This is a genomic window from Stieleria tagensis, from assembly GCF_024129865.1.
In the GTDB taxonomy this organism is placed as follows: domain Bacteria; phylum Planctomycetota; class Planctomycetia; order Pirellulales; family Pirellulaceae; genus Stieleria; species Stieleria tagensis.
In genome coordinates, this window is sequence record NZ_JAMYFE010000093.1 from 1 (window position 1) to 57,671 (window position 57,671).

At 57.4% G+C, this 57,671-nt stretch carries 43 protein-coding genes (1 of these 43 running past the window's edge); 17 read left to right on the forward strand and 26 right to left on the reverse strand.

Annotated features, from left to right (window positions below; translation table 11 throughout):
- Positions 1–379 precede the first annotated feature (379 nt).
- The 16 genes from NHH03_RS20715 to NHH03_RS20790 form a co-directional block, all read right to left on the reverse strand.
- Complete coding sequence (locus NHH03_RS20715; RefSeq protein WP_253159221.1) at positions 380–2,089, reverse strand: hypothetical protein; 1,710 nt, start codon at positions 2,087–2,089, stop codon at positions 380–382.
- Positions 2,090–2,136: 47 nt separating this feature from the next.
- Positions 2,137–3,561 (reverse strand): magnesium chelatase, encoded by a 1,425-nt coding sequence (locus NHH03_RS20720; protein ID WP_253159223.1) that lies wholly within the window; start codon positions 3,559–3,561, stop codon positions 2,137–2,139.
- A gap of 109 nt (positions 3,562–3,670) precedes the next feature.
- A complete protein-coding gene (locus NHH03_RS20725; protein WP_253159224.1) occupies positions 3,671–4,366 on the reverse strand; it encodes a hypothetical protein in 696 nt (231 codons plus the stop codon).
- 393 nt (positions 4,367–4,759) lie between these two features.
- On the reverse strand, positions 4,760–7,171 hold the full coding sequence (locus NHH03_RS20730; RefSeq protein ID WP_253159226.1) for an alpha/beta hydrolase: 2,412 nt from the start codon (positions 7,169–7,171) through the stop codon (positions 4,760–4,762).
- Between the two features lie 224 nt (positions 7,172–7,395).
- Positions 7,396–8,079 carry an anti-sigma factor family protein gene (locus NHH03_RS20735; protein WP_253159228.1) on the reverse strand — a complete coding sequence of 228 codons (684 nt, stop codon included), beginning with the start codon at positions 8,077–8,079 and terminating at the stop codon, positions 7,396–7,398.
- Positions 8,076–8,708 carry an RNA polymerase sigma factor gene (locus NHH03_RS20740; protein ID WP_253159230.1) on the reverse strand — a complete coding sequence of 211 codons (633 nt, stop codon included), beginning with the start codon at positions 8,706–8,708 and terminating at the stop codon, positions 8,076–8,078. The genes NHH03_RS20735 and NHH03_RS20740 overlap by 4 nt, the downstream gene beginning before the upstream one ends.
- Positions 8,709–8,756: 48 nt before the next feature.
- Complete coding sequence (locus NHH03_RS20745) at positions 8,757–9,449, reverse strand: FHA domain-containing protein (RefSeq protein ID WP_253159232.1); 693 nt, start codon at positions 9,447–9,449, stop codon at positions 8,757–8,759.
- 454 nt (positions 9,450–9,903) lie between these two features.
- Positions 9,904–10,704 (reverse strand): lipoate--protein ligase family protein, encoded by an 801-nt coding sequence (locus NHH03_RS20750; RefSeq protein WP_253159234.1) that lies wholly within the window; start codon positions 10,702–10,704, stop codon positions 9,904–9,906.
- A complete protein-coding gene (gene gcvPB / locus NHH03_RS20755) occupies positions 10,683–12,143 on the reverse strand; it encodes an aminomethyl-transferring glycine dehydrogenase subunit GcvPB (protein ID WP_253159236.1) in 1,461 nt (486 codons plus the stop codon). The genes NHH03_RS20750 and gcvPB overlap by 22 nt, the downstream gene beginning before the upstream one ends.
- 12 nt (positions 12,144–12,155) lie before the next feature.
- Complete coding sequence (gcvPA, locus tag NHH03_RS20760) at positions 12,156–13,538, reverse strand: aminomethyl-transferring glycine dehydrogenase subunit GcvPA (RefSeq protein WP_253159238.1); 1,383 nt, start codon at positions 13,536–13,538, stop codon at positions 12,156–12,158.
- Between the two features lie 56 nt (positions 13,539–13,594).
- Positions 13,595–13,996 carry a glycine cleavage system protein GcvH gene (gcvH, locus tag NHH03_RS20765; RefSeq protein ID WP_253159240.1) on the reverse strand — a complete coding sequence of 134 codons (402 nt, stop codon included), beginning with the start codon at positions 13,994–13,996 and terminating at the stop codon, positions 13,595–13,597.
- Between the two features lie 55 nt (positions 13,997–14,051).
- Entirely contained in the window at positions 14,052–15,191 is a 1,140-nt protein-coding gene (gcvT, locus tag NHH03_RS20770; RefSeq protein WP_253159242.1) for a glycine cleavage system aminomethyltransferase GcvT, read from the reverse strand.
- 329 nt (positions 15,192–15,520) lie between these two features.
- On the reverse strand, positions 15,521–17,794 hold the full coding sequence (gene rnr / locus NHH03_RS20775; protein WP_253159244.1) for a ribonuclease R: 2,274 nt from the start codon (positions 17,792–17,794) through the stop codon (positions 15,521–15,523).
- Positions 17,795–17,898: 104 nt separating this feature from the next.
- Positions 17,899–18,594, reverse strand: a complete 696-nt coding sequence (locus tag NHH03_RS20780; protein ID WP_253159246.1) for a class I SAM-dependent methyltransferase — start codon at positions 18,592–18,594, stop codon at positions 17,899–17,901.
- Entirely contained in the window at positions 18,591–19,793 is a 1,203-nt protein-coding gene (locus tag NHH03_RS20785; RefSeq protein WP_253159248.1) for a glycosyltransferase family 2 protein, read from the reverse strand. Before NHH03_RS20785 ends, NHH03_RS20780 begins: the two co-directional genes overlap by 4 nt.
- Positions 19,794–21,227 (reverse strand): ArnT family glycosyltransferase, encoded by a 1,434-nt coding sequence (locus tag NHH03_RS20790; protein ID WP_253159250.1) that lies wholly within the window; start codon positions 21,225–21,227, stop codon positions 19,794–19,796.
- A 465-nt stretch (positions 21,228–21,692) separates the two neighbouring features.
- On the opposite strand from NHH03_RS20790, the gene arsS reads away from it, so the two are divergent.
- Positions 21,693–22,730 (forward strand): arsenosugar biosynthesis radical SAM (seleno)protein ArsS, encoded by a 1,038-nt coding sequence (gene arsS / locus NHH03_RS20795; protein WP_253159252.1) that lies wholly within the window; start codon positions 21,693–21,695, stop codon positions 22,728–22,730.
- Positions 22,731–22,771: 41 nt separating this feature from the next.
- Positions 22,772–23,929: a methyltransferase domain-containing protein gene (locus NHH03_RS20800; RefSeq protein ID WP_253159254.1), complete on the forward strand. Its 1,158-nt coding sequence runs from the start codon at positions 22,772–22,774 to the stop codon at positions 23,927–23,929.
- A 251-nt stretch (positions 23,930–24,180) separates the two neighbouring features.
- On the opposite strand, the gene NHH03_RS20805 is transcribed toward NHH03_RS20800, so the two are convergent.
- Entirely contained in the window at positions 24,181–28,326 is a 4,146-nt protein-coding gene (locus NHH03_RS20805) for a sulfatase-like hydrolase/transferase (RefSeq protein ID WP_253159256.1), read from the reverse strand.
- A gap of 317 nt (positions 28,327–28,643) precedes the next feature.
- Here NHH03_RS20805 and NHH03_RS20810 point away from each other — a divergent pair, with 317 nt between their 5' ends.
- Both NHH03_RS20810 and NHH03_RS28245 read left to right on the forward strand, forming a co-directional pair.
- Positions 28,644–29,471 (forward strand): hypothetical protein, encoded by an 828-nt coding sequence (locus NHH03_RS20810; RefSeq protein ID WP_253159258.1) that lies wholly within the window; start codon positions 28,644–28,646, stop codon positions 29,469–29,471.
- Positions 29,472–29,678: 207 nt separating this feature from the next.
- Complete coding sequence (locus NHH03_RS28245; RefSeq protein WP_315861477.1) at positions 29,679–31,952, forward strand: sulfatase-like hydrolase/transferase; 2,274 nt, start codon at positions 29,679–29,681, stop codon at positions 31,950–31,952.
- A 68-nt stretch (positions 31,953–32,020) separates the two neighbouring features.
- Here NHH03_RS28245 and NHH03_RS20825 read toward each other — a convergent pair whose 3' ends face one another.
- The 7 genes from NHH03_RS20825 to NHH03_RS20855 form a co-directional block, all read right to left on the reverse strand.
- A complete protein-coding gene (locus tag NHH03_RS20825; protein ID WP_253159260.1) occupies positions 32,021–33,982 on the reverse strand; it encodes a cytochrome c3 family protein in 1,962 nt (653 codons plus the stop codon).
- A 59-nt stretch (positions 33,983–34,041) separates the two neighbouring features.
- On the reverse strand, positions 34,042–34,734 hold the full coding sequence (locus NHH03_RS20830; RefSeq protein WP_253159261.1) for a hypothetical protein: 693 nt from the start codon (positions 34,732–34,734) through the stop codon (positions 34,042–34,044).
- A gap of 205 nt (positions 34,735–34,939) precedes the next feature.
- Positions 34,940–35,818 (reverse strand): hypothetical protein, encoded by an 879-nt coding sequence (locus NHH03_RS20835; protein WP_253159263.1) that lies wholly within the window; start codon positions 35,816–35,818, stop codon positions 34,940–34,942.
- 50 nt (positions 35,819–35,868) lie between these two features.
- Positions 35,869–36,918, reverse strand: coding sequence for a hypothetical protein (locus NHH03_RS20840; RefSeq protein ID WP_253159265.1), 1,050 nt, complete (start codon positions 36,916–36,918; stop codon positions 35,869–35,871).
- On the reverse strand, positions 36,915–38,084 hold the full coding sequence (locus NHH03_RS20845; protein ID WP_253159267.1) for a hypothetical protein: 1,170 nt from the start codon (positions 38,082–38,084) through the stop codon (positions 36,915–36,917). Before NHH03_RS20845 ends, NHH03_RS20840 begins: the two co-directional genes overlap by 4 nt.
- Positions 38,085–38,104: 20 nt before the next feature.
- Entirely contained in the window at positions 38,105–38,452 is a 348-nt protein-coding gene (locus tag NHH03_RS20850) for a hypothetical protein (protein ID WP_253159268.1), read from the reverse strand.
- Positions 38,453–38,528: 76 nt separating this feature from the next.
- A complete protein-coding gene (locus NHH03_RS20855) occupies positions 38,529–39,530 on the reverse strand; it encodes a YheT family hydrolase (RefSeq protein WP_253159270.1) in 1,002 nt (333 codons plus the stop codon).
- A 40-nt stretch (positions 39,531–39,570) separates the two neighbouring features.
- On the opposite strand from NHH03_RS20855, the gene thpR reads away from it, so the two are divergent.
- The 9 genes from thpR to NHH03_RS20900 all read left to right on the forward strand — a co-directional run bounded on the left by thpR (position 39,571) and on the right by NHH03_RS20900 (position 47,960).
- Complete coding sequence (gene thpR, locus NHH03_RS20860) at positions 39,571–40,176, forward strand: RNA 2',3'-cyclic phosphodiesterase (RefSeq protein ID WP_253159272.1); 606 nt, start codon at positions 39,571–39,573, stop codon at positions 40,174–40,176.
- 188 nt (positions 40,177–40,364) lie between these two features.
- Complete coding sequence (locus NHH03_RS20865; RefSeq protein WP_253159274.1) at positions 40,365–42,377, forward strand: LamG-like jellyroll fold domain-containing protein; 2,013 nt, start codon at positions 40,365–40,367, stop codon at positions 42,375–42,377.
- A 183-nt stretch (positions 42,378–42,560) separates the two neighbouring features.
- Positions 42,561–43,496, forward strand: a complete 936-nt coding sequence (locus tag NHH03_RS20870) for a hypothetical protein (protein WP_253159276.1) — start codon at positions 42,561–42,563, stop codon at positions 43,494–43,496.
- Positions 43,497–43,499: 3 nt separating this feature from the next.
- On the forward strand, positions 43,500–44,576 hold the full coding sequence (locus NHH03_RS20875) for a hypothetical protein (protein WP_253159278.1): 1,077 nt from the start codon (positions 43,500–43,502) through the stop codon (positions 44,574–44,576).
- Complete coding sequence (locus NHH03_RS20880) at positions 44,573–45,658, forward strand: type II secretion system F family protein (protein ID WP_253159280.1); 1,086 nt, start codon at positions 44,573–44,575, stop codon at positions 45,656–45,658. Before NHH03_RS20875 ends, NHH03_RS20880 begins: the two co-directional genes overlap by 4 nt.
- A gap of 4 nt (positions 45,659–45,662) precedes the next feature.
- Positions 45,663–46,190, forward strand: a complete 528-nt coding sequence (locus NHH03_RS20885; RefSeq protein WP_253159282.1) for a hypothetical protein — start codon at positions 45,663–45,665, stop codon at positions 46,188–46,190.
- Complete coding sequence (locus NHH03_RS20890; protein ID WP_253159285.1) at positions 46,187–46,720, forward strand: hypothetical protein; 534 nt, start codon at positions 46,187–46,189, stop codon at positions 46,718–46,720. Before NHH03_RS20885 ends, NHH03_RS20890 begins: the two co-directional genes overlap by 4 nt.
- Positions 46,717–47,127 carry a hypothetical protein gene (locus tag NHH03_RS20895; protein ID WP_253159287.1) on the forward strand — a complete coding sequence of 137 codons (411 nt, stop codon included), beginning with the start codon at positions 46,717–46,719 and terminating at the stop codon, positions 47,125–47,127. Before NHH03_RS20890 ends, NHH03_RS20895 begins: the two co-directional genes overlap by 4 nt.
- Positions 47,124–47,960 carry a DUF1559 domain-containing protein gene (locus NHH03_RS20900; RefSeq protein ID WP_253159289.1) on the forward strand — a complete coding sequence of 279 codons (837 nt, stop codon included), beginning with the start codon at positions 47,124–47,126 and terminating at the stop codon, positions 47,958–47,960. The genes NHH03_RS20895 and NHH03_RS20900 overlap by 4 nt, the downstream gene beginning before the upstream one ends.
- A gap of 7 nt (positions 47,961–47,967) precedes the next feature.
- Here the strand turns inward: NHH03_RS20900 and NHH03_RS20905 are convergent, their stop codons facing one another.
- Together NHH03_RS20905 and pyk are read right to left on the reverse strand one after the other, a co-directional pair.
- On the reverse strand, positions 47,968–48,963 hold the full coding sequence (locus NHH03_RS20905) for an ecdysteroid 22-kinase family protein (RefSeq protein ID WP_253159291.1): 996 nt from the start codon (positions 48,961–48,963) through the stop codon (positions 47,968–47,970).
- Between the two features lie 8 nt (positions 48,964–48,971).
- Positions 48,972–50,402 carry a pyruvate kinase gene (gene pyk / locus NHH03_RS20910; RefSeq protein ID WP_253159293.1) on the reverse strand — a complete coding sequence of 477 codons (1,431 nt, stop codon included), beginning with the start codon at positions 50,400–50,402 and terminating at the stop codon, positions 48,972–48,974.
- A gap of 391 nt (positions 50,403–50,793) precedes the next feature.
- On the opposite strand from pyk, the gene NHH03_RS20915 reads away from it, so the two are divergent.
- The 4 genes from NHH03_RS20915 to xylA all read left to right on the forward strand — a co-directional run.
- Positions 50,794–51,672, forward strand: coding sequence for an SDR family NAD(P)-dependent oxidoreductase (locus NHH03_RS20915; protein WP_253159295.1), 879 nt, complete (start codon positions 50,794–50,796; stop codon positions 51,670–51,672).
- 510 nt (positions 51,673–52,182) lie between these two features.
- Entirely contained in the window at positions 52,183–54,831 is a 2,649-nt protein-coding gene (locus NHH03_RS20920; protein ID WP_253159297.1) for a secretin N-terminal domain-containing protein, read from the forward strand.
- Between the two features lie 7 nt (positions 54,832–54,838).
- Complete coding sequence (locus NHH03_RS20925) at positions 54,839–56,698, forward strand: proprotein convertase P-domain-containing protein (protein WP_253159299.1); 1,860 nt, start codon at positions 54,839–54,841, stop codon at positions 56,696–56,698.
- Positions 56,699–56,892: 194 nt separating this feature from the next.
- On the forward strand, positions 56,893–57,671 hold the 5' portion of the coding sequence (gene xylA, locus NHH03_RS20930) for a xylose isomerase (protein ID WP_253159300.1). Its footprint extends 541 nt past the window's final position; only the first 779 of its 1,320 coding nucleotides appear in the window; the start codon lies at positions 56,893–56,895; the stop codon falls past the right edge of the window.

Sequence of the window (57,671 nt, forward strand, 5' to 3'; positions counted from 1 at the left end):
GGGCTGACGCCACCAGGCTAGCGACTCCCGTCGCTCCGCGACTCAATCACACGTGTTCCCCAGCCGCGACTCAATCACACGTGTTTCTCAGCCGTCCCCTCAATCACACGTGTTCCCCAGCCGTCCCCTCAATCGCGGAGCGATGTCATTCGTTAGCCAGGGGTGAAACCCCTGGATTTAGCAACACCCAACCGCGCAGTCGCGGAGCGACGGCATTCTCTATCGCCCCTCCGGGGCTTGTTGATGTTCTTTGACGATCACGGCCTGGGGCTGACGCCACCAGGCTAGCGACTCCCGTCGCTCCGCGACTCAATCACACGTCCGCAAGCTGACCGAACCCAGCGAAGGCGAATACCGCGAAGCCAACCAAGACCTTTGTTCAGGCGATGATCTCGCGTTTGTTTTGCACGTAGTCCCACAACACGAAACGGTCCAGGTTGTTGCCGCTGGTGAAGAACACGCGACCGGCGGTCGACTTCGCCAATCGACTGGCAAAGCGGATGTCTTCTTCGGATTGCGACCAACTGGGGACCAGGAAGATATTGATCGTGATCCCCTCTTTGCTACACAGCGCCGCTTCACGCATCGTCGCTTGTTCGGTCCGCGGATCGGGCGGATACAGCATGTACAACCATTCGCCTTCACAGTGCGCCGTGGGCAAGCCATCGGTGATCAACACAATTTGACGATTCGGCGTGTCACAAGTCGCCAGATTTTGGCGGGCCAATTGCAGCGAGCGTTGAATGTTAGTGAAGTGCGGATGGATCTGTGTTTCACTGACATCCGGGTCACTCAGATCGGCCTTCAGCCGGACCCAAGGATCATGGATCGTCACCGGTTTGGGCATCAAATTGATGATCTCACCGGGCGACCGAAGTTTGGCGAACGTGTACATTTCGATGAACCGTAGAAAGTCACCGGGGTACTCGGATTGGATCAATCCCTGCAGCGCCAGTGCCATCCGTTTGACGTTCATGTACTGGCCGTCGTAGCGCATCGAACCGCTCATGTCCATGATCACACAGGTCGCGCACTTCGGATGGTTGCGGGTCTTGTGAATTTCAATATCGTCGCTGTGCAATCGCAGCGGTCGCTCGTCACCCTGACGCAGCAGCGCGTTGATGATGGTTTGCGGAATGTCCATGTTGGCGACCGAATCACCAAACTCATAGGGTTTGGTTTGCTGTAGTTCCACAGCGCCTTCCCCGACCACATTGCCCTGGTGGCGACCCGATCGCGAGGGCGCCAGATCACTGAAGATCCGTTCCAACAAGCGGCCTTGGAAAATCTTGTAGGCTTGTGGCGTCAATCGAAACTGCCCGCTGGCATCCCGTTGTAATCCCTGGCGTTCAGCCTGTTCACGAATGATGTTTTCAACCTGCCGGCGCATCTCCTCCAGCTGTTCCATGTCGCTGGGATTGGCAAACTCGCTCAGCATGTCCATGTCGATCAAACCGATCTGTGCGGACTTGGCGGCTTCTTCGAGTTGTTTGAGCAACTCGTCAATCTTCTCGAGCTCCTGTTTGATCTCCAGTGCCTTGGGAACCGACATCGATTCGTTGCCAGTGAACTCATATTTACTGGCCAGTTCTTCGATGTTGTGTTTGTCTGCCATCCGCGCAGCGACCTTCAACAAATCCGTCGAAAGCCGGCCGCCATGACCCTGGGGATGGTCTTCGGCACGATACCAAAGCGCTTCGAGCAAGTAGGGCTGTTCGCGGTTGATCGCTTGGCGATAGGTTTCCAGCAGCGGTTTGGGAACTCGAACCTCCTTGGCCGACTGTTGAAACGCCTTGCGAGCCTTCTTTTGCACGCCCTGTGTTTCATAGGTCTCTAAAATCTTGCGTTTCCGTTCCTCCAACATCGCTTTTAGAAAGTCGATACTGGGACCGAGCCCCTTGATTTGGCTGGGATCCAAACGCACCGCACGAGCCAATTCCTCTTCGCTCAGCTCGCGAAACTCGCCGTACATCAATGCCTGTTCGAACGCCGGCGAAATCAGATCCGGCGGCGGTTCGGAGGGCGGCGGAAAGGCAGCGGGATCATACTTTTGATAGGCGTGAATGATGCCGCCGAGACGCTTGGACATAAAACTGCTATGTGTGGCTGGAGAACGGTGAAGACCGATCGCGACGACTAAAACTCGTACTCGATTTTTCCGTGCCGTTGGGCGCGGCTGATTCGATCCATGCTGTACAAACCGGCGAGCACAAATTCGACACAACTGGCGCGCACCGCTTCGTTCTCACTGGCGTTGACTTCGAAGGCCAAGTTCCAAGCCGGCGGCACACTTTGCAATCGTTCGGCGTATTGACTGCTGGGCAACAGGTCGCCGACTTCCACGCGAACACCGCCGCGAAAGATCTCGGCGATTTCCGCCAACCCGTGTTGTTCGACGTATTCGGCGAACACCACCTCGATCGCTTTGGCGACCACCGCATCGAGCACCTGGCGTTCACTCATCTGATGCGTGCCCATCAAATCCAATTCCAATTTCCCGAGCGAGCTGGCATAGATGTGGCCGAGGTCGCTGATGCGCGGCACGGCTGGTTTTTCACCATGCAAAATTCCGCGCTGTCGCGCCGAAGCCACCATCGTGCGGAAATTTGCCAACGAGAATCGAGCCGATACGCCGGACGCTTGATCGATGAACTTGCTCTTTCGCGCCTGATCGGTGATCTCTTCGACCAATTGGTACATGAAGTACGGCACCTGGACGGGAAACTCGCCGTGCAAATCGTCACCGACTTCCTGACGCAAGATATCGATCCCCTGGTCACGCTCGGACGGATAGTGCGTTTGCACAATCGTTCCGATGCGGTCTTTCAATTGGGGAATCACTTTGCCGCTACGGTTGTAGGTCGACGGGTTGGCCGAGAACAAAATGAAAATGTCTAAATCAAAGCGGATCGGATAACCGCGAATCTGCACGTCGCGTTCTTCGAGAATGTTAAACAAACCGACTTGCACCAGATCATCCAACTCGGGCAGTTCGTTCATCGCAAAGATGCCGCGATGCATGCGGGGAATCAATCCGAACGACAACGCTTCCTCGGCGCTCATGCTGACGCCACCGGTTAGTTTCGCCGGATCAATTTCGCCGATGATGTCGGCAAACTTCGTCCCCGGAGACAGGCGTTCGGCGTAGCGTTCGCTGCGATGCCACCAAGCGATCTTGATGTCCTCGGGATCATGCTGAGCGACCAATTTGCGCCCCAGCGACGTGACCGGTTTGGTGGGGTCTTCGTGGACGGCCAAATCGGGGTGGCTGATATAAGGAATCCACTCATCCAAAAACCGTGTCAGCATCCGCATCAGACGACTTTTGGCTTGCCCTTTTTCCCCCAGGAACAGCACGTCATGACCCGCCAAAAGCGCCAGATTGATTTCGGGGATGACGGTGTCATCGTAGCCCACGATCCCGGGATACAGTTCTTCGCCGGCGGCAAGCATCCGCGTGAAATTATCGCGAATCTCTTGCTTGACCGTTTTGGATTCCCATCCACTCTCAACCAGTTCCTTAAAATTGGTTGCCGTGGGCGTAGCCGTCGCGACATTCATTCACAATCGTCCAAAAAGAAAGGGGGCAACGAAAGACAGCAGATTATAGACCGCTGCAAACCTTGGTCCGGCAATCTAGCTGGTTCGATCGATCCGATCGGGCCGCGACCTATTCGGCCGATTGATTGACCGGCGGCCGCAACGGACCAGGCATCGACTGCACGCTCTGTCCCCAACTCCAAAGAGCGATGGCGGCGATTAACAAGGCGATCATGATGGCAACGATGGTCAGCGGACGCTGCAATTGCATCCGCAATCGAGGCAGCCTGCTGACCGGCCGAATTTCCAACAGGTACTCCGCTGCGGCCAGCGACACGGATTCGACCGGCACCACCCGCGGCCCCCTGTCGTAGCGCAGCGCCAGGGCTTGATCGGTCGCATCGTCGCCAGGCGTGATCGACTCTCCCAAGCCGCCGATGACGCCGCCGTCATCGACGCTGCGATCCAGCCCACGACCATCTGCAAACGCGGCGCGCCCGGCATGAATCAATTCGCCCGGACGAATTCGCCCGACATGCGCCCTCGATTGGCGATCGCCACGTTGTCGCGGATCCAACAGCCGATAGGTGGACAATGCGATCCGCAACAGTTGCTGTTCGGTGATCGGATTGGGCGTGGTCAACTGACTGAGTGCCAGCGACCGGGCGGTCCGACTGGCGGCGTGGCGGATCACGGCCAACCGTGTTTCTTTGGGATGCAGCCCGATCCGCTGAAAGTCGTCCGGTCCAAGCGCAATGATTTCCGAGCCGCCGACGGGGTTTCCGTCAGCGGGGGAGCGGATTTCAAGATCGCCTGGGCCGGTCAATGTAGGTGCCTCAATTTTCTGAGAATCGTTTGGATGTGTTCTTCGAGACTCTTTGGGAGCCCCAAGGGCGGCTAGCGGTTCGCGCCCCGCCAAGGCCTTTTGACGTTATGTCTTCGCGTGAGGCATTGTTTTTTGGTAACCCGACGCGTGAGCGAGGGATCCCGTCAACACCCTAAATCCCTCGCTGACGCGTCGGGTTACCGAAATAGTACAACTTCAAAACTGACGCGTCGGGCTAGCAAAAACCTTTGGTTCACTCAAACCGCGCCCGCCGAACCGAGTTCGCTGTCACTGTTAGATTATTGCCAATCCGAGCCAACAAGGAATGCCTACCTCTACCACTCCCCTAGGGGAGAACGCCATCCATGAAAGGGTAAGGGCGTGCTCCGGTCCCTAGGGAACCGAAATCCGCATCCAGAACGGCCTTTTTCGGTCCGCCCGCTGCCGTGTGTCCTCCAGAATCGTCTGCAAGTCCCCGTCAAATTCATGGTAACTGGGAGCACTTCCGTAACGAATCACAATTTGCTGATTCATATCAACTCCCATCCCAGGACGTAGACAGACGGTGAAACTGTCCGCTGGCCCGGACAATCGAATTTGATTTCCGCCGCCGATCGTGCCCGTGACGGTGCCAGCCCGTTTGCGATCCTCTTGATCCCAGAGCACGGGGTTCAGATCGACCAGCGGCTTGAGTGGCCCCAGTTCCAACCACCAAAAATATTGATCCCCTCGCCGCATGGTCCGCGTCTCAAACTCTTGGGGAATCGGCGCACGCGAATGCATACTGGCTCCCATCCAGTGAAACAGCTCGGGGATCTCCTCGTAAAAACTTTCACGACCACGCCCGCGATACATCACCACCGTGGCGTCGTTGTTGACGTGCATGTAATCGTCCAAGACCGGCCCCATGCGAATCAACGGCGGTGTGGGGCCAGACAATTCACCCATCACAAAGTACAGCGGGACGTGGCGGGCGTTGGGGAAATAGTGCTGGATGGTTTTGGAGGGTTCGCCATTGACGCTGATCATTCCCGCCCAGTGGTCCGGGTGTGAAAGCGCGATGTCCCATGCCGCGGTCGCCCCCTCGCCATGACCGGCCAAAAACACGCGATCCGCATCGATCGATGCATGTCGCATGGCATGTCGTAGCGCTGACAACACCGCGTGGTGTTCTCGCGGTGTGTATTCATATTCGCGCTGTCCCTGGCGAGACCAATTCGGTGCCACGACGATGTAGCCGTTGCGCATGGCGTGCCCCGAACGCGCGTTTTGCGCGGCATCAAAGTCACCCGCCCACCATGCCAATTCCAATCCCGGCGGCGCGCTCGGTGGCGACAATACGACCAGACAGGGATATTCACGCAGGGGGTCATATTCCGGAGGCAATTGGATCACATAGTCCGCATCCTGGTTGATTTGATAACAGCCTGGGATATCAGGATGCTGCGAATCGTCGGGCCATGACTTCACCGGAGCCAACATCGGCAACAGGCGATCGACATATTCAATTTGAGCACCCTCGATCGTCTTCAACGTCTCTAGAATCGCGAGTCGACGGTTCGCGTCAGCCGTCCCCAAGTACTCCGCCACCAAGTCTCGGACTTGAATCAAGGCGGTCGCCACGATCAAGTTCTGCTCTCCCGAACCGGCGCCCATCAACCACCCGGCGACCGCCAAAGCGACACGGTTCTCCAGCGGCACCGTCGCGGAATCACGCAGACGCGAGTAATCGCTTAACCGCCGCAGTGTCGCAGCGGAGAGCCCACTGGTGATCTCCTGCAAAATGTCCTGTAGCGAATCACGCTGTGCAGGCAGCAACTGTTCTGCAGGTAACTGAGCAATGTCTTTAGCTAACGAGTCGAGCAATGAAGCGACCTGTTGATCGGTTTCATCCAGTTTTTCCAACGCGATCTTGACCCGCTCACGCGTGGTACTGCCAACCGCGTCCATCGGGAACCGGCTGAACACCTGCCTTGCATAGTCGACTTGCCCCACCTCGGCACGACGAACCGCTTCGTCGATCAACTGCCTGGCCTGGCCCTGGACAATGCCGATCAACTGAGCCTCCATGTCTTTCTGGTCGGGAAAGTCACGGATGGTGCGACTGAGTTCTTCTTCGGCAACCCGCAGCCGCCCGGATTCAATAAAGAACCGGACCACCATCAGACGTTGGTCATAGTCCGCTTGATCGATGCGTTGGCGAAAGATCGCTTGCAACGTCTGAGGCATGATCGAACTGGTCGCCACTCGCATGTCCCATTGATACGCCGGCTTGGCTTTGAGCGCTTCGAGTTTGGCGTAGCGGGCATTGAGTTCCGTGATGCCCTGATCGATTTCGATCGCAGTGCCCTCAGGACCGCGGACGCTCAGCGTGCGGCGCCCGTAACTGTTGAAATCCGTCGCCCCCAAGATGTCGCCGATTCCTTGCACCGCCTTGCCACCGAGCGGCACGGCCTGTTTCAATTCGATCGTGCGTTCAACCCCGCGAACGTCCTGGCGAGCTCCTGCTACCATCCCACGATGATGCACGTACACGCGCCGCAACCCGTCATCGACCAACAAAATCGGCCGCGTCTTGATCTCGCCTCGGCCGCCCGCTTGGAACGGATTTTCGTTCAGCGATGCGATTTCAGTCATCAGCCCCTGCAGTGCGATCCCGCTCTTGAGCACCACCCGCTCGTCTGCTCGCAGCACCGCCGCCGAGCAGCAGAACGCGATCACGGCCAACACCACCGGCCCGCCGAGACCGCGATAGCGAATCGCAACGCGACGCTTGGAGTCGTGTCGATGGGGTTGATCGTTCATTCCAAGACCTCGGTAGGAACACGCGGCACTAAATCACAAGCGCGACGCATGAGTTTTGAAGTGGCGTTTGTATCGCAACCCGAAGCGTGAGCGAGGGATTTAGAGTGTTAACGAGATCCCTCGCTGACGCGTCGGGTTATCAAAAACCAATGCCCCGACGCGTCAGCAAAACTTCAAAATGCCCGAACAGGCGATCCACTCGCTCGCGTTTGCGTTGTCCTGATCTAGACCAACCTGTCATCGAGTCGCCATGAATTGCCGACGGATGTCTGTTCTTTGAACGGGATCACCGGTGCGTCTGACGTGCCGACCGGTGACCGGAGTGGCGATGCCGTTTCCGCCTGGATCATCAAGATAGTGAAAGCTCGTCGCATGGTTCGCCCGATCGGGGCGACGCCGTAGCGAACGGAATTGACAGCCGGTATTGTCCGATCAACCCAGCTGTCGTCCTGGACGACATCCCACCACTGCTGGGACTGCCGCGCCAGTTCGCTGGGCTGGCCCGCCGCAACCGAATCGGTCTCCGCATCGATCAGCGAACCACTGTGACCGGGCTGCTGCGCCGCGATCGGCTGCGCGAGCTCGACTGGTGACGCAATTTTCTGCGACGATGAATCGGACACCGCCATCCATCCGGCAAGCGATGCAACCAAAATCGCTGCTGCTGTGGCAATCCTGTGAACGATTCGTTGGCGATGACGGACCGCGACCGGCGTCACTGAACCGGCGGCGCTATCAGCCTCCGGATCCTGAAACGCCAACGCTTGATTGATTTTGCACCACAGATCCAACCGTCGCTGACATTCGGCACAGCGCTGGGCATGTTGGTGCAGCGGTCGATCGCCACGCAGCTCTCTGCGTTGGTCCAACAATTGGTCCATTCGCTGCTGAAACTGTTCGCATCTCATGACGAGTCCCCCGTGGATGTTGCTCCCGAAACAACGTCACGTCGTTGCAATTGATCGACAATACTCACCCGCGCGCGATGGACCAATGTCTTGACGGTGCCGACCGGACACCCCAGTTTGCGTGCAATCTCCGCATGCGACATGGCTTGTTCGTGAAAGCATCGAAAGGCCACCCGTTGACGGATCGGCAACTGCGCAAGGGCCAACGTGATTTCCTCCCGCATCGCTTGAGCCGCTTGAGCCTGCGGCGTGGACAATGAATGAGGCTCTTCGACCGCGGTCAGCGGCGTGAACGAGCGGCGCTGTGCCAACTGGCTGCGGGATCGATTTCCGGCAACCGTTGCCAGCCAGGGCTCCAACGGACGGCGCGGATCCCATCGATCCAAATAGCGAGCAACACGGCTGAATGTTTCTTGCGTCGCGTCCTCGGCGTCCTGGCGGTGCCCGAGGATTCCGTAACAGATTCGGAAGACAAACTGATGGTATCGATCCACCAAAATGGCGAATGCACCGGCATCTTGGTCAACAATCCGTCGCGCTAGGACTGCATTGGAATCAAACCCCACTCCACTGATCTCCCATTCAGAGGGGGCCGCCGGCGAATCTGCTGATTGATGAATCCGTCCCACTGCAATCCGTCCTTCTGTTGCTCGGGTGATCAAGCGGTGAATCGAAGGCTACCTGCCACTGAAGAAACGCTTCAACGCGTCATCGGCGGCAGCTTTCGAATCGTCGGTGATATTTTTCTTTAGCCCCTCAGGCAACTTGCCCTTCTTGGCTTTTTTCTGATCGCGTAAGCGTTCTAGTAACGAACTATCATTGACCGACAAGTCCGTGCTGTCGCTGGACGGTTCGCCCTCGGAAGCTTCCTCTTCGGCCTTTTTTAGATCATCGACACGGAATTGGCGGGTGTCGGGATCAGACAACTTACGAACCCGATCGATCTGATCCGCTTCGTCGAGCCAACCGGTCACATCGACCTCTTCGAACCGGCTGTCGCTGTCTTTGACCGTTCGCGCTGCGGCGTCACCGACATCAACGACTTGCGGTTTCTTATTGCCTTTCAGTCCGTGTTCGATCACGACTTCGAATAGCAACTTGCCGATCTTCAACGCATCGCCGGCCGACAGGACTTTTGCCCGATCGCTCGGCAAACGTTTTTCGTTGACATAAGTCCCGTTGCGACTTTTCAAGTCTTGAATCAGGACGCGGCCATCGCGAATCACCAGAATGCAGTGCTTGCGGCTGATCGAGTCACTCTTGGGACGTAATTGGCACGATTCACTGCGACCAATCAAGAACTTGTCGCCGCTGATTGGGATCTCCGTCCCTTCGTGACTCCCCGTCATGACCTTGAGCTTCACTTGCATACGGCACCTGTTCCTATCTTTCCTTCCGCTGACCACGGTTGTAACTCGCAAGCCGGACGCTTTGCGGGCAGAAATTGAATTGCAATCATTCAAAATCCACGCGACATTGCCACCTGGGCTTGTACACATTGTAAACAGTTGCACTGGCTGAGAAAATGCCGTAATGCATGTTTTGCGATCTCTCAACCCACTCCATCAACCCACCTGCAGCAGGGTTTTCAAGCAGAGTTTGCTGTGATGATCCTGTGACCTGCAATGGATTGCAGACTCGATCATCGTCACCGGTCGCTGCCTGAACCCTATCTTATTTCGCCGCCTAGTGCTTGGCCGCCGCGGTGAAACAGTCGGAAAAACCCAATCAGTGCCCCGGTCGACTTGAATCCAACCCTCATTTGCCGCGGCGGTCTCACTGAATCCTGCAATCTAGCTGGCCTTGATGAGGCGGTCCGGGCCGCTAGCGTCGTGACCACCACGCCGGGGAGGAAAACCGCTGAGCCGTGATTTCCTCTGCCCTTGATCGCTCTGAATCGCTCGCCGCACCTGTCTGGAAGTTCACCGCCAGCAAGGCTCCGATCTGCTGGCTCAGTCGCTGCACCAGATCCCCGTGTTCGATTTGCACCGAGGTCAGATCAAAGACACCGGGTAATTCCGGTGCGAACTCACTGGCACGCAGCAGCAGACTGCCGTGCTGCAAGACCGCGCGTTTGCTGCGGCGCTGGGCACTGCCCAGGACCTTGTAGCCGCTGACGATCAAATCTTCGGCGGTGCGTCGCTGAAAGCACAAGAACGAGTCCTCCCCAGGCCAGCGCGGATGGCCGTCACCATAACGGCGTGCGGTCACGCCAAACTGGCTTAACACCGACGCGATCGCTAAATGCACGCCGTGATACAACTCCGTCCGCGCCCCGTGATCGCGGGCTGGGACCGGGACGGTCAAACTGTAGGTCAACTCATGATGATGCAAAATCGCGCCGCCGCCGGTCGATCGCCGCACCCGCTCGAGCGTCTGAAACCGAGGCGACGAGTCGCGATGCGACTGGAAATAGCCCAACGACAATGTCGGCGATGCCCAGGTGTAAAACCGTAGCGTCGGTTCTGTCGCAACACCGCCAATCCCCGCGGCGCCCGCGACCGCCGCACTGTCGACAGACTCCAGAATCGCTTGGTCCAGCGACATGTTCCCGGCCGCTGATCCCGGCTCGGGCAACAACAACCGACCGCGTGCCCCCAGCGTCATGATTCCTCGCTGTTCCAACGCAAGATCGGCTTCCGCGCCGCTGCCACATCGTCGGGACGACTGATCACGGTCGAATGCGGTGCCAGTTCGATGGTGTCGCCCGTTTCTTCAGTGATTCGGAACAGCGCCTCGGCAAACGCATCGAGCGTCTCTTTGCTCTCGGTCTCGGTCGGTTCCACCATCACGGCTTCATCGACGACCAATGGGAAATAAACCGTCGGCGCATGGAACCCATAGTCCAACAACCGCTTGGCCAAATCCATCGCCGACAAATGCTTTTCTTTTCGCAACCGCGTCGCCGAGGCCACGAATTCGTGCATGCATCGATCACCGTGAGGAACATCCAAGATGTGCCGGACTTTGCTGAGCAGGTAGTTGGCACCCAACAAGGCGTCTTCGCTGACGCGGCGCAGCCCTTCTTTGCCGTAGGTGCGGATGTAGATGTAGGCTCGGGCCAAAACACCGACGTTACCAAAGAAACTGCGAACGCGTCCGATCGATTTGGTTGGCGTCACGCAGCGGTATTCATCGCCGTCCTTTTCCACGACCGGGCCGGGCAAATAATCAGCCAAGAAATCGCGGACACAAATCGGTCCCGCCCCCGGTCCACCGCCACCGTGCGGCCCCGAAAACGTCTTGTGCGGATTGAAGTGCATTAGGTCCGCACCAAAGTCACCGGGGCGTGTGATCCCCAGAATGGCATTCATGTTGGCGCCGTCCAAGTAGATCAAACCACCCGCTGAATGCACCAAGTCGGCGATCTCCTGAACTTGCGAATCAAACAACCCCAACGTGTTCGGATTGGTCAGCATGAACACGGCGGTTTTGTCATCCAGCTTGCTTTTCAAATCTTCGACATCCACCAATCCGTTGGCACCGCTCTTGACGGTCCGTGTGGAAAAACCGGCGATCTGGGCGCTGGCCGGGTTGGTGCCGTGAGCCGAATCGGCGGTCAACACCACCGTTCGCTCGGTTTCACCGCGCTCGGCAAAGTACGCCGCGGCGACAAACAACGCGGTCAGTTCACCATGGGCACCGGCAGCCGGCTGCAACGACACGCCGGGTAATCCGGCGATCTCGCCGAGCATCTGTTGCAGTTCATACAACATCTGTAACACACCGGGGATCGACCGGTCGCTTTGCAACGGGTGCACATCGACCAACCCCGGCAGCGAAGCCATTCGCTCGTTCCGCTTGGGGTTGTATTTCATCGTGCACGACCCGAGCGGATAGAAGTGCGTGTCGACGCTCATGTTCAACGTCGACAAATTCACAAAGTGACGGACGACGTCGCCTTCGGCCAGTTCCGGCAACGGCGGCGGCGCGTCGGCCAGCTGGTCGGCTGGCAACAGCGATGTGGCTGATTCCGCAGTGGTCGGCAGTGCCGGCAAATGATGTGCCCGGCGACCGCTGCGACTCATTTCAAACAGTAGTTTGGTGGCTTGTTGGTTTCGCATTGGAAGGGTTCCTTAGAGGGTTTGCGCCAGCTGGTTCGATCGCGCCGCCGAAGCCGACTCGATCACTTCCATCAAGCGATCCAGTTCCGCCTCGGTTCGTTTCTCGGTGACGGCCACCAGAAAACAATCCGAATACTGTGAATCCATCGGTGCCAACGGCACACCGGCCAACACCCCCTGATCCTGGGCATGGTTCAACAATGCTTCGACATCATTTTCGCGGTCACGTACCAAGAACTCTTTGAACACCGGCCCGGCGTGGACCAATTCGAATCGTTCACTGGCCGCAAACCGCTCACGTGCCAGATTGGTTTTGACCACACAATGTTCGGCGGTCTCCTTCAAACCCTGTGGCCCTAGCAGGCTCAGGTAAACGGTTGCCCGCAGCGCCAGCAGTGTCTGATTGCTACAGATATTGCTGGTCGCTTTCTCGCGACGGATATGCTGTTCACGAGTTTGCAAGGTCAACACCCAACAGCGTTTGCCGCGGCGATCGGTGGTCTGGCCGGCAATCCGTCCCGGCATCCGTCGCATCAACTCTTTGCGACAGGCGATGATCCCTAGATAGGGTCCGCCATACTGCAGCGGATTACCCAGACACTGGCCTTCGGCAACCGCGATGTCGACACCCAGGTCACCGGGTCGTTTCAGCAGTCCGACACTGATCGGATCAAACGACTGAATCACCAGCGCGCCGGCGGCATGCGCGGCATCCGCGATCTGCTGAACCTGTTCCAGTCGCCCATAAAAATTGGGGTGCTGAACCAAGACACATGCGGTCTGGTCATCGATCGCGTCGATCAACGCTTCGCTGGTCCCCGATTCACCCGACGGCACAACGACCAGTTCGGCATCAATGTTTTGCAGATAGGCTTCCAAGATGTCACGGTATTCCGGGTGCACCGCGTCACTGGTGATCACCTTGGAGCGTTTTTTGACGATCGACAACGCCATCAAGACGGCTTCGGTGGCGGCCGAACCGCCGTCGTACAAACTGGCATTGCTGACGTCCAATCCGGTGATCTGGCTGACCAGCGTCTCGTACTCAAACATCACCTGCAGGTTGCCCTGGCTGACTTCCGCTTGATAGGGCGTGTACGACGTGTAGTACTCGCCACGCGAAGCCATTTCATCGACCACCGCCGGTATGAAGTGGTCATAGGCACCACCACCCATGAAGCAGATGTGGCTCGACACCGACGCGTTGCCCGCAGAGAGTCGGCGCAAATCTCGCTCCAGCGACATTTCGTCGGCCGCCGCTGGCAAATCCAACGGGCGTTTCATCTGCAACGCCGCAGGGACTTGAACATCGATGATCTCTTGAATCGATGTGGCACCGATCGCGCGCAACATTTCGCGTCGATCGTCCTCGGTATGGAACAGGTAACCGTTCATGGAGTGTCTAGAAAGTAGAGTGGAAAATCGGAGTCAGTCGTCAATCCCGGTCGCGATCAACCGGATTCGGAGCACTGCTTTTGGTAGGCGGCATGGTCCATCAAGGAACCGAGTGCCGAGTCGTCATCAACCTTGACTTTAATGATCCATCCATAGTCGTACGGGTCGTCATTCAGCCCGTCTAAGTTGTCCGGCAAATCGCTGTGGACATCGATCACTTCGCCCCCGACCGGGCTGTACAACGGGCTGACCGCTTTGACCGATTCGACTTCACCGAATTCATCGCCGGCACCGAGCTGCTTGCCAACTTCGGGAAGGTCCATGTAGACCAGATCGTTGAGTTGTTCGATGGCGAAGCCCGAAATACCGATGGTCGCGATTTTTTGACCGCCGTCTTCGCTGATGTCGACCCACTCATGAGTCTCGGCATACAGTAGTTTGCTCTTGTCGCGTGACACGTTGTCGATTCCTTATCGAGGGGGTAATGGATGAATTGAAATCAGGTGAATCGGTTCAGTTGGTTTTAGCGCGACGGTAGAACGGCAACTTAGTAAGCGTCGCCGGCGACCGTTTACCGCGAATGTCGATTTCATAGTCTGACTGGTCGGCTTTGTCGGCATCGACCATCGCCATCGCGATCGGGCGCCCCAGTGTGGGCGACGGACCACCGCTCGTGATCGTCCCGATCGCCGTGCCGTCGGAATCCAAAACGATCGAACCCTCGCGCGCCGGACGCTTTCCAGCCGGCAACAATCCGATCCGGACTTGTTTCACACCGTCCGCTTTGACTTGGGCAATCGCATCGCGGCCGATGAAGTCGCGGTCTTTGAAATTACAGGCAAACCCTAAACCCGCCGAAATCGGATCGATCGACTCGTTCAGCTCATGACCGTACAAGGGCATTCCGGCTTCCATCCGCAAGGTGTCGCGAGCCCCCAACCCGGCAGCGGCAAACCCCAGATCTCGCCCGGCCAACAAAATATTCTCCCAAACCCGATTGGCGTCTTCGGCCCGCACCACCAATTCGATCCCGTCTTCGCCGGTGTATCCGGTGCGACTGACAATCACCGGTTTTGAAAATTGGTCCGTGATTCGGGCTTGGTAATACTTCAACCGCGTGGGGTCAAACGTGAACAGCCGCTTGCACGTTTCCATTGCCAACGGCCCCTGCACGGCAATCATCGCGGTCAATTCCGTGCGATCGGAAAACGTGACCCGGGGGAAATCATCCAGATGCTGCTTGATCCACTGGACGATCTTGGCGCGATTCGATGCGTTGACCACCAGAAAGTGATACTGAGTTTCGCTGGGCGTTTTGAGATGCGACACCAACACGTCATCCAACACGCCCCCGTCAGGGTTGCAAACCATTGCGTAACGCACACCGCCGATCGGCAGATCCGTGACGCGGCGTGTCAACAAGCGGTCCAGCAATTCCGCACTGCCCTGGCCGTCGAATCGCAAACGCCCCATGTGAGAAACGTCGAACAGCGCCGCAGCGGTACGACAAGCCGTGTGCTCACTGACGATCGAGTCGTACTGGATCGGCATTTCGTAGCCGGCAAACGGGACCATTTTGGCGCCGGCACTGCGATGCCAACGGTCCAGCGGCGTTGCGGCGAGCGGTTGTGATTCAGATGGGGCCGGGCTCATGCGTCACTCTGAAGGATCGTGGATGCGGTGCGTCAGTGCTGCGGTGCGTCGTCGAAAGATCCTGCGCTCCTGCATGGCAGATTCTTAGGCACCCATCGCCAAACGCAGCCTCGATCCCCGCCGGTGCATCCCCCCGCGGTCCAGGGGGACCGACCAGGCGATTCTAGCGGTAGAGCAAGCTTCGAAAGCGGGGCCAACATGTCAACGAACGGTGTAACCGCCAAGTGTATCGACGGCTGCAATCACGTTCTAGGGTCACCACCACGCTGGAATTGATTCGGGCAAGATTCTTTGTGTTACGGCACCACAATCGCGCCCCAGGAGCCCCCTCATTTACGGCGTTTCCGTTTCCCCGCTTGCCGACGATCCTTTTTCCGTTTGCCCTTGTACAGCGACTCTTTGCCGGCACTCTGACCGGGTTTCCCCTGCCGATCGTTGGGGTTGCTATTTCCCACCGAGTGGTTTTTCACAGGTTCGAAAAACAACTGTCGCTGCGTCAGATCGACACGGCTGACTTTGACCGTCAATTGGTCGCCCAACCGATAGCGGTTGTGCGCCTTGAATCCGACCAGCATTTGGCCGCGCCGTTCGAACCGGTATTGATCATGCGGCAACTGGTCGACACTCACATAGCCGCTGACCGGTAGTTTGACACAGCGTGCCAAGAAACCGTCGGCAAAGACGCGACTGACGACAGCCGGCATCGTCTGACCAATGTGCTTTTTCAAAAAGTGCAACAGTTTCAATTCTGTCAATTCACGCTCGGCCTGGGCCGCATTGCGTTCCATGTCACTACAGTGCTGGCCCAACTGCAGCACGGTGCCATAGGCATCATCGGGTGTCTTTTCACCAGCCCACAGGCGATCAATCAACCGATGCACGGTCAGATCGGGATAGCGACGAATGGGGCTGGTGAAATGGCAATAGTGCTGCATGTCCAGCGCATAATGGCCGTCGGTCTGCGGCCCATAGACCGCCTTGTTCATGCTTTTGAGCACGGCAAAGTTGACTGCGTCTTCCAACGGCGTCCCGGCCACGCGATCGAGCACCGCTTGAATCTCGAACCGGCTTTCGACCGATTCAATCCCCAATCCCAAATCGCGCACAAAATTTGACAACTGGCGCAACTTGCGGCGTTCCGGCGGCGGGTGAATCCGGTGAAGAAAATTGTACTCGGCATCGTCTAACCAAGCCGCAACCGCTTGGTTGGCGGCCAGCATGAATTCTTCGATGACCTGATGGCTTTCCGTGTTCTCGGTGCGATAGGCGCCTTTGACTTTGCCGCTGCGATCAAACTCCAATTTGACTTCGGGCATGTCCATCGAAATCGCACCGCCTTTGAATCGGCGTTTGCGAATCATCATCGCCAGCGTGTGCATGTCGGCCAGCAATTCGCAGACCGGCGGACCAAGCTTCTCGCGATAGGCATCGGGACTGTCCAAGAACTGATCGACTTGGCCGTAGTGCAACCGCATGTCACTGCGGATCACGCTATTGTGGACTTCGGTATGTGTGACAATGCCCTCGTCGGTCATCTCGATCTCGACGGTCTTGGCCAAGCGAACTTTCTCGGGCTGCAGGCTGGCCAAGTGGTTGCTGATGATCTCTGGGACCATCGGGATCACACGACCGGGCAGATAGACACTGGTGGCTCGTCGTCGCGCTTCTTCGTCCAACTTGCTACCCGGGCGAACAAAATAGCCGACATCGGCGATGTGCACCCACAACCGCCAACGCCCGCCTTCTTCACGGCTGAGCGAGATCGCATCGTCAAAGTCACGGGCGTCAAAGGGATCGATCGTGATCGTTAACTTGTCGGTCAAATCCAAGCGATCCGCCGGCGTATTTTCTTCGTCGAATTCATCGGCGCGCTGCCGCGCCTCGGCGATCACATCCTCGGGGAACTCGTCCGGCAACCCGTACTGACGCATGATGGTCAGGGTGTCGATGCCGGGGTTGTTCCGACTGCCCAATTTCTCCAGCAACACCGCTTCGCCGCTGCGCCCTTTCTCGCCAGGGAACGCCACGACCTCGACAAACACTTTGTCGTCATTGGCCAGCGGCAACCCTTGGATGTCGCCGATGTAGACCGGTGCCTCGTGTGGCGTGCCATCCAAAAAGACGGCCGGCTTGCCATCGATCAGGTTGAACGTGCCGGTGAACTGACGCCGCGCCCGCTGCACGACCTCCGTCACGCTGGCTTCGTTGCCGCCGCGTCTTCCGGGGCGTAGTTTGACTTCGACCAAATCGCCCTCGAGGGCCCCGCCGGTTTGGCCGGGGGGAACAAACAGGTCCTCTGTCAACGCACCATCGCCCGAGTCACCGGGCCGCACGAACCCAAACTCGCCACCAGCAGCGGTTCGAAACACGCCGCGAATCCGGTCCAGCGGCCCCCCCACAGCGCCGGTGCTGATCACCAAATGGTTCGATCCATAGACCAATCGCCCCTCTAAAACCAACTGCTTGATTGTCCGCCGCAGTTCCCGGTACTCGTCCGGCCCCAGCTTCAATGTCTCAGCGATTTGCTTCGGTTTACTGGGGCGATACTCCGGCGACACGACCAATCGCATCACGCGATCGGATAATTCTTGTGATATTTCCATCTACAGAGAATACCCGATGACCGGGTCGGCGCCCCAGTGGACCAAGTGGCAGCTGGCGGAATACCGCACAGGGTGCCGTTTCAGTCGCGCCCGTTGCACCTGGCCTACCGGCCCGCGATGGCCGCCAATTTGCCCCAGCGGGTGTCCCACTGGCGGATTTGGAAATGCCGATCGAAACTCTGGCGGATCAATTCCGGTGCAGCCAGCCACTGCTCGTACGTCACCCGCTCGCGATCGGTCATCGTCGCCAATGCGTCCCCTTTCGCATACAGCTTGCGCATCAGCGGCTGCTCCGTCACGGCATGGGCAAACACCAAGAACGGTGTCTTCCAGGGCTCGATCACATAGAACCTGCCCTGTGGTTTCAACAGCCCTGCCACACCGGCCAGCGTCCGGTCCAGATCCTGCGGCAACGACGGCAAGTGATGCAGTCCGCCTTGCACGATCACCACGTCGTATGCCGATCGCTCTAGCGGTAGGTCGGTGCAATCCGCCAAATGCAATTGAGCCGGACCGTGATACTCCTCCAACAAGCTATCGCTCAGATCGACACCTTCCAGATGCTTAAACCCCATCCGCTCCAGCGCCACCAGACCGTTGCCGCGGCCACAAAAAATCTCCACAACGCGAGCCTGCTTGTCGATCGATTCAAACCCGAATCGTTTCAGCCGGCCGATGAACTTTGCGATTTCCTGATCCGGGGTCTCAAACCGCTTGTAGGCGGCTTCCCAAACCGGGTCACAACACAATTGTCCCGCTGCAACATGCCGCACGATTTCCGGCCGCTCTGACTCACTCATTTCCCGGCCTCCCCGTCGCCTGAGAGCGAACGTCGTGATCGCTGCATCATCAACACACCGCTCATCAACGACGCCATCGCAGTTTGAAAACCGATGGCGACCAAGGTCACACCGGGCACCACCCAACGCATCGTTTGCGGATAATCCAGCGGACCAAAATCCTGCTGCCACCAGCGGAAAACGATCACAGCGATCATGCCGACCCCTAAGACCACCGCAGCGATTCCAAACACCAGCCCGCGCTCGACCGTGACGTGTTCCAGTTTTTCGTGCGGCGGCATCATTCCTTCGCGGCCCGTAAAAATCCGGGCCAGCGCCGCCAACAACACACACTGCCACCCCAGCAACACCAACAGACTGGCAATCAACAGCGTATGCACATCCAGGGCCGCACCAAAAATGTGCACTTGGGGCAAAGCCAGCGCGTAGCCGACCAACCCGATCCCTAACAACACCAACCCCGGACGAAAGAACGTCCAGTTGGGACTGAATGCCAAAAACAGTCGCAGCGTCCGCCAACCATCACGAAATGTTCGCAGGTGCGGCCCGTGTTCTTTGCGTCCGTCCGGGTGCAGTGTGATCGGCACCTGGTTCATCGACGCGCCGTGCAAACCACTCTTGATAATCATTTCCGTGGCGAATTCCATCCCCGGCGAGCGCAGATCCAAGCGGTCGTATAACTTGCGGGTGAACCCTCGCATGCCACAATAAACGTCATTGATCGGAATCCGAAACATCATCCGAACCAACCAACTGAGCACCGGGTTGCCGAACCAGCGATGCAAAAACGGCATCGCACCGGGCAACACCTGGCCTCCGCCGCGCGGCAAACGACACCCCTGGACCAAGTCCGCTCCCTCGCGGAGCGCGTCGACAAATTTTGGGATTTCCAAAAAGTCATAGCTGTCGTCGGCGTCGCCCATCAACACAAACTTGCCTTCGCTAGCTTCGATACCGTGCATCAGCGCCGCACCGTAGCCCCGCTGGGCCACATCCACAATTCGCGCCCCCTGCTGGATCGCCAAATCCTGGGACCCATCGGTACTGCCGTTATCGGCCACCACGACCTCGCCAGAGATCCCCGCCTGGCGCATCGCGCGAACGGCTTTCTCCACACAAATCGCGACGGTATCGGCTTCATTCAAACAAGGCATCACCACCGACAATTCAATCGGACCGCTGGGGATCGTTTCACTCATTCAGATTTCGTCGTTGGGATGGCATCGTCGGAAAACAGAACAGCAGCACACACACAGCGCCGCCACGAGGACCAACAACACGATCGGTTCCAGAATCATGCGGTAGCGATAAGCCGGGATTTCCAACACGGCCGTGATGACGGCAAAATAACCCATCACCGCCGCCAGCCAAAGTCCCGCCGCTCGAGTCGGTCGCCGCCAGATCAGTAGCATCGTTGACAATCCCGTCAACAGCATCAGCAGCGTGTTGCCCAACAACCAATTGCTGGCGCGATACCGAATGGCTGTATCGACGGGCGCGACTGTAACACCCCAGATTGACTGGCCGGCATACAAATCCCTCGCCAGCGCGGCTTTGTCGGCATCCCCTGTGACCGGAAAATCAGCGACTTGACTAGGCAATTCAGTCGCCCGAGTTCGCCAGAAATTGATCAACCGCCGCCCCGCTTTGACGGCGAACACACCTGGCGCGGCCTTGATCGCATCGATCGCCGTCTGTTTCATCAGCCGATCGGCCGCCGCGTCATCCATCCCCGCGGCCGTCAGCGCATGAGAAACCGTCCAGGTATCACGCCACGCTTCCTCCGCCGCCAGCGTGGACCAAGCCGGTTGGCCGACCTGGTCTTTCAACTGCTCAGCGGCCCGTGAATCCGGCATCGCCAACCCGGCGCCGCTGCCGTCTTGAAAGGTCACGATCCAAAGATTACGACCGACGAATTCCGTCAACATCATTTTGCCGAACATGGCCTGATTGCGGACCAACCAGGGTGTGATCGAGGCGATCGTGACCGTGGCGGCGATCAACAAACAAATCGTCCCACGGATCACACACAACTGTTTGACGCGATCGTCCCGGACCCAAAACCAGCTGACCACCAGGTAAACCAGATCGGCAATCCAAATCAACATCGCGATCGGGCGTGTCAAAATTGCTAGTCCCAACGTTGCGCCCATCAGCACACCGCCGATCACCGTGGGGGCACGCGTGAATCTGGCCACCGACCAGAGGTGCAGCACCAGCAAGAAAGTAAACAACGTTTCGCTCAACACGGTCGTCACATAGGTGACCGACGAAATCATCAACAGCGCCAGACCCAACACCGGATAGGCAGCGCGACGGTCGCCTGTCAGATCCACCGCCATCCAAGCGATCAATCCGATCGTGGCGATCCACAGCATGCCTTGAACACAAACCAAGGCAAACAACGGATCCGCAACGGTGCTGCGCAGCAGCCCGATCAACCAGGGATAACCGGGCGTACGGTAGGCAATTTCCTTTTGTGTGAGAAACCAGTCACCGCCGCTAACCAAACCGCCCAATTCCCAGTACCCGGCCGCATCCAACACGATCGGACTCGGTCCGCGCGCGATCACACCGGCCACTTTCACGACCAGCAAACCGACCAACAAAATCAAACCCCATTTCCGACCCACAATGTTTTCCTAGTGAGGGATTGCCGATTCTTTCACAACCCGAAGCGTTCGTTTTGAAGCCAGCGTTAAAAAGCCTTTTCAACTCAAATGACTCGGCAAATTGCCGCTTCGATCTGTTCACTCTCCCTTGGGAGAGTGAATTGCTAAAGCGCTGGCTTCTAAAAGCGTGAGCGAGGGATCCTGTTAGCACGCGAAATCTCTCGCTGACGCTTTGGGTTGCGATAAAAACGCAACTGTACGACGCCTGTGCCGCGCAAGTGTACCCCGCCCACGGTCGATGCGTCTGCCGGTCGCCATGATCCGCACGCGCGGCATGATCCGCACGCACACTCTGGCGGTTCCGCTGTTGGCGGCCTCACACCACGCTTGGACATTGCTTTATCCTTAAGCGTGTTCGCTTGCGTCCTTAACCGTCCGTTGCTCGGTATTTGTTGCTCGGTGTCCGTCTGCCTGCGTCGTGTGTTTATGAGATCGTTGTTACCCGTCATCAATACCGGATTGCCGACAGACATTGTCCAGCCCTTCGCCGCTCGCGTTGCGCGGGAATCATCGCCACTGCGACGTGGCAAACTGACCCAATTGCAAATCAATCTTGGCAAACTGTGCAACCAATCCTGCACCCACTGCCACGTCGAAGCCGGGCCGACAAAGAAGCGTGAGAACATGGACGCCGCCACCGCGCGTCGTGTCGTCGAACTGACGAAATCATGTGGCGATCTGCAGTTGGTGGATTTGACCGGCGGGGCGCCGGAAATGAACCCGATGTTTCGCGAACTGGTGCAAGATTTCCGATCGCAGGGATTGCGCGTGATCGACCGCTGCAATCTGACCATCCTGCGACAGCCGGGATTCGAGTGGGCCGCGCCGTTTCTGGCCGACCACCAAGTCGACATTGTCGCTTCGCTGCCCTGCTATCTGGAAGACAACGTCGATGGCCAACGCGGCGATGGCGTGTTTCGACAAAGCATCGATGCGCTACGACAGTTAAATGATCTCGGATATGCGGCCGACGATTCAGCGCTGCGATTGGATTTGGTTTTCAACCCCACCAGTCCCTCGCTGCCACCGGATCAGGCCAACCTCCAAGCCGATTACAAACGCGAGTTACTGTCACGTTACGGTATTCGATTCAATCATTTGCTGGCGATCACCAACATCCCTATAAAACGCTATGCGATGTACTTGGCCAAACGGCAGCGTCTGGAACAGTACATGAAATTGTTGGAAGACAACTTCAATTGCCAAGCAGCGGAAAACGTGATGTGCCGATCGTTGCTGTCGGTCGCCTGGGACGGTTCGCTGTACGATTGTGATTTCAACCAAATGATCGACCTACCGGTTGCCAACACGGATGCGATGACCAGGGCTAACGATCAATCCGCCGCCACGGTTTGGAACATCGATTCCTTTGACGCGTTCAGCGACCGAAGCATCGCCACCGCGGATCACTGCTACGGATGCACCGCCGGGGCCGGCAGCAGTTGTGGCGGCGCATTGCTGTAGATCAGTCTTCTCCTTTACCTATTCTTCTGACTGAGTGTTCCATGTCGATTTTGAATACCGAAGCCGCGGTCCGTGATCGCTATTCCGCGGCTGCCGAGCAGCGCCAGAACGAACTGTGTTGCCCGGTCGACTATGACCGCCAATACCTGGAAATCATTCCCCAAGAAGTGATCGATCGCGACTACGGATGCGGTGATCCATCAAAATATGTTCGCAGCGGTGAAACGGTCTTGGACCTGGGCAGCGGCGGCGGCAAGATCTGCTTCATCGCCGCCCAAGTCGTCGGCGCGGGCGGATCCGTGATCGGCGTCGACATGAACGACGAAATGCTGGGTCTGGCTCGCCACCACAAATCGACCGTGGCCGAACGCATGGGATACGACAACATCCGATTCTATAAAGGCAAAATCCAAGATCTGCAAATCGACCGCGATCAACTGGACAGCTACCTCAGCGAACATCCGATTGATAGCGAATCCGCACTGCAGCAATTCGAAAGCTTTGTCGCCAAAATGCGAACCGACACGCCAATGATCGCCGACAATTCAGTTGATGTTGTCGTCAGCAACTGCGTCTTGAATCTGGTCGACGAACGCGAAAAACAAACCCTGTTTGCCGAGATTTTTCGCGTGCTCCGCCCGGGCGGCCGAGCGGTGATCAGCGATATCGTCAGCGACGAACCGGTGCCTGCGGTGATGAAACAAGACGGACAACTATGGAGCGGGTGTGTCAGCGGGGCGCTGCAAGAAAAAGAATTCATCGATGCTTTCACCCAGGCCGGGTTCCAAGCCGCCCAGATGCCGGTCTACCAAAGTGAACCGTGGCAAGTCGTCCAAGGAATCGAATTCCGTTCCGTGACGGTGATCGCTTACAAATACCCGGACATCCCCTGCTACGAACACAATGAAGCGGTCGTCTATCGTGGCCCCTATTCAAGTGTCATCGATGACGACGGACACCAATTCACGCGCGGCATGCGCACGGCGGTCTGTCGCAAAACGTTCGCCAAAATGCAGTGCGAACCCTATCAAGACGACTTCCTGGCAATCTCTCCGGCCAATCCGATCGCCCCCGAAGACGCCCTGCCCTACGACTGCACCGCCGGCAAAGTGGAACGGTCCCCCAAAGCCACCAAGGGCGGTAGTGTGCAATCCAAACCCAGCGAATCGGAGTGTTGTGCCGACGGCGGATGCTGTTAGCCGAACCATACATGGAGTGACCCAGCACGTGAGTCTTGGAGTTGCGCTTTTATGGAAACCCGACGCGTCAGCGAGGGATTTAGGGTGTCAACGGGATCCCTCGCTGACGCGTCGGGTTACCAAAAACCAATGCCCCACATAAAAGCACCGCTTCAACGGCGCTGGTGTGGAGGATTTATCCGACTCGGGTGAGGGTTTTCTGCGAAGAGTAAAACCGGTCGGATAAATCCTCCACACCAACGCGAGACCGGTTAGTCCTGGAAGGACTGTGCTTCATCCGGCCCGGGCGTGGCATAGGCGGGATCTTTGGCGCGAATGTACAGTTCACCATCGTCCTGCAAATGCACGTCCAGCGGTACGATCGTTGTGCCCCGGCGGTTGATCGTTTGCGCGGTCTGACTCAGATCGCGCGACTCGATCCCGTTGGCGTCCAGCGGCGGCACGTTGGCATTGAAAAACGCCGTGCACCACCATCGTCCTTGGTCATCTTGGAACGGCGTTCCGTGCCCCAAAAAACGTCCCGCAAATTTTCGCTCGCTGTACGGACCGGTGATCTTGTCGGCGGTAGCGTAATACAGGTTGTAACTGCCCCGCCGCATGCCGGCGGTTGACCAACCGGTGCCGAACAGCACGTATTTGCCGTGAATCTTTTGAATCAAACAGCCTTCGTGCCCCATCGTGTCGGTGTCACCGGACGGTTTGATCGCAACCGGCTTGGCTGCCAAACCAGAAAAGTCGGCTTTGATCGGTGCGATCTGAGTGGCGCCCCAAATCAGCCACCATGTTCCATCGTCATCTTTGAACATCGATGGATCATGTCGCTTTCCGATCGCTTGGCCCATCGGATTGCTCCATGGGCCGGCAACTTGGTCGCCAGCTGTCAGCGATAGATTGGCTCCTTTGACCGGTGAAGGGCTGGTATGGACCAGTGCCCAACGATCGCCGAGCCAATGTAATTCCGGTGCCCACAAAAACCATTGGTCTTGCGGAGTCGATTCGAAGGCGCCGGGTTTCACTTTCGCCCAAATCCCGTCCTGCATCGTGAAAGGCGCGTCCAGCGACTGCCATTGGATCAGGTCCTTGGATTTCCAAACGCGGGCCACCGATCCGACCAGACTGAGCGGTCCTAAACCGGTATTGTAAGGATCGGTTTGTTCGCGGGGATCACCCGGGTTAGGTGTAGTCCCGGTCAAGTAGTACCAACCGTCGGGGCCACCAACGAGATAGGGATCACGAATCCAGCCCTGTTTGATAAACAGCGCGCGATCATGAGATGCCAGCCCCGCCTTGATCTCCGCAGGCGACATCGCACCGTCTACCTCCGGTGGCTTGGAAGGCTTGGTCGGTGGCTGAGCGGCATGGCGGCGAATCAACCGAGTCTCGGCAGGGTCGTAAGCGGTGCCGTCGCGATCAAAGATGTCGTGAAACCATGGATCAGGTTCTTTGTCATAGGCTTGTTTCCAAGAGTCCCAGGGATAGATGGTTTGCGAACGACCGTTGACGAATCCCCAGTTGTAAGCAGCGACGCGATGCTGGTGAAAAATCGGTAACACGCCGGCAAAGGTCGAATTGTTTCCCCGCGCCATGTACTCGGTACACAACAACGGCCGTTTCATTTGCAACAGCCCCTGGACCAATTCCCCGGCACGCTTCGGCGCGTCGTAGGTATGAAACGAAATCACATCTGAATTCTCAATGCACGCGCGCTGGTACGGCGTCGGCTGATTCAAATAATCCCCTTTCCACACGCCGACCGTCAGCGGCTGCGACGGATCGATTTGGCGGGCCCAGCCAAATGTTTTTTCCATCAACTCCAGCGCCCGCTGCTCTTTCACGGTTTCGTCCAACTCCTGCTTGGAACCGGCGGAACCATAGGAATTGCGGTTGGGATTATTCGGTTCATTGAATAAATCCCAAACCAACACACGCGGATCATCCCTGTAGCGTCGCAGCACCGCTTGCACGTAGGGTTTCAATTGATCTTGTTTGGCAGGGTCGTCCAAAATCTCGCGTCCGGGTGATTGCACCCATCCGGAATTATGGCGGCCCGGCGTGGGATCGGGTTGCTTGCCGGCTTTCGGAAACGGATGCCAGACACCGTCAAAGAACACGAACATGGTTCGAATGCCGTGTCGGTCGGCAATTTCCAAGTACTGGTCGACTCGTTTCAAAAATCCATCGGGATCCTGTTGCCATGCGATGTCGTGCAAGAACACACGCATCGTGTTCATCCCGATCCCGGCCGCCCAGCCCAATTCACGATCGATCGTTTCCGGATCAAACGTGTCGGCCTGCCACATTTCCAGTTGATTGATCGCCGAGGAAGGCACATAGTTCGCGCCGATCGGCCACTGGATCTTGTCGTACCAATCATTGGCCCGATCCGCCGTCCAGCGACCGGGTCGCGAGGCAAACGAGACGATCGGCGCGGCCACCTCGGGCCCCGTCGTGACTTTGTAATCCACAATCGTGGCACTGAATTCGTTCGGCCCCTCGTAGTCTCCGGCAGCCGACAAATCATCGAACCCGATCGACAGACCGTCTTTGGGTTGACCGCTGATCAAACCTGGTGAAGTCGTTTCGATGGGTTTGCCGCCATTGATCGACAATCGCATCAGATCGCGATCCAACGAAGCGAGCAGACGCGTTTTGCCACTGATGCGAATGTTGGACTGGAGACGCGTCACCTGTCCCCCCCGACGGACATCAAATACGGGTTTGCTATCCACCAAGTGCAGCGCGTAGCCACGTTCGCGCCCGCCCTGTGCCAATACCACACCGCTCGGTTTGGGCCCTTTGATCGTGGCTTCGATTTGAATCGACCGATTGGCAATTTGAGGGGTGGGGATCGCCGCCGGCGTCTGCTTGGCGACTTTCCATCGACCGCCCGATTCGGCTTCCGGGTAATCAGCCAAAATGGCTTTCAGCTTTGCCAGTACCTCGGGTTGGCTGGCTGCCACGTTCGTTGACTCCAACGGATCGGACTGGTAGTCGTACAGTTCGTACTGCGACTTGCTTTCGTCGTCACCAGGCTTTTTCCACTGCACCATGCGGTACCGCTCGGTGCGGATCGCGCGGCCGAGCGTTTGTTTCGGATAGGCGTGATAGGCATGGTCGCGGACACGTGCCAAAGGATCCTTTAGCACCGACACCAAACTGACCCCGTCGATTGATTGCGGACCGGTCGGTTGTGGCAGTCCCGCCAACTCGGCAAGCGTCGGGAAAATATCGACGCTCTCAGCGAGTTGTCCGGTGGATTGATTCGGTTGCACCAAACCTGGCGCCACAAACAGAATCGGGATCCGATTGGCCTGTTCATAATTCGTGTGCTTGGTCCAGATCCCTAAATCGCCGAGATGGAATCCATGGTCGCCCCACAGCACGATGATCGTGTCGTCGGCAAGCCCTAACCGATCAAGCGCATCGATGACCTTGCCGATCTGGGCGTCGACATAGCTGGTGCTGGCATAATAACCGTGGATCAGATTTCGTTTCAGTTGGTCTGAATATGCCGCGTCACGATCCTCCGGCACTGGTTTGTAATTCGTGATCTCTCCGCCACGCTTGCCAGCGACCGCTGGTGAATCTTGCGGCAGCGATTCGTGCTGCGGCATCGGCAATGCTTGGGGATCGTACAGATCCCAATACTTTTTGGGTGCGCTAAACGGCAGGTGCGGCCTGGCAAATCCGGCGGCGATAAAAAACGGAGTCCCTGCGGAATCGCGGCGTTGCTTGGCGGCGGTCAAGCGGCGAATCGTTTCCGCAGCGACCCGACCGTCGGCGTAGGCTTCGTCCTGGACAGCGGGCGATTCAAACGCCGCGCCACGAGGCAGCGATCGAATTCGGTCGAGTTGCTGGTTGGTGAAGTACGCTTCTTCACGCGTGAGTTTTCCGCCGTCGGTGCTTTTCGGATCCACATACTCGATCACTTTCTCTTTGAAGTGCGGCACCGAGAACGACTGCGGATCGCCGTGGTTGCCATGACCGATATGGAAAATTTTCCCTAGCGATTCGGTGCGGTATCCATGCGCGGCAAAGTGCTGGGGCAGGGTCACGGCGTCGGGCATGATCTGCCGAAGTTCACTACCAAGTCCGTACAACCCGGTCGATGTGGAATGGGACCCCAGCATCAACGTGAAACGCGACGGTGCGCAAACGGCCTGGTTGCAATACGCAGCATCAAACCGCATCCCTCGCGCGGCCAATCCGTCCAAATGAGGCGTTTGTGCCACCGGGTCGCCGTAGCAACCAAGCACCGGTTTCAAATCATCAACCAAAATCAACAGCACATTCGGTCGCTCCGGATCCGCCGCTGCAGATGGCAGCGGACTGAGGGAAATCCATGACGCAATAAAGCCGAGCAACGGTAGCCAACGCGAGAAGGGGGAATTGGTCATGAGTGCCCAATGCTAGGAGGAGGCTGGGTTTTTAAGACGGTAGGGATTCACAGATGCCAGACCGACCGGAGGGAGAGGAACTGTCTATTACAGCCCAGTCGAAGGTACCACGCCATGCAATCAGTCGTCACGATCATGCGTTTTTTTCCCAAGAAGCGTTCTCGTAGCGGATCCCGCCAGGGTGCCGACCGATTGGATTTCAGCAAATCTGAACCGTGGCCGGCCCAGCTACGCCTGACAACCTGTACGATGGATCACACCCTGGCAGCGTCGAACCACTCCACCCACCATTTCCTCCTGCCTTTGAATCTGAAACGATGAAACGACTGCTGACGACCGCTTTTGCCTCGTTGATCATTGTCCATTGCACAATGGGCCAAGAACCTACCGAGACCGCGGCGGCCCCAGATCCCAAAAGCGATCGTTTGTTTGATCGCTTTGATGAAACCGCGCGCTCATTGGAAATGGCGACCGCAGCCGATGACAAAAAATTTGTCGCGTCGGAATCACCGCTGTTCCGATTCAGTAGCGAAGGGACGGTGTTTGGCGGAGTCTATCTATGGAAGGACGCGTCCAAACGAATGGCCGTGATCGGCACGATCGGTTCGATTCCGATCAATGGCAATGACGTCGAATTTGTTGAATTGCACCTGCTGAAACCGCAGCGATTGAAACCGGTCACTCTAATGGGCGGCAAACGCTGGGATCCCGACGTGACTCCCTTGCAGTTCCGCGATCTCCCCCAATCTCCCAAGGTCGCTGAATCCGCCTCGTCACGTCTGGTGCAATTGCGTGCGATCGCCAGACAGTTTAGCGCCGACATGATCGAAGGCGAACAAACCAACTCGTTGCGTTTGCTCCCTCAGCCCCTGTTTCGCTACCCCGATTCGACCAAGCAGCACGACGGCGCGCTGTTCGCATTTGTTTGGGACAAAGGCACCGACCCGGAATTGATCCTGCGAATCGAATCGACCGAAGACGACGGACAACTGGTTTGGAAATACCAACCCATCCGATTCACTTGGCGCGAATTAAAATTGCGCCACAGCGGTGACGACGTCTGGAGCGTCGACGAATTCCTGGAACGCAACAACGCCCAACAGATCACACCCTATCTGACCGGACTGACCCAAGTGATTCCGTAGTGGTTATGATTTGGTGATCGATACTGGATGCATTTGTTTTGAAGCCAGCGCTTTTGCGTGGGCATAGGTTTTTGGTAACCCGACGCCTCAGCGAGGGATCCCGTTAACATCCTAAATCCCTCGCTGACGCGTCGGGTTGTGATGAAAAACGCAACGTCAAAACACATTTGCCCGCTCTCTCCCCCTCCCACCTGCTCTTGATACACAATGCGCAAACTGACCGTCTTATGCGTCATGCTGGCCTTGTTCGGCAAGTCGATGACCCACGCTGCCGATCGCCCGAACGTGTTGCTGCTGTGCATCGATGACCTTCGGCCGGAACTAAACTGTTTCGACAAATCGTATATCCAATCACCGAACATCGATCAGCTCGCTGCCGACGGCCGCGCCTTTCACCGGCACTACGTGCAAGCACCCACCTGTGGCGCATCACGTTACGCCTTGCTGACGGGGATGTATGGACCGGCGGGCAACGGGGCCTTGTTTGATCGTGCCAAACAAATTGACAAGGACCCGGATTCGGTCCCGCTCAGCATGCCCGGTTGGTTTCGCAAGCATGGCTACACAACGGTATCGGTGGGCAAGGTTTCTCATCACCCGGGTGGACGCGGCGGGGCGGATTGGGACGATGAATCGATCCCCGAAATGCCTGATTCCTGGGACCGTCATTTGATGCCGACCGGCCCCTGGCAGCACCCACGTGGCGCGATGCACGGCTTGGCCAACGGCGAGATCCGTAGCGATGCCAAGCAAATGGATGTGTTCCAATCCACACCGGGCGACGACACGATCTATCCCGACGGATTGACCACCGACGAGGCCTTGCGGCAATTGGATCAGTTGAGTGGTGATGATCAACGACCCTATTTTTTGGCCGTTGGCATCATCCGACCTCACCTGCCATTTGGCGCCCCAGCGAACTACATGCCGCCCTACACCGATGTTCGGCTTCCCGCGATCCCGCATCCACAAAAACCGGACGGTCAAACGACTTGGCACCGCTCCGGCGAATTCATGAAGTACAACCGCTGGGGCAAGGACCCCAACAATGATCCCGAGTTCGCCACGGCGGTCCGCAAACACTACGCCGCCTGTGTCAGCTATGCCGACGCTCAGGTCGGCCGCATTCTCCAGCAACTGGAACAGTCCGGCCAATCTGACAACACCATCGTGGTGCTGTGGGGCGATCACGGCTGGCACCTCGGCGAACACGCGATCTGGGGCAAACATGCCCTGTTTGAAGAATCCCTCCGTTCGCCGTTGATCATCCGACACCCAAAAATTGCTCGCCCCGGAACCAAATCGGATGCCGTCGTGGAGACCATCGACGTGTTCCCCACCCTATGCGAACTGGCCGAAGTTCCCAAACCAAAATTCTTACACGGTGCTTCGCTACAACCGATTTTGAACGATCCTGAAACCGAGGGTGATGTGGCGATCAGTTACAAATCCGGCGCAGACACGATTCGAACGTCGACCCACCGACTGGTCAAACACAAGAACGGATTCATCGAACTGTATGATCACCGTGACGAAGCGGGTGAAACCAGAAACATCGCGGCGTCGAAACAGCAAACTGTCACCGACCTGACGGAGAAACTGGAATCACGACTGAAGTCGCCAACCGAAAAACGCAAGCGATTCCCCAAACCGTTTGCCTGGATCAACCAGATGCCCAAACACGAGCTCGCCGATCTGCATCAGAAGACGTTCTCAAGCAAAATCGCCGGACAAGACGTTGGTTACATGGTCTTGCTGCCCGCCGGCTACGACGCGTCGAGTGATCGCTACCCGGTGGTCTACTACCTGCACGGTGGTCGCCCCGGTGACGAAACCAAAAGCGTCAAACTGGCGGAGAAAATCGTGCACCTGCGACAGGAACATTCGATCGAGCCGATGATCTATGTGTTCCCCAACGGGGGACCGGTCAGCCATTACAACGTCCCCGATCGTGTCGGCATCCCTGGTCAACCCGATGCACGGGGCGCCGACGTATTCATCAAAGAATTGATTCCGCATATTGATGCAACCTATCGAACCATCGCTGACCGCAGTGCACGAGGACTGGAAGGATTTTCCCAGGGCGGGCGGGCGACGATGCGATTGTCGCTGCGATACCCGGAACTCTTCTCCAGCGTCGCTGCCGGCGGCGGTGGCTATGCGACTGAAAAAAAGATCAGCGAATCGCCGGAGTCGGCTGAGTCCGAGTCGTTGCGGTTTGCCAAAGGTGACAACACCTGGGATCTGGCCCAAGCCTATGACGCCGATCCGGACGCACCCGAATTGGAATTGATGGTCTATGTCGGCACCAAAGGATTCAACTACGAAAACAATTTGCAGTACATGCAATTCTTGAAACAGCTCGGCATCCAACATCAATCACTGATCGTTCCCGATGTACCCCACTCGGCAGTCGAAATCTACGAGCAACAAGGGGCAACGATCATGAAGTTCCACCAGCGGAATCTCACGTCACAGTAGACGTTCATCAGTCACCGTTGGCGTTCACGATTCAGCGTGTTACCAGTGCATTCACTTGCTGCCCCGGACTATTGCGACAGGCGTTGGGCGAGTTGTTGAAACTGGGCGGCCAGTTGTGGATCAACCGATTGGTACAGCCGCGCCAGTGACGCGTAGGGTTTGACGTAAGACGGATCCAACTCAATCGCAGCGCGCAATGCGGCTTCGGTTTTCCCCATTTGACGCAGTGGAAAATAACACAATGCCAGGTTGTACCAGTCCCGCGCATCCCGGCGAATCCCAGTCAGTTCCTCGTACAGTGGAACCGCTTGATCAAACGATTGGTCGATCATCATCTTGTCGGCCAACGTTTCCAGCGCGGCCTGGCGGATTTTGCTCGGACCTGTTTCCACTCGCAATGCTTTGACCGCATAAAAATGCGACAGGTCACGCTCGCGTTTCAGTTGGACAGGGTCCACCGCGTTCGGATTGCCAACGCTGTTTGCATCGGCACGTCGTCGATACACATCGGCCAACAACCCCAACAATTCGGCATCCTTGTCATTGACCAAATCAACCAACCGAGATTCATCAAATTGGCGGACCGGTTCGGGATCTCCCTCGATGGATCTCAGGATCGACCAACTGGCTGCGGCGATCGCATCGCGGCGCTGCAGATCTTGATCGGTTAACGGAATCGGCTGTAGCGCCACGCGTCGCATCGCTGCGTCGTCATCGACATCAGATTCATCCAGGGGTTCAACCGAGGGGTCGTCTAAATAGATGGCGATGCGATGATTGGTCACACTGGCATGCGGAACCTCGCTGGGCGAACGAGGCATATGGCATGCGGTGCATGCATCGCCGTTGGTTTGTTGACGCTGGTGAATCGGCTGCGAACAACCTTGGTCGGCATGACAGTCCAAACAAACCTTGCGAAATGCAGTCAGTTGATCAGCCGGCGGCTGGGAAGCGTGGGGATCATGACAGGACACACAACTCAATGTTTCGCTCTGCAGATAACATTCGCTTTGCCACATCTGATCAAAGTGATTGGAGAACGTTTTTTGCGGCTGACCGGTTCCAATTGCTTTGTACGCCAAACTGTTGTGAACCAATTCCTCACCGGGATGGAAATCCCAAACGGTTTGCCCCTCTGCTTGGACGACGACATCCGAATCCAAATGGCACTGCGCACAGATCGACTCGCTGCGACGGCGATCAAGTTTGGACGGATTGACGATTTTTGAATCACCGACCTCGGCGTCGGCGCCCTGTTGCGAGGCCTGGCGATAGATCGCGGTATGTTCCGCCCCCTGGCCGTGACATCGTTCACACCCAATCGCCAATTCATGAATCGTCGGTGTGTTCGGATTCTCATTCTCCAGTGACAGGATCCCGGCGTGGCAATACAGGCAACGATCGTCGATCACACGGTTGAATCCTCGCTGCCGTGGATTGTCATAACCTGGCGCGATTGCATAGCCGTCTTTGGCGGTGTACCAAGTCACCGGGGACTGCAACAGATAGTCCCCGTCGCGGACCAAGTAAGCTTTGGCGAACGCGCCGCTGCCCATCACATACTCGACGGGCCGTTCGGCGATCCGAAACGTGTCAGCGGTTTGCGGTGAGTCGCCGAAGTAGCGATCTTCACAGTGAACCACTTCTTGGCCGACTCGCTTGACCTGGTAACTGCGATGACTAGGCAGATGGTGAAACGCCAATCCGGTCGGCCCATCGTCGGCGGACGGCAGGTGCAGCGAGCGACTGTGATGGGTTTGTTTGTAACTGTCAAAACGCGCCGGATGACATTCAGCGCAGGTCGCGGTGCCCACAAACCCGCCGGGCAATGACTCGGCAGTCGTCACAACAGAATCGTGTTCCCCAGCCGGCCCCGTCGCCGCATCAGCGTTGGACGAATCATTGGCTGCTGAAACACCGCTCTGCGGATCGGCCGCCGACGGTTCCTGGCGTGAACAGCCCGCCAGCAGCAGCACCCAAACGACATGGCAGGTCAGGCTGAAAAACGGATGTCGGAACAGGTCGAGCATTGGCAGGGGCGAGAGCGGGACGATCGAAAACAGACGTCATGACCGCTCATTGTAGGGCATTATTCGAAATACGGATTGGTAAACCATGCCAGACCGACACCAAATTGCCAGTCGTTGGCGTCGCTTCCCTCGGTCGTCACCATGTAGCGACCATAACTGGTTAGCCGCACCGTGGGTGTCCACCAAAAATGCGCACCAAGCTCGGGGTAAACTGCCGCCAGGGCACCCGAAAACCGTTCTTCTTCTTCGCCGTATTCATCGATGAATCCATCGTCATCGTTGTCTTCCCAATCGTCGTCGGCGGCCACGGTTTCATCGGCAGCACCGGCGAACACCCCCAGTCCGACAAACGGTGCCAACCGCGTCGGCGATTGCAATCGCAAACCGGCATCGGCGCCGGTGAACCAGTCTTCCCCGTTGCCCATGCCCATCCAGGAAACACGGCCCGTCAAATAGCTGGTCAGATAGGCTTCGCCACCGACATCAACCGACAACAGCCCGTGGTCAGCGTCGCTGCGTTGGGCATAACCACCGGAGACGAACAGGCCGTTGGCGTCTTTTTGAAATCTCGCATCAGCCGCCTGCTTGGCTTTGCCCAGCAAGTCACTTTTGTCCGCACCGTCGGCATATTTTTCGGCGTACTCCGGATCTTCCATCGCCCAACGAGACCGCAAAATCCCGGTTGGCAGCGCGCAGCCGCCTGCGCCAATCGTCATGACAACGAACACGAACGTCTGGAAACGGCTTTCCATGAGCGAATTTTGCCGAGGACTGCGGATGGTAGCTCCGTCAGCCATAGCAAACTCGGAATCCCAATGTCAATCGCCATCAATCACGTTGGTGTGGAGGATTGATCCGACCAAGCACCACCGCGTCTGAATCCAATCCGGTCGGATCAATCCTTCACACCAGCGCTCACCGACAGGTTGCAACCGGCCGACAACATCAGTGCTGCAGTCACTCGTCGGTCATCAGATGGAACCATTCGGGATCCACAATCTTTTCCAGTTGCAGATTGAAGTAGGTTCTGCTGGGGTCTCTGATCTGCTCCCACGGTGGCGCCAACCTGGGAACGTCCCACACAATCTCGTTGTTCAAATAGATCCGAATGGGATCATGTCGTGACCGGGCGGGGGAATAATACCAAGCTGTTTTTCCCTCACTCTGGCGAGCCTCAATCACCAACAGCATCTCCGGGTCAGTGGCATCGACAAACCCATAAACCGCCCCGTCGATCACCTGGTCATCACTGCTTTGGTAGCGGTACAACGGACGCGACAGCAAACGCAACGGGTTGACTTCGTCGGGGGAAGTATGGGGCGAGTATTCCGCGCGAAACATTCGTGCGATCCGGTTCATTTGTGCCCCACGCGCGGTCGGCGTCGTTGCCGGGACGCCTGCCACCGGCAGCGGCTTGAAATCAACGCCCTCGGATTGAGGTGACCAGACAACGGCGTCGCCGCGACGCATCGTGAAGGGTGCATCCGAGAGCGATTGACACTCCGCAGAAATCATCTTTTGTGGCGACGTAATCGCATAGATTGAAACCACCGCCCGGGCACAGCCTTTTTCGATCCACAAGTAGGTGTCACCAAACGCAGTCCGCTCGGTCGCCTTGGACCACCGCAATAACGATCGCGGAACGCGCGTGAAGATTTCTTTTCCAGAACGATCAAAGAATCGATACTGATCAACTTCCTTGTCCGTGAACGCATGCACTTGATCCGCGATCGCCGCCGGTGCTTCCTGTGCATCCTGCGCCGGCAATCGAGTTGTGATCAGCGTGCAGCCCCACACCAAGCCACACAACATGATCGAAGTTCGCTGGACTCGCATGGTCGCGCCCTCACACTTTCATTAAAACGAATTTGTCGACATGATCTGAATCAATCAGCTTTCTGACGAGACACGACGGAGCCCTCGATGGTTTCCGCTGGGGATTGCAAATTCGCGGTGACCAGTTTTTCGCGTTGGTGGGTATGCCACAGCTTCAGCAACATGAACAACGTCATGAACGCAACGATGAATGCAATGACCGTGTAGAACAACGGCTGCAAGTAGTTGACGGACACATGTCCGATCGCTTCGCCACCGGCCTTCATCGTGCGTCCGGCGATCCCTGCTTTGCTGACCACGATCGGATTGCCTTCGGCATCGAAAACGATTTCGTCGCCGCCTAAAATCCGCTCCGACTCGGCCAAGATGATGGTCGTGGTGGCCGCGGTGAACAGCGTCTTGCCGGGGTTGTCGGCGGCAAAGCGCCCCATGAAACTGACCATTCGCTCGGTGTCACGTCGCAACAGCGACATCACGCCGGCTCGCTGAGTGCTGGGAAGCGCCGCCAGTTCATCGGCATGGCGCCCGACCGCAACGGCCTGCTTGCTGGTCAGCTTGGTCGCCAGGGCGGCGCCGTCGTCACCCAAGGTGCGAACCAACATGCCGCCAACGCCTGGCAGCTTCATCTCACTGCGAAGCGCCGACGATCCGACACGGCTGACCGTTTCGGCCAACTCTCGTCCGGCGCTGCCCGCCGACAATCGCGCCAGCGCAGGCCCGACTTGCGATTCCGGCAATTCTCCCAATGCGCGTAACACCGGCCCCAACGAGGGCGCGTTGTCGAGCGCCGAAAGCGCCTCTGGTCCATACTTGGCCGTCAACCGCGTGACCTGTTCGGCGGCTTCCTGGCCACCTTCTCGGAGTGCTGCCGCGCCGACCCGCTCGGCCACTTCGCGGCCGCCCTGTTTGGCCAAGAACTCGGTGGCCTGCTCGGTGCCTTCTTTGCCAAAGTATTTCATCACCGCGCGGGCAACCGCGGTGCCCGACAGCACTGCCGGAACGGCGACAGCGCGACTGGCTGTCACGGCAAGCAACGCTGCGCACAGCACCGCTGTGATTACTGGGACGGCGAGGCGGTTACGACTGGAAAACAACTTCACGACGATTCTCCGTCAACGATTTGATGATAGAAACGATCACGATAGGACTTGGCCAATTGGTCACAAACACGCGGGAGTGCGACCGCCAGCCCGACGTCTTCCAACGGCGCGGCACCAGATTGAGCCTTCGGCTCGTTTCCGGCGATCAGAGCCGCTTGCAAGTCATCCAAATAGGTGTGCAACTGACCGCCCAATTCGGCTTCGAAGCGATCGGTCATCCACCAGTCAATCACCAATCCGATGGCCAGCCCGGCGCCAAACCCGACCACTGCACCGACCGGACCACCCAACGATCCGCCACCCGCACCCGTCGCGGATGCCCCCACCGTCGCGCTGGCTCCGGCCGCCGAACCGATCGCGATCGAAGGGGCAAATCGAACCAGCAATCCGCCGACAATGGAACGACCGGCGAACGCGCCGACCTCGCCCAACACAAACGCACCGAGCATGTTTTCGACACTATGGGTGCCCTGGTCGGCGGCATAGTCACCCAAGCTGCCGGCGCGCTGTTGAAAGAACGATTCCTGGTGCGACAGCTGAACACCGGTCAGGTCGGCGGTGGACAACGCCGCCTGGACCTGGGTCAACATCCGGTTTTGATTGGCATTGACGTCGGTGCGAAACTGAACCAGCGCGGCCGATACATCATCCACCAGCTTCTGTTGTGAAAACAAATGGGTTTCAAACTTGTCCTGCACATAGGCCGCGACACGGTCGTCGCTGGCCCACCAGCCGCCAGGCATCCGTTTGATCACACCCAACCGCGTGGTGATGCTGGTCATGTCACTGACAAAGTGGTCGACGCCGCGGTGATAACCGGCCAGTACATCTTTTAAACGCAGCACACAACGATCGGCTGCAGCACGGTTCTGATCATCAAGCTGGGCGATCAACGGGACGACAGCTATGTCGTAGAAATGGGCCCGAGCGACCCGGTCAGCCGTGGCCGAATCCAGAGCCACCGAATCCAGACCCCCTGTTTGCAGCATCTCGGTGTCTGACGCATCCATCGGCGAACCAGCAAACGGTGGTGACGAGGGCGATTGCAATTGGAAACACACGCCATAGGTGATCAGTGCGACCGCGGTCGCACCGGTCAGCGCAATCGGCAGCGCACCGCGTTGCGGTCGCGCTGAATCACTTCGGCGGTGTCTGGTCCTATCCAATGTTTGTTCTCACACACAGATCATGACGCCCAAAATTTCCACTTGAAACGTTTCTTGGGCTTTTGTTTGGTTTGCACCCCCAAGACACCCCATTGATGCACATCGCCGACTTTGATTTCGGCAACGCGCAGCAGCGACGCTTCCTTCAACTTTTGAATCAATCGGGTGTTACTGTCGGTCTGCACCACTTGAATTCGGCCTTGAAATTGGGCCATTGCCGACATGATGGCCGAAAGTGCCTGTCGCGCAGTCGTCTCCGCGCCGAAGTTATCGATCACAAAGACCGATTCATTTTTGGGACGCCCGACCACATCCGCAAAACGCCAGTGGTCTCCCTCCTGGTCCCAGCCGTGGTAATCACCAACCATTGAGAAGCCCTCGTCTGAATCAACCAATAAAACCGATAAATTCAGCAATCAGTTTACACGATTCAGCGTGCGCCAATCAAAAATGGTTGGCCCAGTCAACTAGACAATCGTCCATCCATCGACTTCGGCCTCGGGCAATGAATCCGGCATGGCCCCCAGCGCGGGTGACGACAAGCTGTGTTTGGTCGGGCCATTTGGCTCGCTCGAAACAATCGATGGGTACGATTGGGTCGTCTTTGGCGGCCAATACCAGGGTCGGAATCTGATTGCTGCCGGCCACTGCGATCGCGCCACAATCTCGATAATACTGCGGTGCGTCGGCAAAACCGCTGATCGGCGCCGTGATCCGGTCGTCCAATTCAAACAGTGTTTTGGGCCGGCCCTGCAATGCCGCTTGCTGAAACACAGCGTGCCGGCGAACGCCCGGGGCGATCCGATCGAACAGCGTGCGAATGAAGTAATAATTGTAGATCCGCCGCGAAAAACGCTGCATATTCTCGCTGCAGCGGACCAAATCGATCGGCGGGGCGACCACAGCAAGCTTCGCCATTTGGTCCCACCAATGCGGTCGGGCATCCAATCCGGCACCGATCCGACCGGCAAATCGCAAGAGTTGGTTGCCCCCCAGCGAGACACCGGCGGCGGACAATCGCGAATGTGGATTTCGCCGCGCCACAAAATCCAACGCCGCATACACGTCTTCGCTGCGGCCGGCATGGCTGAGCCCGCTGGCCAGGTCGCGGGCCGCCCCACATCCCCGCATGTCGACCCGGTACACGGTCCAGTTCGAGCGGACCAATCGATTCGCGATCCGAATCATATAAGGCGACCCGTGACAGCCGCTTAACCCATGAAACAACACCATCGACCGATTCGACGGCGGCGACGAAAACGAACCACCGCCATCGACGGGTCTGTTCTCATGCAACACAATGGCATCGCCATCTGGCAATCGGACGATGTGGCGATCTGTCGGCTCAAGTGCCCGGTCGGTCACGCCTAGCGACGCGATCGTTTGCAGATGCCCCCCGCGAATCAAGCGATCGGGTAGAAAAGGTGGCGGAGAAAATGTATCCATCGACAATGTATTCATCGCCACAGTCTAGCGCATTAAGTTCATGCAAACGATCCGGTCTTTTATTTCGATCCCCGTTCCCGCCGCCGTCACGTCGGCAGCCGGCAAGATCATCAAACGGCTCAAACCGCTCGATAGCGGTGTCAAATGGGTGCCCCTGGACAACTTTCACCTGACGCTGAAATTCTTGGGCGAAGTTGACAATGTGGAAGTTCCCGCCGTTTGCAAAGCGATTCGCAAAATCACTGACTCGCTCGAGCCCTTTGAACTGAGTTTCGCCGGCACCGGTGGCTTTCCCACATCCGATCGTCCACGCATCCTGTACGCCGGTGTCGCTGACCCCACCGGCAGCCTCGTCCGACTTGCCATGGGCTTGGAAAAACAGCTAGCCGAACTGGGGTTCAAACCGGAACCACGCGATTACACACCCCACCTGACCCTGGGTCGCACCCGCAGCAATTCGCGCCGCGCCGACAGTCAGATCGTCGCGGCATTGGAAGAAATGAAAGACATCGAACTCGGCCAAATGATCGTCGACGAAGTCTGTCTGATGGCAAGTTTCCTGGACAAATCCGGTCCGACCTACCAAGTCATGGACACCATCGAGCTGGAAGAACGACCGTCCAGCAACGACTCCGCCGAACTGTGATTGCAAGCAGCCACATGAATCTTTGAAAGATGTGGTTTTGATGAACCCTTGGGCGCACGACTTGCGCCGATTCGGCTGGGCAATTAGAGTGGGGACCGAATCGCGACCGACGCACAGTCAGCTGAACAGGTCTGTTGCTCGATCGTCACACGTCTCTCCGTCCCCACCTACGACCGCCCGCCGATTCGATGAAACCAATCTTCCGTTTTGCACTGCTGCTGTGTCTGACGAGTGCGTCAACGCTCCCTTTCGCTCCCACGCTGGACGCCCACGAAGGCCATGAGCATGCCAAATCCGGCGAACCAGCGAACCCGCCCGTCATGACCTCGCGCAGTGGCGCCAAAGTCATCGCGCCGGCGGTGGACGAGGACGCGTTTCAGTTCATCGTCTATGGCGATCGAACCGGTGGTGTTCCGGCCGGACTAAAGGTCCTAGAGCAAGCCGTTGTTGACACCAATTTGTTGGATCCCGATTTGGTGATGACAGTTGGCGATTTGGTCCAAGGTTACAACGAAACCGAAGAATGGCTATCGCAGGCAGACGAGTACAAAGAGATCATGAACCGGTTGAAGATGCGCTGGTTTCCAGTGGCCGGCAACCACGATGTTTATTGGCGTGGCAAGAAAGCCGCGCCTCCCGGACAGCACGAATCGAACTATGAAGCCAACTTCGGTCCGCTGTGGTATTCGTTTCGCCACAAAAACGCCGGCTTCATCGTTCTATTTAGTGATGAAGGCGATCCGAAAACGAACTTGAAAGGGTTCAACGTCGGCGCGCTGCAGCAGATGAGTCAAAAACAGTTGGATTTCTTGCACCAATCCTTGAAAGACCTTGCCGATCAAGACCACGTATTTGTGTTCCTTCATCACCCGCGCTGGATCGGCGGTGGCTACACCGGATCGAACTGGACCGAAGTCCATGATCGACTGAAGAATGCCGGCAACGTCTCGGCAGTGTTTGCCGGACACATCCATCGGATGCGTTATGACGGTAACCAAGACGGCATCGAATACTTTGCTTTGGCCACCACCGGCGGCCACATTCCCAACGACACGCCGATCCCCGACGCCGGACACCTGCACCACTTCAACGTCGTCACCGTCCGCCCGGAACGAATCACCGTGGCCGCGTTGCCGGTCGGTGCCGTGTTTGATCCCAAGCAGTTCACACCTGAGTTCTTGGCCGAAGTCGAAAAAGCAAAATCGATCCGCCCCAAGCAGTTGTCCGAAAACATCCTGTTATCGGTCGATGGTTCGGCGGCCGGCGAAATCCAACTGGAACTCGAAAACCCCGCCTCGCGACCGGTCGAAATGACGCTGTTTCTGTCGGTCAACAGCTTGATGAACGAATGGAAATCGACGCTCGATCATCAACACTTGACACTGGAACCGGGTGAAAAAACAACGCTGGAATTCCTGTTGCAACGCGACAGTGAATCCAGCCACAACATGACCCTGCCTGCGGTCACCGTGGCCACACGTTACTTGGGTCAGTCCGGTGCGATCGAATTGCCACCGACCGAACATCCGATCGGATTGCGATTAAGCGAAGTCCCCGCCGACTACTTCCGCAGCGCCACCAACCACGCCCTGCTGATCAGCGATGAAGCGTCCGCTGTCGCCATCGAAAGCGATTCGTTTCAATTGCCGCCCGGCGCATTCACCCTGGAAACTTGGTTCAAGCCACAGGTCGCCGAAGACAACGATGCGATCATCGCCAAAACGCAAACCTCCGAGTACGCATTCTTTGCCGATCACGGTGTGGTCCGGTTCAGCGTCTATGTCGGTGGCAAGTACGTCAGTGCGGTGGCTCAGGACGCGCTGCCAGAAAACGAATGGTCGCATCTGGCCGGCGTTTTCGACGGCGAGCAAGTCGCGCTGTACATCAACGGCAAAAAAATCGACTCCAAACCGGCCCGGGGCAAACGCAAAGGCAATTCGTTGCCGCTGTTCCTGGGTGCCGACCCCGATGGCAGCGGCGCACCGACGCGTTCGTTTGCTGGACAACTTGATGAATTCCGGCTCTCCAGCAGTGCCCGCTACAGCAACGATTTCGAACCGCAAAAACGCTTCGAACCGGACGCATCCACGGTGCTGCTACACCACTTCGACCGCACCGTCGGCCCGTTCCTGCTGGATCACAGCGCTTCGGCCGCCAACGGGTTGTTGGGCAAAACCAGCCGACTGGTTCCGGTCGAATAGACCACGGATTCAGCGCAAAACAGCTCTCTCTCAGCCAGGCGTCGACCACACGATGGGTCTGGCTGAGAGATCGCAGATTCTCGACTCCGCGGCCGCTAATAAATATTTTTAGACAAATCCGCCGCGCCGGCGCATCCCTCGCTTGCTCACTGAACGACTCGTCCGTGCATCGCAAGCCACTTTATGCCCGATTCTCTCGCCGCGCGACTGATTGATCTGAACCAGCAGGCGATCGCCATCCTGCGATTGCAGATCCCGCTGGACATGGGCCTGGGCCCCCAGCCGACAAATCGGCTGCAGCAAATCAATCAACAACTTGCCAGCGACGTGGATTCCGCAGTGTCCGTCGATGAACTGCTGGCCCGACATGACTTGCCCCAGCGGTATCAAACGTTCGCGCGGATGTTATTGATCGCTGACGATCCGACGCCATTGTTCCAATCGGTCGCCGACCCGGATCTGGAGCGAGAATCGGCGGCAAACCCGTTCCGCCAAGCGATCACCGAACCGCTGGTCGTCGCCGGCCTGGCCTACCTGGGCATGATCTTTTTGTGCCTCTTCACGCTGCCACATATCGAGAATCAATACATCCAAGAAGGCGTTGCCCCGACCGGTGCCACCGGCTGGTTGATCGCAGTGCGCGACGCGATGCCCTACTGGATCGTTGGCTTTCCGATCGCGATGCTGTTGCTGACGATGCTGTGGCATCGGTTTGTCAAATCCTATCTACGCCAACGATTTCCCGGCAGCCGTTTGTACTCGCAGTGGTTGGTGGATGAATCACAAAGTCGACGTTTGGCGGCATTGGTCGGATCGGGGGTTGATCGCGATCAGGCACTGACGCTGGTCGGCAATAGCGTCAAACCACCCTCGCCGGTTCGCGCGGTCGCCAGGAATTTGGTCATGCACGGCAGCCCAGCGAGTTCACCTCGATCACTGCGTCGCCTGGCCGGCTTCTATCACTTCTTGGCGGATGATCGACGGCGCACCTATTTTGCCAAAGTCCCGGCGCTGCTCGGTTTGCTGGTCGCCGCCACATTGGTGCTCGGCTACGCATTGGCAATGTTTTTGCCATGGGTGGAAGTCTTAACGAACATTCAATCCGTGCCGGGGTCGTAGTCAATGACATTCCCCGTCCCCATGCAAGCGCTTTATCAACGGATCGACCAAGTCCGCAGCGAGCGTCCCGACCTGCCGATTCAACTGCGCAGCATTGCCGAAGAAATGCCGCGTTCGTCGACCCGAAACACCCTGCTGAAATTGGCCGCTGCGGTCGAAAACAAAGTCCCCGCGGATCAGATCGCAGCCCGATTTCCGCGACACTGTTGGTTGCTGACCTTGCAATCGTCAGCGGCGACCACCGATGCATTGACGGCGATCTTGGAACAATCGGCGTTCCAGCACAACATCCAGCGTAAACGGATCCGTGCGATCGCCTATCCGGTCATCTTGGTCGCAATCGCGGCGGCCATGGTGTTGGTCGCCTGCGCGCTGCTGGTACCGCCGTTTGACGAGATGTACCAAGAATTCGCATTCAAGCTGCCTCCCCAGACCGTCGCCCTGATCAACCTGTCCCGACTGGTCACCGGCCATCCGATTGCTGCGGCACTGCTGGTGCTGTTGGCCAGCGCGCTGGTCGCCGGATTGCTGTGGTTTTGGATCAGCGACAATCCAATCAAACAACAACTGTTCGGCGATTCACTGAACCGCTTTGCGGCGCGGCAATCACTCGCGAAAGCCGCGTTGCAGTTGGCCGAACTCAGCGACGAAGGGGTACCGCTGGAAAGGGCACTACGGATCAGCGCGGAATCCACCGCAACACCCACCCTGCGCTCCGTACTAGCGGACTTGGCGATCCAAGCGATGCAGGATCCCAGCCAACTTCGACGCACTCGCGCCGCCGCATTTCTACCACCCAATTTCTTGATGGCGCTGTATTCACCGGCACAGCATTCATCAGCGCTGCCTTCAACGAATCCGCAATCCCATTCGACAGAGAACGACGACCGCTCTCCAGCGAACACGACGATGCTGCGTGAACTGGCCGCCAACTATCGCGACCTCTCGATCCGTCGCAAGGATTGGGGCACGTTCATCCTGGGCCAGCTGGCCATCGTCGGTGTCGGATTCATCATCGCATTCATCGTGATCTCGCTGTTTGCCCCCATGGTCAGCCTCGTCAGCGCGTTATCCTCATGATCAGCAAATCAAACCCTGTTCAACGTTTGCTGCAGTGGGTCTGGCCCAGCGGTCTGGCCGAGAACTCGTTGCGCAGTCAACAGAATTCACTGTTGCGGATGATCGCCGTTGCCCACTCGCAACAGCTGGATCTGGCAACTGTGATCGACAACTTGTCTGCCGAGTATCCGGGCGTCTATGGCCGCAAACTCCAAAATCTAAAACGTTGGATTGCGGCCGGAAGCTCACTTGGTGCGGCGTTGCTGCACACTCCCGGCGTGCTCAGCGCAGACGACACGCTGGCCATTCAATGTGGGCAAGAAACTGGCACGTTGGGCGAAACGTTAGAGTTCTTGCTGGCCAAGAACGAACCTTCTGACGAATCAAATGGAGCCACTATCTTGGGCACGACGTTGATGTACGTCGTGGCGACCTTCTTTTTTGCCATCCTGGTCGCCGTCTTCTGCTTGGTCTTTATCGTGCCGACGGTTTTGGAGATGTTCGAGGAATTTGAGCTCGAAGTCCCGCCACTGATGTTCGCACTGGCCGCCGCAAGTGACGATGCGATCATCGGGCTGCCGATCTTCATCGCACTCGGTGTGGGGTTGTTGTTTTTGTTCCTGTCGGCGGACGTCCGTCGATTGTTTTGGAATTCCCCCCTGGCCAGACTGCTGCCGACACGAAAAATGCACCAATCCGCCGGTTTGCTACGTCTGCTGGCGCTGCCCAGTGGGATCGATCGAGCCGTTGCACCAACCTTGACCGCGGCCGCGCAATACCATCCCGATCGCAACTGCCGCCAACGACTGCTACAAGCTCGCACCGACAGCCTGTCCGATCACGACGTCTGGTTTCAATTGTCCAAACAAGGGCTGATCAGCAAGAACCAAGGCGAACAACTGGGGCTGATCCGTCACCCACAACTGCGTCAATGGACGCTGTGCACGTTGGCCGATCAAACCGCCCAGCGTGCCAATGCCAAATCCGAAACCTGGGCACGGACCATTCAGCACGTCCCTGTGATTTTGTTGTCATTCTTCGTCGGCTGGATTGTGATTGCCGTCATGCAAACACTCACACAACTGGTCGAATCCCTTGCTTAACGCGATGAATCCAACAACACATCCATCAGCAGCCCGGTCACTACAGCAGCGGACCACAGCGCCCCGCGGCGTGGTGCTGCTGGAAACGGTCGTCGCCTGCGTCCTGGTTTTGGCCCTGATCTCTGTCGCCGCACCGATGGTCGTCCGCGCCGGACGCATCTGGAAACAGACACGTCATTTCCAAATCGCCACAGACGAATTGTCCGGCCAGTTGGACCGTTTGCTCGCGCTGCCTGCGGCCCAACGTCAGTTGGCGATCGACCAGTTGCAGGTCAGCAACGAAATCGCTGACGTGCTGCACGATGCCAGCCTACAGGCAACGATCATCAAACACGAACAATCAACTCAGCTGCAACTTTCAATCGATTGGCAGCGAATCGGCGATCCGCCGCCGGTCCGTTTGGTCGCCTGGATTGATCCACTGCCAGACGCGCCACCGGAGACCCCGCCGGAACCTTCATCGGAGACTGATTCGGATGAAGCAACGCCGGCCGGATCGGAACCGGAACAAACGCAGGAGAACGCCCCATGAACAACACCGTAATCACTCGCAGCAGACGATCGCGTCGGCCCGGGTTCACGCTGCGTGAATTAACCATCGCGATGGCCGCCGGCAGCACGATCATGATGACAACGGTCGGGATGGTGCACCACGCATTTGACTGGTCGACGACGGCCCGACATCGACGGATGGATGACCAAACCTTTTTCAACCTCAGTCGGCAATTGCGCGGGGACATCCATCTGGCTGATCAAGCCGTGTGTGACAGCGATTCACTGGAATTAACGACCGCCGACGAACACTTGGTCGTCTATCAGATCAATGGTCAATCGATTTCCCGTGTCGAAACCGCTGCCGATGACACACCCGTGCGGCGAGAAAACTATCACTGGAAACTTCCGCGGCAATTAACCCTGCAACACGTCGAATCGCAGCAACAGATCAAACTCGATGCCAAATCGATCACGCCGTTTGCCGAATCCGAAGTTCCGATTTGGCGTTCCATGAAGGTCTCGATCGGATTGCGATTACGTCATCAAACGGGGGACATCGAATCATGAATCAACGACTTCGACACCGCCGACCTGTTCAACGCCGACGTATAAACCGCCGACGTGGCAGTTTGATGGTCTGTGTGTTGGCCTGTTTGATGATCGTCGCCTCACTGGTCGGATTACTGGTCAAAGATGCGGTCGCGGCCAGACAGGAAACCAAACTGCGATTGCAACTGCTGCAGACCGAACGCCTGCTCGACGCCGGCATTCTGCGCAGTGCAAAACAAATCCAGCGTGACGGCGAATACAACGGCGAAACCTGGCAACCCGAATTGTCGCTGCACGGACAACCCGTCCCAGCGTCGGTGTCGATTTCGATTGACAACACTCAAGTCATGGTGACGGCTCGAATCGGCACTTCGCCGCACGTCACCACCCTCTCCCACCACTACTCGTCGAGTCAAATCAAATGAAACGATACGCGTTTACTCTGGTTGAATTGTTGGTCGTGATCGCGATCATTGGCATTCTAGTTGGATTGTTGTTGCCGGCTGTGCAAGCAGCACGAGAGGCAGCCAGACGGATGTCGTGCAGCAACAACATGGTGCAAATCGCACTGTCGGCGCACCACTACGAATTCACGATGGAACATTTGCCCGATGGTGTGACCGACGATAGCGGTCCGATTCGCAACGAAGTCAATGGCGGCAAACAGATCGGCTGGATGGCTCGCATCTTGCCATATATCGAACAGCAACGCGCCTTTGAAATGCTGGACTTAGACGCCAGCGCCTACAGCGACGAAAATGCCGAGGTTCGGGCTTACAACATTCCAACCTTCCGCTGCCCCTCCAATCCAACCCGCTTTGGACATGACCAACGCCCTGTCGTCGGTACCTCGGACTACGCCGGTTGTCACAACGACGTCGAAGCCCCGATCGACTTTGACAACCACGGGGTTTTCTACCTGAACAGTGCCACCCGATTCGCCGAAATCACCGATGGAACGACCAGCACGATCATGATGGGCGAACATTTGGGCGACACCGACCGACTGGGCTGGCTGACCGGAACCCGAGCAACGTTGCGAAACACGGGGGAATTCAAAGACGGCGGCTACGTTGATGCCGTCAACCAAGACCTTGGAGCATTGGAAGTCGGCGGATTCGATAGCTATCACCAAGGCGGTGGCAACTTTGCACTGGCCGATGGCGCGATCATTTTCATCACCCACAGCATCGACCCACAGCTATTCCAATACTACGGCAATCGCGCCGACGGCCAATTGTTGGATCTGGAGCGATGATCCGTTCTCAATCGGTCGCGGCCAGTTCCGCGATCACTTGATCAACCATCTGGCCACTGTAGGCGGTCAGTTTGGGATGGGTCGCACACCAGCCACACAGGAAGCGGTGAAAATCGGCCCAGGCCCAGGGGAACAGCGTCCGCCATTCCTGTTCCAAATCGGTTGCGATCATCGGGTCGACACAGCGCCGCAGTTGGTCGAAATAAATCCCCAAACACTCCTGTTCACGGCGTTGGCATTCGTCGTCCGACAAGCAACTCCCTAAAAAATAGGCCACGTCCTTGATCCCACAGCCACCGCCAACGTATTGGAAATCGACAGCGGCAACTTGATCACCGGCGGATCCATCCCAGTGATCGCCGAAACAGAAATTGGCGACTTTGGCATCACCGTGAACAATGGTTTTGAATCGACAGTCCGACAACCGCTGGTCGATGGCCGGTGCGGCCTGTTTAAGCGGTCCATCGGCCATCACTGCAAACTCCTCGGGCCGCGTTTGTAGATGCCAATAGGTCCCTGTCGGCCAAAGTCCGCCGGGAGTCTGGTTCAAAAACAACCCATGAAAGTTGGCCAGCCATTTCAAGCACGCCGCTAACTGACGATCATTGACCCGGCTCAGTCGTCGTCCGTAGCCGCTGGCATCGAGATCCTCCAGCACAAACAGCTGGTGCCCATCCACCGATTCCGTTCGGTAGCAATGCGGGACCCGGCATCCCAACCCGCAACACTGGCTCCAGGTTTGATACCAGTTCATTTCGATCTGATAGGATCGCCGTTTTCGATCGTGCGAAACCTGGCCGGACCAACCGCGTGCGTTGCGGATGCCGACGTCGACCGGGGCGATCTGTTTGACGATCACGGACGAAGCAACTGCCGATCCTTTCAGTCCCATGCGCAGGATCTGGCCATAGCCGCTCCACAGGGATTGAATCGATTCGGTCTCGGTGACCCGCTCGGCCTGCATGATGTCACAGACCAGTGATTTCAATTGTCGATCTTCCATTGATCGGCCTACTCGACGGTGTGGACCACGACGGAATTGTGAGCCTTTTCAACCACACCGCTGCCACTGACAAACACGATTCGGTCGCCCACCTTTAGATATCCGTTCTGTTTGGCCCAATCACAAACCTCTGAACGGATCATCGCCGGCTGGGCCATCTGTTTGACAGCGATCGGTTTGATCCCCCAAAACAAATTCATTCTTCGCAACGTTTCGTTGCAGTCACTTGCTCCAAGCGTTGGGATGCGGCTGCGTGATTTGCTTTTGACCCATGCCGTCCCACCACTCTTGGTTGCAATCACGATTAACGCCGCATCGATGGCCTCGGCAATATTGGTCGCTGCGTAGGTGACGGCGGTGGTGATCGGGTGCACGCGATTGGTGACGGTGCGATCGGCCATATCATGCTTGAGCGACTTTTCGGTGAAGTGCATGATACGGCTCATCATCTCGACCACCTTGACCGGATAGTCCCCGACCGCGGTCTCGCCGCTCAACATACAGGCGTCAGCACCATCCAGAATAGCGTTGGCAACGTCACTCGCTTCGGCGCGCGTCGGTCGTGTGCTGTGGTGCATGGACTCCAACATCTGGGTGGCGACGATCACCGGTTTCATTTTGTCTTTGCAAACTTGGATGATCCGTTTCTGCGCCATCGGCGTTTCGGCAACATCAATTTCGACCCCTAAGTCGCCGCGAGCCACCATGATTCCGTCGGCCGCGTCAACAATCTCTTCCAGATTGACCATCGCCTCGGGCTTTTCGATTTTTGCAATCACCAGGGCGTCGCATTCATGCGCCGACAACACACTCTTGAGCGAATAGACATCTTCGGCGGTACGAACAAACGACAAACTGATGAAGTCAATTTCATGGTCCGCTGCCCACATCGCATTTTCGATGTCGCCACGCTGCAACGCAGACACTGACAATTTGACGCCGGGTAGATTGATGCCTTGACGACTGCGAACTTCGCCCGCAGCGGTCACACGACAGACCGCGCGGTTCTTGGTCACCGATTCGACGGTTAATGAAACCAGCCCATCGGCCAACATCACACGATTGCCCGGCTGTAGTTCGTCGATCAATTTGGGATAGCTGGCCGTGACTTCATCATCCGCTTCCGGCTGGCCGTCACGGATAAACGTTAATGTCATGCCCACATTGCATTGCAACGGATCGCATCGCAATTCACCCAGTCGAATCTTGGGTCCGGCGAGATCCAAAAGGACGCCCACCTGCTTGCCCGTGATCTCGCCGGCCTGGCGAATCGCGGTCAGCTTCTGATCGTGATCGGGTATCTTGCCGTGAGCCGTGTTGATGCGAAACACGTCCACACCCGCTTCGATCAATTCAGCCAACTTCTCGGCCGTGTCACAAGCCGGACCGACAGTGGCAATGATTTTGGTACAGGAATTTTGCAGCGACGGACGAGCCATGGAGGATTGACACGAGTGGGGAGTCGATTCGATTCTAAAACTGCCCAGGTTGTAGCGTTCAACAGCCATTCTGCAAAGAAAGCTCGCTGTAGAGCACCGCTAGATCCGGGCTTGTGCTTGCGATCTTCACACTACCGCGCTGTTTCACTTGCGCGGCAAAGCCGCGATGCGGCTGGCGGATTGTGTCAAAGATCCCCTTCACGCGGCTGATCTTTCACAAAAATCACAACCTGAATCATAAAAGCGACTTCTTCCGTACCCACTCATAGTCCCGCTTCAAAATCACCCGATCAATCTGGCCAAGCCATTGGTGGCGCCCGACGGTTACAATTGCCACCGCTTGGTCCCAATGACATTGCTGCCCTGCCCTTCCCTCCCCTGCTCTACCCTGTTGTCTGATATCACAAACTCGAACGCCTCCACGACTGAATTGCCGCCTCAATCACCCCCTGATCAATCGACTCGTGACCAACCGACCGCGCTGATCCCTGGCGGATCGGCGGGACTGGGATTGGTGGTTGCCGCGACCTTTGCCCAAGCCGGCTATCGCGTGATCATCGTCGGACGATCCCAAGACCGCTTGGACGACGCGGTGGAACAACTGCGGCAACAGCACAACGCCACCGCCATCACGCTGGTCGGCGACATGACCAACCGCGACGATTGCCAACAAATCGCACAGGCCGTCGGCCAGCGCTGCGGTCGATTGGATGTGCTGGTCAACTGCATCGGTGTCAGCGATCGTGGACTCGTTGGCGAACTGACAGCCGCACGTGTGCATGAATTGATCGACCAAAACGTGGTCGCCACCCTGCTCTGCTGCCAAGCCATGCTGCCGATGCTGGAATCGAGTCGTGGTAGTATCGTCAACATCGGGTCCCTGGCCGGCAAAGTCGGCGCGCGCTATCTGGGCGGCTACAACACCGCCAAACATGCACTGACCGGACTGACCCAGCAAATGCGGTTGGAATGGCGTGACAAAGGCGTGCACGTGGGATTGGTCAGCCCCGGGCCGATCCGCCGCGATGACGCCGGAACCCGCTACCAACACCAAACGGGCAATTCGGCATTGCCCGGCAAGGCTTCCCAGCCCGGCGGCGGCACCAAAGTCAAAGGCATCGAACCTCAACGCGTCGCCACCGCCGTCTTGAATTGCGCGCGGAACAGGAAACCCGATGTGATTTTGCCCGGCTATTTACGGCTGCTGATCGTAGTCGGAAACGCCCTCCCCAGGCTCGGTGATTGGTTGCTGCTGAAATTCACCAGCTAACCGAAACGGCAGCTGTACCAACGACCAAAGCGACAACAGCAGTTCGTTGCAATCTTCGCACATGATGCCCCGATCGCAGGTCTTGTGAACGTAGCGAGTTCCCCCGGGGTTCCTGCCGNNTGGGACCTGAGTGCATGCGACTCTCCCGCGGGGCGGGAGAGTGAATTGCTAAAACGCTGGCTTCAAGACTCACGCGTCGGGTTACCAACAAACCTCCAGATTTCCAGCACCGCAGAGCAATTCACTGCCCAGACCCCAACAGATTGTGTGCCAATCGCAAACCGCGAATGGCTTGGGACAGAAACCAAACACCCCCTTCCGAACACACCGGAACCACCCAAAGGAGCCGCAACCGGTCACATCAAGATTGACTTCACTGTCATCTACAGTAGTCTTTACAGTGACTTTGCCTGCCGCGGAGCTTGAAATCGAGCTTCCGCCCCCCGCCCTCCCCCACCTTCAAGTGCCACGTCGTCTGACGCGGCGCTTTCAACGACAACGAGTTGCCGAATGAATGGCTCACGGCACCGCCACAGCCTAGCGCTCCAGCGCTGCGTTGGCCCAGCAATCCTGATCTGCGTGTTGGGTCTGGTCATCAGACCTGCACAATCAACCGCACAAGAGTTGCCCGCTGCCCCGACGCCGCCGGCTGCTCCAACACCACAGGTCCAACCCACGCCGACCGCTCAACCGACGATCCAGTCAAGCGGCGGTCAGTCAAGCGATGGCGATGCTCCGGAAGTTGACGCCCCGGACGTCGTGCGGTTTTCATTCACTGGCGTGCCCTGGCGCGAGGTGATCAATTGGATCGCCGACGAAGCTCATTTGGCGCTGCATGTCGATGCGATCCCCTCGGGCAGTTTCACCTACAGCGATCCGGACACGTTCACACACCAAGGGGCTATCGATCGGATCAATCTGTTTCTGTTGCCCCAAGGTTTCACGTTGGTGCGTAGCGGAAACCTATTGTCGGTGATCAATCTCAGCGATCCCCGCAGCTTGCAACAATTGGACGCGCTGGCAGAACTGGTTGACGTGGATGATTTGCAAGATCGCAAGAATCACGATGTTGTGAAATGCTTGTTCCCACTTGGCGCGCTGGCGGCCGAGGACGCGATGGAAGAACTCTCGGCGATCAAGTTGATGATGACGCCGGCGGTGTTCAACAAGACCAATCAATTGATGATCACCGACACCGTCGGCAAACTGAAGAATGTCAAAGCAATTCTGGATTCGTTTGAACCGTCGAAACTAGACAATGGAACAATCGTCAAATCGTTTGCACTCGAGCATGTCGAAGCCGAAGACGTGTTGGTCGTGGCCCGTCCCCACCTGGGTCTAGCCACCGGTGAAATGATCGGTATCGATGTCAGTTTGTCGTCTGACATGAAAGGCAAATACATTTTTGCGACCGGCATCGAAGACAAGGTGTTGTTGATCGAACGACTGGTCGAGTCGATTGATGTTCCGGTTCCGTCGATCACCGATGAACAAACCGATGCAAAACTGCAAACCCATCAGGTCAGCGGCGGCAACGTGGATCTGGCCTACGACGTCTTGCAAACATTGCTCGTTGGCAAAGACGTACGAATTTCGAAAGATGAAACGGCCGGCACAATCGTTGCTTTGGCGCCAGAGAAGGTCCAAGAAGAAATTGCCCAGACCGTCGCCAAGCTAGCCGCCGATGCATCGGCGTTCGAAGTCATTTCGTTGCAAACGGTCGACCCTTATGTCGCGATCGGACTGATCGAACAGATGTTGGATTTGGGCAGCGAATATGACGACGATGACGATGATGAATCACGAGCACAAGCGCCGAAGATCGATGCCGATCCGGCCAACCGCCGTCTGTTCGTTCGCGGCAAGCCCTCGCAAATCGAAGAGATCAAAACGATCGTCGCCGGTTTAGACCAGAAACGTGGTGGCCGTGGATCGAACGAGCGGATTCGAGTGCTGCAGCTATCGGGCGCCCATGCACAACAGTCTCTGGAACTAGCGGCTCGCTATTGGCCGTTGCCCAACCCGATCATTTTGTTTGAATCGGAAAACGCCCAGGCGGCCAAACAGCGCGAACGCGTCGTGCACAGCGATTCGCCAGCCCCCGTCAGTGGCACCGAGGAATTGATCGACGCAATCGCGGGCCCCACGCCCAGCCAATTCGTGTCGATTTCGGATCGAGGCCGCTTGCTGGACTCTCCTGCACCGGACACCACCGAACCGGCGATCGAGTGTCAACTGACAACCCGTGGTCTGTTGCTGCAATGTGAAGACACCGGTGCGCTGGATCGATTCCAAGACCACTTGGAAACGCTGGCCGGGCTCGGCAATTCCACCCCCACCGAGCCGGTCGTTTACTACCTGAAATTCACTCGGCCCGACGAAGCGATTCGCATGCTGGCTGAATTGCTCGACGGCGGTGAAGCGGTCAGCAGCGTCAGTGATTCGCTGGTCAATGCATCGATCTCGTCCTCGACCAGTTCCTTCCTCGGCAGTTTGGTCACCAACCGCGAAGGCACCACGACGTTGATCACCGGCACTGCGACCGTGGTCGCCGATTCACGCCTGAATCGATTGATCGTTCAAGGGACCAGTGACGACATCCAATTGATTGAAAGCTATTTGCGAATCATTGAAAAAGACAGCAGTATCACCGCGGTCGAAACCTACGGCACGACCAACATCATTGAACTGCAAAACACCAAAGCCAGCGTGGTCGAAGCGGCCCTGCGACAAGCCTTTGCCGGGCGGGTTGCGGCGGCGACCGTCAGCGGCGGCACAGCTGGTGGAACCACCGCGGCGCGGGGCGACGAACGCCGCAGCAATGACGATGATGATGACCGATCCAAAGACAAAAAATCGGACAGCAAGAAAGCGACTAGCAAACCCGCGTCACAAAAAGCGCGGGACATGGAACCCAAGATGACGCTGGCCGTGCACGAACCCAGTAACTCGCTGATCGTCACCGCCCCCCAGCAACTGTTCGCCGAAGTCGAAGCACTGGCTAAATCAATTGATCGCCGCGGCGAACAAACGATCGAAGTCATCACGCCCAGTAACAGCGAAGTGCTGGAAACGGTGCTGCAACAGATCCTGCTCGGTCAATCCAGTCGATCACGCTCCAGTAGTGATCGATCCAGTTCGCGCAGCCGCGATCGGTAGGCACCCCATGATCCAGATCTCTCAATTCGTGTTCTTGTTGTCCGTTGTCAGCGGCCTTGCCATCGGCTGCGCAACACCCAACACCGCCTCCGCCCAATCAGGACTGCGCGACTCGCTGGAATTGCTCGACCGCAACCAAAACGGCTCGATCGAACCCGATGAAATCACACCGCTGGCTCGGCCCTATTTGGAACGCGTGGCCGATGCCCGGCGGATGTCACTGGATCGATCCAACGACATCGAAAAATGGCAGGAAGCGGCGAGGATCTACTACGCCATGCAAAACGGCGTCGCCGGAACTCGGATCGACGTCAGTTCGGATCGCGCGCTCAAATCCTTTCGGCCCGACGATGACCAACCGATGGTGCCCGAATTTGGACTGGCGGAAGTCAAGTATCCCTACACGCCAGACGACTTGGACGAAGCCGATGACACACTGCGCCGCTACGACCGAAATCGCGACGGATACATGGATCGCCGCGAAGCCAGCCGCGGACGCTGGAGCCATCGCGATCCGTTCAGCATGGATTTCAACAAAGACGATCGGCTGAGTCGACTTGAGTTGGCCCAGCGCTATGCCCGCCGGCGGATGCTGAGCGACGATTCGGACGAATTGATCCAGCGGGCGCGAAGGACCGGAAACGGGATCCGCCCCACCGACTCCGATGATGATGATGATGACCGTGGTCGCGGCCGCAGTGATTGGTGGCGATCCGGCGGTGACCGCTATTGGTTGACCGCCAGCATCTTGGGGCGGTTTGATGCCAACCGCAACGGACGCCTGGAGTTTTCCGAGACGACCGAATTAGGCATTCCCACCGGCGCCATTGATGCCGATCAAAATGGCGAACTCTCGCGTGAGGAACTGTTCGCGTACTTCAAAAATCTGCAAGACCAGACCGGCGACCTGGTCGATGGGTTGCCCAGCTGGTTCTATGAACTGGATACCAATCGGGACCAACAAATCGAACTGACGGAGTTTGCAACCGAATTGTCCGACGCCAAAGTCGCTGAGTTTGTCGCTTTGGACAGCAACCAAGACGGACTGTTACAAGCGGCCGAAGTGATGGCGTCCAAATCGATGATGGGCGGAAGCTTTGAAAATCATGAAGCGGAAATGTTGCCGCCGCGAAAAACCATCGTCTCGGAAATTGAGATCGAGGAAGCCTTCTTGGTCGCCGACCTGAACGTCAAACTGACCATCACACACACCAACGTCTCCAGCTTGGACGGCTATCTGACCGGCCCGGACGGCACGCGCATCGAGTTGTTTTCCGGCGTCGGCGGACGCGATGATCACTTTGAAAAGACAGTCTTCGATGACCAAGCCGAAAGGCCGATCACCAAAGGCCGGCCACCGTTCGAGGGATCCTACCAACCCGAAGGCCTGGTCAAACACGGCCCCGGTCTGGCCGTTTTCAATGGCAAATCCATCCAGGGCGTTTGGCAACTGACCATCCGCTGCTCCGAAAGCGATCGTTTCGGCATGCTGCATCGCTGGGCGATACTGGCCCGGCCCGATGAAGAAACGCTGCTGGATCTGCCCGAACCTGAAACCGCACCGCAACCAGATACCGGCCAACCGCAACCGACCGCCACTGCACAGGACGCTGCCAATGCCAGCTTGCCGCTCGATTTGGTCCAGGCCATCACAGCCGACAGCACCGCCTCGTACTGGACCGCCGAACGCAAAGCCGAATTCGCAGCGAAAGTCCGAACTCCGTCGCCCGAGCAGTGGGCACAACTCAGTGACGACGAAAAACGTCAAAAGCTAGCCGAGCGCAAGCAGGCGATCGCCCAATACAAAGCGGCGCTCGCCAGCAAATCCAACGGCAGTGCCAGCAGCGCAGGATCGGCGGAACAATAATTCCTTGCCATTTCATTGAGATCCTTTCCCGGCCGAATGAGTGTGCGTTTCAACTTCGGCCGATTGCCGGTTGTTTGACAACCGCCAGATCTGAAAACTAGTGCCGTCCAACGTCTCGTGTTTCAGCGAACGACGTTGTCGAAGTGGAACGCTCGTTCCCCGCTCACGATCCTCAATCCCCCTGAACCATCAACATGGCTGCTTTTCCCGAAATCTCCACCGTCCAATACGAAGGCCCCCAGAGCGACAATCCGCTTGCGTTTCGTTGGTACAACCCCGACGAATTGGTCGAGGGCAAGACGATGAAGGAACATTTCCGATTCTCCATCGTCTATTGGCACACCTTTCGGGGAACCGGCAGCGATCCGTTTGGTCCGGGAACCGCTGTCCGGCCTTGGGACGACGGCAGCGAATCGGTCGAAAATGCTCAGAATCGGGCCCGCGCCGCGTTTGAACTGTTCGAAAAACTACAGGCCCCTTATTACGCGTTCCACGATCGCGACGTCGCCCCCGAGGGAGCTTCGTTGGCCGAATCCAACGCCAATTTGGATGCCGTTGCCGATGTCTTGGCAGAACAGCAGCAACAGACCGGCGTCAAATTACTGTGGGGCACCGCCAACATGTTCTCCAACCCGCGCTTCATGCACGGTGCGGCGACGACCTGCAATGCCGACGTGTTCGCTTACGCAGCGGCACAAGTCAAAAAGGCGATGGAAGTCACCCATCGACTTGGCGGTGAAAACTATGTGTTCTGGGGCGGCCGCGAAGGCTACCAGAACCTTTACAACACCGACATGAAACGGGAACTCGACCACCTGGCCAAGTTCTTTCACATGGCGGTGGACTACGCCAAAGAAATCGGGTTCACCGGCCAGTTCTTGATCGAACCCAAACCGAAAGAGCCGACCAAGCACCAGTACGATAGCGACGCTGCGGCGTGCATGAATTTCCTGCGTGCCTATGACCTGACCGA

Excerpts from the sequence above, each read along its gene's own strand:
- NHH03_RS20715 (WP_253159221.1), bottom strand. The coding sequence starts at position 2,089 with ATGTCCAAGCGTCTCGGCGGCATCATTCACGCCTATCAAAAGTATGAT.
- NHH03_RS20720 (WP_253159223.1), bottom strand. The coding sequence starts at position 3,561 with ATGAATGTCGCGACGGCTACGCCCACGGCAACCAATTTTAAGGAACTG.
- NHH03_RS20730 (WP_253159226.1), bottom strand. The coding sequence starts at position 7,171 with ATGAACGATCAACCCCATCGACACGACTCCAAGCGTCGCGTTGCGATT.
- NHH03_RS20735 (WP_253159228.1), bottom strand. The coding sequence starts at position 8,079 with ATGAGATGCGAACAGTTTCAGCAGCGAATGGACCAATTGTTGGACCAA.
- NHH03_RS20745 (WP_253159232.1), bottom strand. The coding sequence starts at position 9,449 with ATGCAAGTGAAGCTCAAGGTCATGACGGGGAGTCACGAAGGGACGGAG.
- gcvPB (WP_253159236.1), bottom strand. The coding sequence starts at position 12,143 with ATGCGAAACCAACAAGCCACCAAACTACTGTTTGAAATGAGTCGCAGC.
- gcvPA (WP_253159238.1), bottom strand. The coding sequence starts at position 13,538 with ATGAACGGTTACCTGTTCCATACCGAGGACGATCGACGCGAAATGTTG.
- gcvT (WP_253159242.1), bottom strand. The coding sequence starts at position 15,191 with ATGAGCCCGGCCCCATCTGAATCACAACCGCTCGCCGCAACGCCGCTG.
- rnr (WP_253159244.1), bottom strand. The coding sequence starts at position 17,794 with ATGGAAATATCACAAGAATTATCCGATCGCGTGATGCGATTGGTCGTG.
- NHH03_RS20780 (WP_253159246.1), bottom strand. The coding sequence starts at position 18,594 with ATGAGTGAGTCAGAGCGGCCGGAAATCGTGCGGCATGTTGCAGCGGGA.
- NHH03_RS20785 (WP_253159248.1), bottom strand. The coding sequence starts at position 19,793 with ATGAGTGAAACGATCCCCAGCGGTCCGATTGAATTGTCGGTGGTGATG.
- arsS (WP_253159252.1), top strand. The coding sequence starts at position 21,693 with ATGAGATCGTTGTTACCCGTCATCAATACCGGATTGCCGACAGACATT.
- NHH03_RS20800 (WP_253159254.1), top strand. The coding sequence starts at position 22,772 with ATGTCGATTTTGAATACCGAAGCCGCGGTCCGTGATCGCTATTCCGCG.
- NHH03_RS20805 (WP_253159256.1), bottom strand. The coding sequence starts at position 28,326 with ATGACCAATTCCCCCTTCTCGCGTTGGCTACCGTTGCTCGGCTTTATT.
- NHH03_RS20810 (WP_253159258.1), top strand. The coding sequence starts at position 28,644 with ATGAAACGACTGCTGACGACCGCTTTTGCCTCGTTGATCATTGTCCAT.
- NHH03_RS28245 (WP_315861477.1), top strand. The coding sequence starts at position 29,679 with ATGCGCAAACTGACCGTCTTATGCGTCATGCTGGCCTTGTTCGGCAAG.
- NHH03_RS20825 (WP_253159260.1), bottom strand. The coding sequence starts at position 33,982 with ATGCTCGACCTGTTCCGACATCCGTTTTTCAGCCTGACCTGCCATGTC.
- NHH03_RS20830 (WP_253159261.1), bottom strand. The coding sequence starts at position 34,734 with ATGGAAAGCCGTTTCCAGACGTTCGTGTTCGTTGTCATGACGATTGGC.
- NHH03_RS20835 (WP_253159263.1), bottom strand. The coding sequence starts at position 35,818 with ATGCGAGTCCAGCGAACTTCGATCATGTTGTGTGGCTTGGTGTGGGGC.
- NHH03_RS20850 (WP_253159268.1), bottom strand. The coding sequence starts at position 38,452 with ATGGTTGGTGATTACCACGGCTGGGACCAGGAGGGAGACCACTGGCGT.
- NHH03_RS20855 (WP_253159270.1), bottom strand. The coding sequence starts at position 39,530 with ATGGATACATTTTCTCCGCCACCTTTTCTACCCGATCGCTTGATTCGC.
- thpR (WP_253159272.1), top strand. The coding sequence starts at position 39,571 with ATGCAAACGATCCGGTCTTTTATTTCGATCCCCGTTCCCGCCGCCGTC.
- NHH03_RS20865 (WP_253159274.1), top strand. The coding sequence starts at position 40,365 with ATGAAACCAATCTTCCGTTTTGCACTGCTGCTGTGTCTGACGAGTGCG.
- NHH03_RS20870 (WP_253159276.1), top strand. The coding sequence starts at position 42,561 with ATGCCCGATTCTCTCGCCGCGCGACTGATTGATCTGAACCAGCAGGCG.
- NHH03_RS20875 (WP_253159278.1), top strand. The coding sequence starts at position 43,500 with ATGACATTCCCCGTCCCCATGCAAGCGCTTTATCAACGGATCGACCAA.
- NHH03_RS20880 (WP_253159280.1), top strand. The coding sequence starts at position 44,573 with ATGATCAGCAAATCAAACCCTGTTCAACGTTTGCTGCAGTGGGTCTGG.
- NHH03_RS20885 (WP_253159282.1), top strand. The coding sequence starts at position 45,663 with ATGAATCCAACAACACATCCATCAGCAGCCCGGTCACTACAGCAGCGG.
- NHH03_RS20890 (WP_253159285.1), top strand. The coding sequence starts at position 46,187 with ATGAACAACACCGTAATCACTCGCAGCAGACGATCGCGTCGGCCCGGG.
- NHH03_RS20895 (WP_253159287.1), top strand. The coding sequence starts at position 46,717 with ATGAATCAACGACTTCGACACCGCCGACCTGTTCAACGCCGACGTATA.
- NHH03_RS20900 (WP_253159289.1), top strand. The coding sequence starts at position 47,124 with ATGAAACGATACGCGTTTACTCTGGTTGAATTGTTGGTCGTGATCGCG.
- NHH03_RS20905 (WP_253159291.1), bottom strand. The coding sequence starts at position 48,963 with ATGGAAGATCGACAATTGAAATCACTGGTCTGTGACATCATGCAGGCC.
- pyk (WP_253159293.1), bottom strand. The coding sequence starts at position 50,402 with ATGGCTCGTCCGTCGCTGCAAAATTCCTGTACCAAAATCATTGCCACT.
- NHH03_RS20920 (WP_253159297.1), top strand. The coding sequence starts at position 52,183 with ATGAATGGCTCACGGCACCGCCACAGCCTAGCGCTCCAGCGCTGCGTT.
- NHH03_RS20925 (WP_253159299.1), top strand. The coding sequence starts at position 54,839 with ATGATCCAGATCTCTCAATTCGTGTTCTTGTTGTCCGTTGTCAGCGGC.